Raw genomic sequence first — 50459 nt, 5'->3', positions numbered from 1 at the left:
CGCCCGCCAAACCCCCATGCGACACCCCTCGCGGGCCCCCGCGGCCACCTCTTCCCCCACCCTCCCCCCCCTCCCCCTCCTCCCCCCCCCCCCCCCCCCCCACCCCCCCCCCCCGCCCCCCCCCCCCCCCCCCCCCCCCCCCCCCCCCGCCCGGCCCTTCAGGAAGGTTCCTCCCGCTATGTCCCGACGAATGCTCGCCGCGCTGGCCGCGGCGCTGACCATGCTGGGGCTGGTGGTGCTGCCGGCCTCGGCGTCGCCGCCGCTCCGAGCCGCGGCCCAGACGCTGACCTGGACCTCGGACGAGAACGTCCTCGCGTACACCTCCGCACCCACCACCGCGGTCGCCGGTGAGACCACGATCGTCTTCGAGAACAGCGCGGCGACCGGCAACGACACCGGCATGCTGCACACGCTGACCTTCGACACCTCCACCCCCGGGTACAACCACGACGCCCGGGTCAACATCACCGCCAGCCCGACCGACGCGAACAAGGGCCGCCACGAGCTGACCGTGACGCTGACCCCGGGCAAGTACCGCTACTTCTGCGCGCTGCCGGGGCACAGCTCGATGCAGGGCGAGTTCACCGTCACCGAGGGCGGCGGCGAGGAGGACACCACCCCGCCGGTGGTCACCGCGAAGGTGACCGGTACGCAGGACGCCGACGGCAACTACGTCGGTTCCGCTTCGGTGGAGCTGACCGCCACCGACGACAGCTCCGGCGTCGACGCGGTCGAGTACCAGCTGGACGGCGGTGCCTGGACCCCGTACACCGCGGCCGTTCCGGTGACCGCGGTGGGCGCGCACATGGTCCACTACCGCGCCACGGACAAGGCGGGCAACGCTTCGGAAGAGGGCATGTCCTCGTTCACCGTGGTCGAAGGCGGCGGCGGGGAGGACACCACCCCGCCGGTGGTGACCGCGAAGGTGACCGGGGAGCAGAACGAGAACGGTGAGTACGTCGGCTCGGCTTCGGTGGCGCTGACCGCCACCGACGAGGGTTCGGGCGTGGACAAGGTCGAGTACCAGCTCGACGGCGGGGCGTGGACCGCCTACACCGCACCGGTCGTGGTCTCGACGCCGGGCGCGCACATGCTGCACCACCGCGCGACCGACAAGGCGGGCAACGCCTCCCAGGAGGGCATGGCGCACTTCACCGTGGTCGAGGACGGCCCGGTCGAGGACACCACCCCGCCGGTGGTCGCCGCGGTGATCGAGGGCACGCAGAACTCCGAGGGCGCGTACGTCGGCTCGGCTTCGGTCAAGCTGAACGCCACCGACGAGGGTTCGGGTGTCGACAAGGTCGAGTACCAGCTCGACGGCGGCGCGTGGACCGCCTACACCGCGCCGGTCCCGGTGACCGCGCTCGGCGAGCACACGGTGAAGTTCCGGGCCACGGACAAGGCGGGCAACGCCTCCCAGGAGGGTTCGTCGGCGTTCACCGTCGTCGAGGGCAGCGGGGACGTCGAGCCGCCGAAGACCTCGATGTCGGTGTCCGGCACGCAGAACTCGAACTGGGCCTACGTCGACAAGGCGACGGTCACGCTGACCGCCACCGACACCGGCTCGGGCGTGGACAAGGTCGAGTACCAGCTCGACGGGGCCGCGTGGGCGGTCTACTCGGCTCCGGTGCCGGTGACCGCGGTCGGCACGCACACGGTCAAGTACCGGGCGTCGGACAAGGAAGGCAACGTCGCCGACGAGCGGACCGGCACGTTCAGCGTGGTCAAGGGCGGTTCCGGGCCGGGGCAGGACGTCTGCCCGGACTCCGACCTGCGGGCGACGGTGATCATCGGCGGGATCGACAGCCAGGTGAAGAACGTGGACATCGGCAACGGCTGCACGATCAACGACGTGATCGCGGAGAACGCCGAGTACGCCACGCACACCAAGTTCGTGCGGCACGTGAAGGCGGTGACCAAGGAACTGGTCACCAACGGGGTGCTGACCGGCCCGAACCGGGACCGGATCATCACCGCGGCGATCAACTCCGACGTGGGCATGCAGACGGCCAACGCGGTGTGACCTCCCGGATCATGGGTGCGTGGCGGACCGCTACGCACCCATGATCTGCTGCCAGGCCGCGTGCACCCGGTCCACCGGCGGATTGCTTTCGCTCCCGGCGCCGAAGAAGGCGCACAGGGCGTTCGAATCGGTGTACCAGAGCACGGTGTTGCCGCTGGGGCTGGAGATGTCGTGCGACTTGCCACGCAGCTCGCCGTCGGTCCAGGCCAGTTCGTTGAGCCACTGGGTGCCCGGCAGTTCGAGGAACTCCTGGTTGAGCTGCTGGCAGGTCTGCGCGTCGTCCGAGGACAGGTAGTTCGCGAAGTACGCCGTGCCCTCGACCTCGAACCGGCAGCGCACGTGGTTGCGCGCGCCGTACAGGTCGCCCTGGCTGTTGGTGCCCAGGGCGTTCACGCATTCGCCCGCCTTCTCCACGGCGGGACCGGCGAACGCGATCAGCGGCTCGTCGCCGCGGAAGGCGGCGGGCGCGGGTGGGGTCGATGGCGAAGGCGGGGCGGTGGACCCCGCCGACGAGGCGGCCACGGCCGTGCCGACGATTTCCGGTCGCAGCAGCACCGCCGCGGTCACCGCGCCGGCGGCCAGCAGCACCACCGCGAGCACCGCGGCGATCGCGCCCTTCGGCGGCTTCTTCGCCTCTTCCGGCTGGTACGGCATCGGGGTGGACCGGGGTAGCGGCGGTGGCGGGGGCGACAGGGGCACCGGTGCCGGTCCCAGCGCGCCCAGTGCGACGCTGGTCTCCGGGGAATCGACGATCGTCGGCAGCAATCCCAGCCGCTGGTTGATCAACCGCGCCACCAGCGGCATGCGCGTCGCCCCGCCGACCAGGTGCACGGCGGCCAGCCGCGTGTCGCCGACGGTCTCCGCGAGCAGTTCGACCGCGCGCCGCAGCGCCGGTTCGACCAGGGTCTCCAGTTCCTGCCGGGTCAGGTGCGCGTCCGGCAGCGGGGCCGGGAGCGGGATGTCGGTCTGCGAGTACTGCGACAGCGCCTCCTTGCCCGCCCGCACGTCTTCGGCCAGTGCCCGGGCCGCCCGGCGGCCCGCCGCGTCGTCCGGGCGGACCCGGTCGGCGTGCAGGTGCTCCAGCAGCAGGTGGTCGAGGTCGCGGCCGCCGAAGTCCGGCAGGCCGGCTTCGGCGAGCACGTCCCAGCCGGTGCCGGTGCGCCGCAGCACCGCGACGTCGGTGGTGCCGCCGCCCATGTCGAACACCGCGACCGCCTGCCCCGGCGGCACGTCGGCGGCCTGCGTGGCCGCGGCGACCGGTTCCGCGACCAGCCGCACGTCGCCGTGCCAGCCCGCCTCGCGGGCCGCCGCCAGCAGCACCGCGCGCCGTGAGCTGTACCAGTCGGCGGGGTGGGTGAGCACCACCCGGTCCGCCGACGGCGCTTCGGCGGCGACCCGGCGCAGCACCGCCGCGATCAGCGTGACCACCGGCACGGCGGCGTCGCCGAGCAGCACCTCGCCCTCGTCGATGCGTTCCTTGGGGTGCGGCTCGAACCGCGCCGGGTCGAGCCGGGCGCCCCGCAGCGCTTCCCGGCCGACGACCAGGGTGCCGTCGCGCCCGCGCAGCACCGCGGACGGCAGCACCGGCCACCCGTCGAACAACAGCAGGCGCGCGGGCCCGCCCCCGGTCCGCAGTGCGGCGACCGTGTTGGAGGTCCCGAAGTCGACAGCGAGTTCACGCACGGGCCAGACGGTAATCAGAAGATCGGGTTCACGTGGGCGTTGTGGCCGAATAGCGATCCGCGACCGCGGTGAAGGCCGCCTTGGGCAGGCGCTCGCCGTCACGGGTCACCTTGACCACGCCGAACCCGGCCATGTCGAGGTCGTGCGCCGGATCGGGGTCGTGCGGGAAGTCCGGCATCCAGTAGGTGAACACGAACGCGCCGTGCACCCCCGCGCGCCGGTAGAGGTCGATCAGTTCACCGAGGTGGGCCGCCTGCGTGTGCTCGTCGCGCCGGTGGCCCTTCCGGAGGCGCGGCGGGTCGGTGAACCAGTTGACGATGAGGAACGAGGCCGGGCCGCGCACGTCGGCGCCGGCGTGCGCACCGCAGCCGAATTCGGTGACGACCAGCGGCTTGTCCGCCGCGTCGAGCCGGGCGCGCAGCCGTCGTTCGTAGGCGGTGGGGTCGGTGGCGTCGGTGCCCAGCCGGTAGAGGTTGACGCCGATCAGGTCGAACGGCGTCCAGTCGACGTCCTCCCAGTAACCCGCCGCGTAGGTGAGCGGACCGCTGAACACCCCGCGGGCCACGGCGGCCGAACGGGCCAGGAGGCGGTTGAGCACCCGGGTGGTGCGACCGCGGAAGGGCTTCAGCCACCGCATGAGCACCTGCAGCCGCAGGAACTCCCACCGCCCGGGGATCATGCCCCGCAGCCGCAGGGAGTACTCGCAGCCCACGACCAGGGTGATCCGGCCGGGGTGCTCGGCGAGCAGCGCCTCGGCACCCGCTCCCGTCTCGGCGAGCCAGGCCAGCACCTCGCCGTGCGGGCGGTCGCCGATCTGCGGTTCGAGCCAGACGTCGAGCCCCAGGTCCAGCGCCTGCCGGGCGGCTTCCAGCTGGCGCGCGCTGTCGAACCCGGCCAGCAGCACGGTGGTGCAGTGCAGGTCCTCGCGGATGACCCGCAGGTCCTCGGCCGCGTCCCCGGCCACCGCGTAGGAGATGCCGCGCACGTCCATATAACCAGAGTACGCACTCGGGTTATCCTGGGTGCCGATGCGCACCGTCAACCCCGAGCAGCACGCCCGCAAACGCGCCCGGATCCTCGAGGCCGCGGCGCACGAGTTCGCCGCGGCGGGCGTCGACGGCACCTCGACCGCGGACATCTGCCGCCGCGCCGGCATCGGCTCGGGCACGCTGTTCCACTACTTCCCGACCAAGCGGGACGTCTTCCACGCCCTGTTCGCCGACGACCTGGCCCGAACCGCCGAGGTCTGCGCGGCGGCACTGGCCTCGCCCGACCCGGTCGCCGGGGTGCACCGGGTGGTCGAGCACCTGGTGGCCGACCTGGCCAATCCGCTGGTGCCCGGCTTGATGGCGGCCATCCTGCTCCAGGTCAACCGCGACCCGGAGTTCGCCGAACTGATGGCGTCCGACGAGCGGCGCACCAGGGAAACGCTGGTCGAACTGCTGCGGCGGACGGACACCGGGCGCCTGGCCTTCCCGCCGGAACGGGTGGCCGCCTGGATCCAGCGGGTCGCCGACGCCACCTTCCTCGCCGCCGGTGCCGACGACTTCGACCCGGAGGCGGAACTCGCCGAATTCCGCCGGTTGATCGGCTGGCTGCTCGGCGGTTGAGCCCGAGGGGTCCAGACCGGTGAGCTGCTCCGGTGCCCCACTTGGAGCGCGCTACGGTGCCAAGTTGCCGCTGGCCGGAAGGCGCCGGCTCGGCGATGTGGGTAATTCTGCCGTCCTCATTCTGGACGCACCTTGACCTGGCGCCCGCGACTCGTACCATGCCAACGAAAAGCGATCACCAAGTCGGGCTTCCTCGTCAGAATGAATTAGTGCGTCCGTCTTAAGCGGTCCTACCAGCGGCTTTGCTGTTGACCTCGCTCGTTACGCACCGACCGGGTGAACCAAGTTTCCTTGATGTTGACACACTGTTGACCTACTCGTCAGTAAGTCCCGTTTCGCTGCTCCGGTCGGCTCGGCCGAAACGCCGAAATGGCGGATTGGCCGCCGGCCCCCCGGCGTGCGGAAATATTGCGGCATCGGAAAACCGCCGCTCGGCGCCGGGAAATCTCCCTTGAGAAAGGTTTTTGCTGGATGGACCTCCGTTACGAAGCATTCTGCTTCGCGGATCCGCTGTTCTTCGACGAACAGCGCGACGCCGGCCAGGTGAAAGACGATTTCGCCGCCGTGCTGCCGTCGCCGGGGTCCGGCTGGCGGTCCGGGGAGCGCGGCATCTGGCGCTCGCTCTCCCCCCAAGGCGCGGTTTTGCCTGCTCAGGGCTGGAAGGTCCACGTCTCGGCCGGAATGGCCAACGCCGATCGCGTGCTGCTCGCGGTGGCCGAGTACTGCCTCGCGCACCGCATCGCCTTCAAGCACCTGCGCACCAGGTCGATCCTGCTGGCGCGGAATTCGAAATACGCACCCCGTGACGGCAGTGGAAAACTGCTGACGATTTACCCGCCGGACGAAGAAAGCCTCCGCCGGGTGCTCACCGACCTTTCCGCCGAGCTGAAGGGTGAGACCGGCCCGTACATTCTCAGCGATCTGCGTTACGGCGACGGGCCGCTCTACGCCCGTTACGGCGGCTTCGCCGAGCAGTGGGTGGAGGCCGACGGCACCCGGGTGCTGGCGATCCGCCGTCCGGACGGCACCCTGGTGCCGGACAAGCGCGGGCCGAGCTTCCACGTGCCGGACTGGGTGGAGCTGCCGGAATGCCTGGCGCCCGCACTGGCGGCCCGCAAGGGCGGCGATCCCGCGCAGTTCCCGTACAAGGTGACCAAATCACTGCACTTCTCCAACGGCGGTGGCGTCTACCTGGCGAACCGCCTGTCCGACGACCGCGAACTGGTGCTCAAGGAAGCGCGGCCGCACGCCGGCCTGGACCGCGACCTGGTCGACGCGGTGACCCGCCTCGAACGCGAGCACCGCATCCTCGAACGGCTTGCCGGCATCCCCGGCATCCCCGAGGTCTACGACCGGTTCCAGGTCTGGGAACACCACTTCCTGGCCATGCAGTTCGTGCCGGGCAAGCCGGTCGGTGCCTGGCTGGCCCGCAACTACCCGCTGACCCGGCGGGACGCCACCGAACAGGACCTCGCCGAGTTCACCGAGCGGGCGCTGGCGCTGCTCGACCGGGTGGAGCGGCTGGTGGCCGCGGTGCACGAGCGCGGGGTGATCTTCGGTGACCTGCACGCGCTGAACATCCTGGTCGACGAGGACGACGGGGTGTCGCTGATCGACTTCGAGCTGGCGGCGGGCGTCGAAGAGGAGACCAAGCCCGCGCTCGGTGCCCCCGGTTTCCGGGCCCGCGGCGACCGCACCGGTTTCGAGATCGACGAATACGCGCTCGCCGCCCTCCGGCTGTGGTTGTTCCTGCCGCTCAACACGCTGCTCGAACTGGCCCCGTTCAAGCTCGAGTCGCTGGTGGACTTCATCGAGAGCCGCTTCCCGCTGCCCGAGGGCTACGGCGAGCGCATCCTCCGCGTGCTCACGCCGCGGGGCGACGCCGAGGAGCGGTCCGCGGCCACCCAGCTCGACGAGCCGAAGCCGGACTGGACCGTGGTGCGCAAGTCGATCGCGACCGCCATCCTGGCCAGCGCCACCCCGGACCGCGAAGACCGGCTCTTCCCCGGCGACATCCAGCAGTTCGAGACCGGCGGCCTCGCCTTCGGCTACGGCGCCGCGGGGGTGCTGCACGCCCTGCACGCCTCCGGTGAGGGCCGCTACCCCGAGCACGAGCAGTGGCTGCTCGACGCGCTGCACCGGACCCCGCCCAGCCGCCCCGGTTTCTACGACGGCACGCACGGCATCGCCCACGTGCTGGAGAACTTCGGGTACCACGACCGGGCGATCGAGCTGCTCGAAGCGTCCCGGCCGCTGGTCGAGCAGACCACCGACCACAACCTCGAAGGCGGGCTGGCCGGCATCGGCCTGAACTACCTGCACTTCGCCGGTACCCGGCAGAGCGAGGGCTACCGCCGGGACGCCGAGGGCATCGGCGAACGGCTCGGCACCGCGCTGGCGGCCGACGGCGGTCCGGCGAACTTCGCCAGGGCCGGGCTGCTCAGCGGCTGGTCCGGTCCGGCGCTGCTGTTCGTGCGGCTGTTCGAGGCCACCGGCGAGCAGTCGTGGCTGGACCTCGCGGCCAAGGCGATCGAACGCGACCTCGAAGAGTGCGTGCCCGCCGACGACGGCTCGCTCCAGGTGAACGACGGCGGGAGCCGCACGCTGCCCTACATCGGCATGGGCAGCGCCGGGGTGGCGCTGGTGGCCGAGGAGTTCGCCGCCCACCGCCCGGACGACCCGTGCCTGGAGAAGCTGCCCCGGCTGCTGGACGCCTGCCGCGGCGAGTTCGTCATCCACCCCGGCCTGATGCTCGGCCGGGCGGGGCTGATGGTCACCCTGGCCGCGGAGGCCAGGCGGACCGGGAACCCGGTCGCCAAGGCGGCGGTGGAGCTGCACCTCTCGCGGTTCTCCTGGTACGCGCTGCCGTACCAGGACGGGATCGCCTTCCCCGGCAACCAGCTGCTGCGGTTGTCGATGGACGTCAACACCGGCGGTGCCGGGGTGCTCCTCGCCCTGGCCGCCACCCTCGACGGGCACGGCGCCGTGCTGCCGTTCCTGTCCCACGGACCCCGGTCGAGCACGACCGGCGGATGAACACCCGACGAAAGGATCCACCATGGAGCTCGTTCTGGACCTGCAGGCCATGGAAGACACCGAGGGCGCCCAGTTCGGTGGCGGCAGCGGTGGCGGCGGCGGCTCGAACCTGAGCCTGCTGGCCTCCTGCGACAACAGCACCATCTCGCTGCTGACCTGCCACTGAGCTAGGTCGTAGCACGCCCGGCCCCACCCGGGTCGAGAGGTGAGACGCGGGAGCGGCACAGGCCAAGTGCGCCGCTCCCGCGTCCTTTCATTGAACCGGTCCGGGTCGCCGGGCGGAAGTTTCGTTCGGAAGGTGGGACGCGATGGCGGGAGCGGGTGACCGGCTGCTGGCCGACGTGGCCGGGCAGGACCGCACCCGGCTGGCGCTGATCCTGCTGACCGCGCTCGCCGCCACCACCGCCGGGCTGCTGCTGCCCGGCGCGCTCGCCGCCGCGGTCGACGCCGCCATCTCCGGTCAGCGCAGCTGGCCGCAGGTGCTGGCGCTGCTCGCCCTCGGGGCCGTCGACATCACCGCCGACGTGCTCGGCGGCCTGCTCACCGTCGCCGTCACCAGCACCGCCACGGCGAACCTGCGGCGGCGCCTCACCCGGCGGCTGCTCGGCCTCGGCACCCGCTCGCCGTTCGCCGACGGCGACGCCATCAGCCGGCTCACCGGCGACTGCGTGAGCGCCGGTTCGGTCGCCTCGATCCTGGTGCAGCTGGGCTCGGCGGCCTGCCTGTCCGTCGGCGCCGTCGTGCTGCTGGCGGTGCTCGACTGGCGCCTGGCGCTGGTTTTCCTCGGCAGCGTGCCGATCGCGCTCTGGCTCGCCCGCTCCCACCTGAAGCACACCGCCGACGACGTGCTCACCTACCAGCGCGTGTCCGGTGAGATCTCCGCGCGCCTGCTCGACGCCGTGCGCGGCCTGCGCACCATCACCACTTCCGGGCTCGCCGACCGGGAAACCCACCGCGTGCTGCGGCCGCTGCCCGAACTCGGCCGGGCCGGTTCGGGCATGTGGCAGACCCAGGCGCGGATGATCTGGCGGGCCGCCCTCCTGCTGCCCGCGGCCGAGGTCGCGGTGCTGATCGCCGCCGGGTTCGGCGTGCTCCAGGGCCGCCTGAGCGTCGGCGACGTGCTCGCCGCGCTCGGCTACGTCGCGCTGGGCATGGGCCTGGTCGGGCAGATCCCGCTGCTCACCACGCTCGCCAGGGCACGGGGGTGCGCCCACCGCATCAGCGAGGTGCTCGATTCCCCGCTGCCGCCCCGCGGGAACACCGATGTCCAGCCGGGTCCCGGTGCGGTGGAACTGCGCCGGATCACCGTTCCCGGAGCGCTGCACGAGGTCGGCCTGACCGTTCCCGGTGGCACCTTCCTCGCCGTGGTGGGGAAATCCGGCTCCGGGAAGTCCGCGTTGGTCGGCGTGCTCGGCGGGCTGGTCCAGCCGGAGGACGGGTGCGTGCTGCTCGACGGCGTGTCCACCGGCGACCTGCGTCCCGAGGTGCTGCGGCACCACGTGGCGTATGCGTTCGAGCGGCCCGCGTTGCTCGGGGACACCGTGGCCGACGCGGTTTCGTACGGCACCTGGGCCGGGGAGGTCGCCGTGCGCAACGCCTGCCGGACCGCGCAGGTGCACGACCTGGTGGTGCGCCTGCCCGGCGGCTACCGGACGCCGCTGTCGGAGACCCCGTTGTCCGGCGGGGAAGCGCAGCGGCTCGGACTGGCTCGCGCGATCGTGCGGAATCCGCGCGTGCTGGTCCTCGACGACGCCACGGCCAGCCTGGACACGGTCACCGAAGTCCGCGTGGACGAAGCCATCGAGAACGCCCTGCCCGGCCGCACGAGGGTGGTGGTCACCCATCGCGCCGGCACCGCCGCCCGCGCGGATCTGGTGGCGTGGCTGGAGAACGGGCGGCTGCGCGGAGTCGGCCCGCACGACGTGCTGTGGCGGGAACCCGGGTACCGCGCGGTTTTCACCGAGGACGGCGAATGAGCGTTTCCCGGCTCTACTGGTCTTCGCTCGGCGGGCAGTGGCGGGGCGGGCTGGTCCTGTTCGGCTGCTCGATCCTCGAATCGGTGCCCGCGTTCCTGTCCGGGCGGCTGGTCGCGCTGGCGGTGGACCGCGGTTTCGCGGCGGGCGCGCCGTGGACCGGGGTGCTGTGGCTGCTGGTGTTCGCGCTGGTCGCGGTGGCCGGTGCACTCGGTTCACGACTGGTCTGGCGGCAGCTCGGCACGGTCATCGAGCCGATCCGCGACGCACTGGTCACCGCCGTGGTCGGCGGGGTCCTGCGCAACGGCGCCACCAGCCGGAACGCCCCCGACGCCAGTGGGGTCGCCCGGATCACCCAGCACGTGGAGGTCATCCGCGACGCCACCGCCGGACTGCTGGTGCAGGCCCGCGGCATGCTGGTGACCACGGTCGCCGCGCTGGCCGGGTTGTTCACCGTGGCGGGCGGGCTGGCCTGGCTGGTGGCGATCCCGGTGCTCAGCGCGCTGGCGTTGTTCGCCTGCCTGCTGCCCGCGCTCGCGTCCCGGCAGCGCGCGGTGGCCGTGGCCGACGAGCGCACCGCCGAAGTCGCCGGCGGGGTGCTGGCCGGGATGCGGGACGTGGTGGCCTGCGGGGCCGAGCTGACCGCCGGGATGGCCGTGTTCGACGCCGTCGACGAGCAGGCGAAGGCGGCGGTGCGCATGGCGCAGGCCACCGCGATGCGCACGCTGGTCATCGCGATCGGCGGCTTCTCCCCGCTGGTGCTGGTGTTGCTCAACGCCCCCGGCATGGTGGCCGCCGGTGAGCTGACCGCGGGCGCCGCGCTCGGTTCGCTGGTCTACCTCGCCACCACCATGCAGCCCGCGTTGCAGGGCCTGGCGTCCACCGCCAGCACGGTGGTGCTGCGCCTGCTGGTGGCGTTGCGCCGACTGTCCGAAGTGGCCACCGAGCCACCGCCGCCCGGGGGTGAGGCCGAACCGCCGGACCCGGCGATTTCCGTGCGGGGCTTGACCTTCGGCTGGGGCGAGCACGCCGAACCGGTGGTGCGCGGGCTGGACCTTGACCTCGCAGCAGGCGAGCACCTCGCGGTGGTCGGCCCCAGCGGGATCGGCAAGTCGACCCTGGCGGGCCTGCTCACCGGGCAGCTCGAACCGCAGGCGGGCGTGGTCCGGCTCGGCGGTGTGCCGGTGCGGTCGGTGAAACCCGGGGCGCTGCACCGGATGGTCGCGCTGATCCCGCAGGAAGCCTACGTCTTCGCCGGCACCGTGCGGGAAAACCTGGCGCTGCTGGCGCCGGACGCCACCGACGAGCGGCTGCACGAGGCCGTGCACGCGGTCGGCGCCGGTGACCTGGTGGAGCGGCTCGGCGGGCTGTCCGGGGAAATCGGCCACGCCGCCGAAGGGCTCTCCGCCGGGCAGGCGCAGTTGCTCGGGCTCGCCAGGGTGTACGCCAGCGAGGCCGAGGTGATCATCCTGGACGAGGCGACCGCGCACCTCGACCCGGCCGCCGAAGCCCACGCGGAACGCGCTTTCGCCGCCAGGGGCGGCATCCTGGTGGTCATCGCGCACCGGCTCAGTTCGGCGCTGCGGGCGTCCAGGCTGCTGGTGATGGACGGCGACCACACCCTGCTCGGCACGCACGAAGGACTGCTGGCCGAGTCTGCCAGGTACGCCGGGATGATGCGGGCGTGGACCGGCACACCGGTGCGGGTGCGGGCCTCGTAACCTACGCACCGTGACAGCGGAAACGGACGGTAACCCCTTCGACGGCGGTGTCAGCTGGGACCGCCGCGGCGAGCACTGGGTCGGCGTGTTCCACCCGGGTTACCTCAGCCTGTTCCGCGAGCACGTCGCCACGCTGCGCGGGATCGTCCGCGGCCGGCTCGACCAGCACGCCGCCGGGGTGGCCGAGCGCGAACCGGACCCCCGCGTCTCGGCGATCCTCCGGCTGCGCGGCGGCAACGGGTTGTCCGAGCTGGAAATCCTGTTCCCGGTGGTCAACCGGCTCGCCGAGGTCGAGGCCGAGGTGCCGGAAAGCGGTGGGGTGGTGGAACTGACCGGCTGGGAGGACCGGTACCGCTGGGGTTCGGCCGCGCTCGACGTCTGCATCGCCATCACCGAGTGGGTGCAGCGCTGGTCGCGCGGCGAGGAGGTGGACGGGGTGCGCTGCCCGGACCCGGCCGCCCTGGTGCTCTGGAGCAGGCAGTGCGAATGGCTCAACGAGCACATCGTGGTGCCGCTGCGCCCGCTGGTGGATCCGGCGCCCGAGCACTGAACCCTCTTGTTACTCACCAGTAAGACTGGCACAATTTCCTCGCTCGACCACCGCCGAATACCGGTACGATGACCCGGCTCGGGCGGAGCGAAGGGTGGCACGCCGCATGGGGTTGACCGTTGCGCGCACGGTGGTGCGCCTCCTGGCCGAGGCCGGGGTGCGGCGTGCGTACGCGGTTCCCGGCGAGTCCGTCGTCGACCTGCTCGACGCGTTGCAGGTGGAACCCCGGCTGAACCTGGTTTCCGCCCGTCACGAAGCCGGTGCCGCGTTCATGGCCGACGCCGACGGCAAGCTCTGCGGCACCCCCGGCGTGGCCGTGGCGGGCAACGGCCCCGGCGCGGCGAGCATGGCCGCCGCGGTGCACACCGCCTTCCAGGACGAGACGCCGATGGTGGTGCTGCTCGGCCAGGTGCCCTCCGGCGACCTCGGCGAGGAGACCTTCGGCGAGGTCGACCTGGTCCGGGTGTACGCGCCGCTGGCGAAGTGGACCGCGCAGGCGACCACCGCGGACGAGGTGCCCGGCCTGCTGGCCGAAGCGCTGCACGCGGTGAACACCGGCCGCCAGGGACCCGCCGTGCTCTCGGTGCCCGCCGACTTCTGGGCCCGCCCGTTCGAAAGCGTGGTGCAGCGGCCCGCCGAAGCGGCCGTGCCGCCGGGCTCGCTGGAACGCCTGGCGGGCGAGGTGGCCCGGCTGGTCGACGACGCGCGGTACCCGGTGGTCATCGCCGGTGGTGGCGTGCGGCTGGCCCGCAAGCAGCTGATCGACGCGGTGGAGCACCTCGGGCTGGCCGTCTACACCGCCTACCGCAGGCAGGACGCCTTCCCGGAGAACCACCCGAACTACGCCGGCCACCTCGGGCACGGCGTGCCGGACGAGCAGCTGCGCGCGCTGGAGCAGGCCGACCTGGTGCTGGCGCTGGGCACCCGGCTGGACGAGGTGACCACCCAGCGGTACCGCTACCCGGCCTACACGCAGCCGCTGGTGATGGTCGGCGGCGGCCGCCCCGGCCCGCGGCGGCGCGGGCTCACCTTCCACGTGGACACCGACGTGGCCCGGTTCCTCAGCGAGCTGCGGCAGGCCGCCGCGCCCCGCAAGCGCAACTGGACGGTGGCCAACCAGGCGGTCCGGGAGTTCATGCGGCCACCGCAGCGCGGTGCGTCCGGTCCGGTGCACCCGGCCGACGTGGTGCGCTCGCTGCGCCAGCTGGCCCCCGAGGACACCGTGGTGACCAGCGACGCGGGCGGTTTCGCCGCGTTCGTGCACCGGTACTGGTGCTTCACCCAGCCGCGGACGCAACTCGGCCCGTGCAACGGCGCGATGGGCTACGCGGTGCCCGCCGCGGTGGCGGCGAAGCTGGCCGAACCGCACCGGACCGTGGTGGCCATGGTCGGCGACGGCGGTGCGCTGATGACCGGGCAGGAGATCGAGACCGCGGTGCGGCACCGGGCCCCGGTGATCGTGGTGGTCTTCCAGAACGGGCTCTACGGCGCGATCGCCGCGCACCAGGCGCGGTTGCACGGCCGGTTGTCCTCGGTGGCCGTCGGCACGGTGGATTTCGCCTCCTGGGCGAGGGGGCTCGGCGCGGCCGGGTACACCGTGAACGACCAGGAGGAGCTGGAACCGGCGCTGGCCAGCGCGTTGATGCGGCAGCGGCCGTGCGTGGTCGACGTGCGCACCGATCCCGACGTGATCGCCCCCGACCAGCGGCTGAGCAGCATGCTCCGGTCGAGGCTGGAGAGCTGACGTTTCACCGACCGGATTTTGTCGGTGAGCCGTGGCAGAATCGGCGCCACACGGACCGAGCGCGGGGGTCCGCGAGAGAGGTGGCGAAAACATGGGGAACGAAGCAGCGGGGCGTCCGGCCCTGGCGTCCGGGGTGGCGCCGGTGGCCTTCAGCAACACCGAGGCGCCGGAGCCGATCAAGTCGATGACCAGTGCGGCCGACCGGGACGCGGTGACCAGGTCCCCGTTCTCGGCCGAGGCGGCCGCCGCGTCCGCCGGTACCGGGGAGTAGGGTCGGGGAGATCACCCGGACGGGCTGATCGCTGGCGGACCGCCCCGGTTGTGTGCTTTACTTTCGGTGGTCTCAAGCTTTTGTGTTCGTGCTGGGTGCTGACACCCGTTCTCTCAGCCACGCTCGCAAGGTTTAGCGGGCGTAGTGCGTTCCCGGTGGGGAAGCAAACCGATCCGTTTTGACCCGAGGTGCCGACCTGGCTCCTCGTTTGTTTTTACGCATGGAGATTTTTTATATGACTCAGGGCACCGTGAAGTGGTTCAACTCCGAGAAGGGGTTCGGCTTCATCACTCCCGACAACGGCGGCGGCGACGTCTTCGTTCACTACTCGGAGATCCAGGGCAACGGCTTCCGCACGCTGGAGGAGAACGCTCGCGTCGAGTTCGAGATCGGCCAGGGCCAGAAGGGCCCGCAGGCGACCTCGGTCAACCTCATCTGAGTTCGACCCCTCAGCTCTTCGTCGAAGGGGCCGTCACCGTGCTACCGGTGGCGGCCCCTTCGCCGTTTCTCCCTGCTTCTCCACCCCATCTCCACCCGAGGACGGGTTCCGCGGGGCCGTGCCCGGCTTAGGCTGACCGGGTGCGCAAATCCGGCGGCATCGCCCCCTCCTGGGTGGTGGTCCAGGCGCTCGGCACCGTGCTGATCGCCTTCTTCCTGGTGGTCTCCGACGACCGGGACCCGTGGATCTGGGCCGGGTACGCGTTCTCGGCCGCGACCTGGCTGGTCTTCGTGGCCACGCTGGGCCGCCGCCCCCGGCTGGCCGTGCCGATGCTGATCGCCGCCACCCTCACCGCCGCCGCGCTCGCCGGACCGGCCGTCGGGGTGACTGCGACGATCATCACCCTGATCACCGTCGGCCGCTTCGCCGGGCTCACCTCGGCGAGCGGCAGGCTGATCGGCGTGGTGGTCGCGCTCGACCTGGTGCTGGTGTGCGGTGGCTGCGTGCTCTGGGCGCGCTCGGCCTGGGACACCGGCGGCGCCACCGCCGCGGTGGTCGTCTCCGCGTTGTGCGGGCTGAACCGCCGCCAGACCGATCTCCGGGTCGCGCAGACCGAGCAACTGCTCGAACAGACCCGCCGCGCGCACGCCGAACACGCCAGGGCCGCGGCGCTGGACGAACGCACCCGCATCGCCAGGGAGATCCACGACGTGCTCGCGCACTCCCTCGGCGCGCTGGGCGTGCAGCTCGAACTGGCGGAGGCGCTGCTGGCCGAACGCGACGACCGGGAGGCCGCGCTGCTCACCATCCGCCGGTCGCGGCGGCTGGCGGTGGACGGCCTCGGCGAGGCCCGCGAGGCGGTGGCCGCGTTGCGGCAGGACCTGCCGTCGCTGCCGGAGGCGGTGACCCGGCTGGTCGAGGTGCACCGGCGCGACCGCGGGCCGGTCGACCTGGACCTGCGGGGGACGGTGGTCGCGGTGCCGTCGGTGGCGGCCGTGGCGTTGACCGCGGTCGCCCGCGAGGCGCTGACCAACGCTGCCCGGCACGCCCCCGGCAACCCGGTCGAGGTGCGGTTGTGCGCCGGTGACCAGGGCGTTCGCCTGGAGGTGTCGAACCGGATGCCGACCGCACCGACCCGCGGTCACGGCTTCGGCCTGACCGGGATGCGCGAGCGGCTGGAGCTGGCGGGTGGCACGCTGGAGGCGGGACCGGACGGGGGAGACCGATGGCTGGTGACGGCGGAACTGCGCCGGTGATCAGGGTGCTGGTGGCCGACGACCAGCAGGCCGTGCGCGAGGGACTGGCCGCCCTGCTCGGCATGGCCGCCGATGTGGTGGTCACCGGCACCGCCGCGAACGGCCGCCAGGTGCTCGACCTGCTCGACGGCGGCACCGAGGCGGACGTGGTGCTGATGGACCTGCGGATGCCGGTGCTCGACGGCGTGCAGACCACCACCCGGCTCACCGCCGAGCACCCCGGCGTCGCCGTGGTGGTGCTGACCACCTACGCCGACGACGAGTCCATCGCGGGCGCGTTGCGGGCCGGGGCCCGCGGTTACCTGACCAAGGACGCCGGCCGGGTGGAGATCGCCTCGGCGCTGCGCTGCGCGGTCGCCGGGCAGTCGGCCTTCGACCCGGCGGTGACCCGGCGGCTGGTCGAGGCGTTCGAATCGGGCCCGCCGGTCTCGCGCGTGCCACCGGACCGGCTGACCGCCCGCGAAGCCGAGGTGCTCGGCCTGATCGGCGGCGGGCTGACCAACGCCGAGATCGCGGCGAAGCTGTTCATCGGCGAAACCACGGTGAAAACGCACATCAACAACGCCTTCGCCAAGATCGGCGTGCGCAATCGCGCGGAAGCGGTGCGCTATGCCTATCGGCACGAGCTGGCCTGATTTCGATTCGGTGGTGGCCAGCAGGTCGGTGGTCGGAGTCGCGGTATCTCCTATACGTTCATGCCCGGAACGCCAGGAGGGGTGGAGGATTCCCAGATGAGCAGCACCGGCAGCACCGGCGGCGTGGCGGCGCCCGCCCGGCCACCCAGCTCCGGGCCGCAGCGCGGGCCCGGCGCCGAGCCGCCACCTCCTCCGGACGGCGAGGCGCGCACCGGGCTCGCCGGCCTCTTCTCCCTGCCGGGTGTCGCCGTGCGCGCCGTGGTCCGGTCGGCGGCCACCACCCCGGGCAGGCTGTCCGTGATCGCCGTCGGCCTGGTGCTGCTCGCGTTGATCACCGGCATCATCGGCGCGATCTCGGTGCAGGGCAAGAAGGACACCATCAACGAGCTGATCGACCACCGGGAACCCCTGGCGGTGGCGGCGCAGCAGGTGTACCGCTCGCTTTCGGACGCCGACGCCACCGCCGCGAGCGCGTTCCTGGCCACCGGCACCGAGCCGCCCGCCCTGCGCTCGCGGTACGAGCGGGACGTGGCCGAAGCCGGGTCGGCGCTGGCGAAGGCGGCCTCGGACTCGGGTGGGGTGCCCGAGGCGGCGGCCCAGGTGGACGTGATCAACCAGCAGTTCCCGGTCTACACCGGGCTGATCGAGACGGCCCGCGCGAACAACCGCCAGGGCTTCCCGGCCGGTGCCTCCTACCTGCGTGAGGCGTCCGAGCTGATGCGGACGAAGATCCTGCCCGCCGCGGCGGACCTGTACCGCATCGACACCGAGCGGCTGATGGCCGAGCAGGACGACGCCACCGACGTGCCGTGGGTGGCCGGTGTGCTGGTGCTCGCGCTGCTCGGCGCGCTGGTCGCCACCCAGGTCCACCTCAAGCGCCGGACGAACCGCGTGCTCAACGTCGGCCTGCTGGTGGCCACCGGTGCGGTGGTGCTCACCCTGCTCTGGAGCGCGGTGGCGCTGGTGCTGCAGGGCATCGCGGTCGGCAGCGGCAGCGAGGCGGGCACCCGCCAGGTGGACCTCGCGGTGCAGGCGCGGATCGCCGCGCAGCAGGCCCGCGCCGACGAGACGCTGACCCTGGTCGCGCGCGGTGACGGCGCCAAGTACGAGAAGGAGTTCACCGAGCTGGCCACGAAGATGGTCGGCGAGGACCGCAGGGGCGGGCTGCTCGGTGAACTGCGCGCGCTGGCCGCCGACGCGGGCAACACCGAGCAGATCGACCGGGCGATCGGCGAAGCCGGTGTCTGGCTGGACGCCCACCGCAAGGTCCGGGAGAACGACGACAGCGGCAAGTACGCCGAAGCCGTCAGCCTGGCCATCGACGAGCGGGTCAACGGCGGTTCCACCGGGGCGTTCCTGCGCATGGACGAGAGCCTGGTCGCGGTGATCCGGGACGGCAGGCAGGAGTTCGTCGACGAGACCTCGGCCGCCGACAGCGCGCTGACCCTGCTGGCGCCCGGCGTCGCGGTGCTCGCGGTGGTCGCCGCGGCCGGGGCGACGATGGGGATCCGGGAAAGGCTGATGGAGTACCGATGACACGCACCAGGACCGCACTCGCCCTGTTGGCCGCGGGGGCTCTGCTCGCCGGTTGTGGTGGCGGGGGCACGCCGGTCGAACCCGCGCCCATCGCGTCGGCCGAGCGGCCCCGCCCGGCGAACGTGGTGGAGGGCGCCGAACCGCCGCTGGGCCCCAAGGGCGAGGACTGCAACGCCACGGCCAGCCTCCGGCCGGAGGGGCTCGGCATGCCCGCCGGTTCGACCATGGACAAGATCAAGCAGCGCGGGCAGCTGATCGTCGGCGTCGACCAGACCACTTATCTGTTCGGCTTCCGCAACCCGACCAGCGGTGAGCTCGAAGGCTTCGACATCGACATCGCGAACGAGGTGGCGAAGGCCATCTTCGGTGGTGCCTGGCGTTCGCACATCCAGTACCGGGCGATCTCCTCGGCGCAGCGGGTCGACCTGCTGAAGGAGGGCGCGGTCGACATCGTGGTGCGGACCTTCAGCATCACCTGCGACCGGCTCAAGGAGGTCGGTTTCTCGTCGGTCTACTACACCGCCGGGCAGCGGTTGCTGGCGCCGAAGAACGCCAACGTCCGGAGCATGGCCGACCTGGCGGGCAAGCGCGTGTGCGCCACCGCCACGTCGACCTCGTCGAAGGAGATCGCCGCCGACCCGGCGAACCCGGTGCTGGTCACCGTGGAGAACTGGTCGGACTGCGTGGTCCTGCTCCAGCAGAACCAGGTGGACGCGATCTCCACCGACGACACCATCCTGGCGGGCATGGCCGAACAGGACCCGACCACCGAGGTGGTGGGGGAGCCGTTCACCGTGGAGTCGTACGGCATCGGGGTGCCGAAGCAGAACACCGACATGATCAAGTTCGTGAACGCGGTGCTGGACACCGTGCGGGGCGGGCCGTGGCAGGAGAGCTACAACCGGTGGCTGTCGGAGAGCCTCGGCCCGGCCAGCCCGCCGCAGCCCACGTACCGTTGATTCCCGTGTCCTAAGTGGACGAATCGGGGATGGCTGGTGCCCGGTCGGGGCCGATGGCGTCCGGCCCGCCGGGTGCGGCGACCTGCCCGGTTCGGCGCTGTGAGCCACTGAGCGGGTGGGGACCATCTAGGATCGGCTGGGAGATCCGCGGTCGCTTGGAGGTACGCAGTGTCGGAGGAGCCACGCCGCCCGAGGCACGCCGCGCCGGACGACCCCGGCCGCGGCTGGACCGAGCCTCCCACCGACGACCGCTCCGCCAACGAGCGCGGTGGTGGCCGGGCCGAGCGCCCCGATGAGTCCCGCGGGGGCGGGAGTGAGCACCCCGATGAGCTTCGACGTGGCCGGAGTGAGCGCCCCGCCGACGAGCCTCGCCGTGACCGGGCCGAGCGTCCCGCCGACGAGTCCGGCGGTGGCTGGGCCGAGGGTCCCGTCGACGAGCTTCGCCGTGGCCGGGCCGAGCGTCCCGTCGACGAGTCTCGCCGGGACCGGGCCGAGCGTCCCGCCGACGAGTCCGGCGGTGGCTGGGCCGAGCCCTCCGCCGACGAACCCGGCACCGGCTGGCGGCTCTCCCCGAACGTCCTCGGCGGCGAGGAGCAGGCCGACCGCACCGGGCACCAGCGCCGCCCGGCGCCGGACCAGCCGACCCTCCAGGACCTCCGCCCGGTGCGGCAGCCACCGCCGGGCCCCCCGAGCCAGCCGTTCCCCGCGCCGCACCCGGGCCAGGCGCCGCAAGGCCCCTCGAACCAGGTGGGCCAGCTGTTCCAGCCGGGTCAGGGCGCGCCGAGCCAACCGCTCCACCCGGGCCAGAGCCCCTCGGGGCAGCCATTCCAGGGACCGCCGAGCCAGGGCCCTTCGAGCCAGCCGTTTCCAGCGGGGCAGGACCCGTCAAGCCAGCCTTTCCCGGCCGGGCAAGCCTCGGGCCAGGTGCCGCAGGGCCCGCCGAGCCAGCCCTTCCCGGCACAGCCGAGCCAACCGCCGCACGGCCAGCCCAGCCAGCCCCTCCAAGCAGGCCAGGGGCAGTCGAGCCAGTCCGTTCAGCCGGGCCAGGGTCCATCGAGCCAGCCGCTTCCAGCGGGGCAGGGCTCATCGAGCCAATCGCTCCAGGCAGGCCCATCGAGCCAGCCTTTCCTGCCGGGTCAGGGTTCGTCGAGCCAGTCGCTTCAGGCGGGTTCGTCGAGTCAGTCCTTTCCGCCGGGTCAGGGTCCTTCGAGCCAGTCGCTTCAGGCAGGCCCATCGAGCCAGTCTCTCCAGCCGGGCCAAGGTCCGGCAAGCCAACCGCTTCAAGCGGGCCCGTCGAGTCAGTCCTTCCCGCCGGGTCAGGGCCCGTCGAGTCAGTCTCTCCAGTCGGGTCAGGGTCCTTCGGGCCAGGTGCCGCAGGGCCCGCCGAGCCAGCCGCTCCAGGCAGGCTCCGCCAGCCAGCCCTTCCAGCCGAACCAGGGCCCGCCCAGCCAGCCCTTCCCCGCTCAACACCAAGCACCCCAGAGCCAACCCTTCCCGGCGCAGCAGCAACCCCGCTTCCCCGCCCAGGGCAATCGGCCCGCTGACGAAGCGCAGCCGACCAGTGTGCTCGCCGCGCCCGCGCCGGCCACCCAGAGCATCACGCCGCCCCCGCCGATGCCGGAGCCCAGCGGGCCCGTCCTGCCCGACCCCGGCACCGAGAGCGTGCTCCCGCCCAGCAGCAGCGACGGCATGCACCCCGGCACCGGTACGGGCACCGGCACCGGCCCCCACACCGGCTCCGGCGCCTTCCCCGGCACCTCCCGCCGCACCGGCTCACGCACCTCGCGCCGCGGGAGGCTCGGGGCCGGGCTGGTCGACGTGCCCCAGGTGCCCTACCGCGACCCCGCCTCCGCCGTGCTCACCGATCCGGTGGTGTCGGAGGAGAAGCGCTTCTGCGGCAACTGCGGCGCCAAGGTCGGCCGCGGCAAGGACGGCAAGCCCGGCTCGCCGGAAGGGGTGTGCGGCAAGTGCGGCAACACCTTCTCCTTCAAGCCGAAGCTGCGCCCGCACGAGATCGTCGGCGGCCAGTACGAGGTGCTCGGCGCGCTCGCCTACGGTGGCCTCGGCTGGATCTACCTGGCCCAAGACCACAACGTCAGCGACCGCTGGGTCGTCCTCAAAGGACTGATCGACACCGGTGACGCCACCGCGATGGCCGCCGCGGTGAACGAAACCCGGTTCCTCGCCGAGGTCGAGCACCCGAACATCGTCAAGATCTACAACTTCGTGCAGCACCCGGATTCGGTCACCGGCAACTCCGTCGGCTACATCGTGATGGAGTACATCGGCGGGCAGTCGCTGCGGCAGCTCGCGCTGGCGCACCACCGCACCGCCGGTCGCGCCGAACCCCTGCCGATCGGCCAGGTGATCGCCTACGGCCTGGAGATCCTGCCCGCCCTCGGTTACCTGCACAGCCAGGGCCTGCTCTACTGCGACCTCAAGCCGGACAACGTGATCCAGACCCACGAGCAGCTCAAGCTGATCGACATGGGCGCGGTCCGGCGGATGGACGACTACGAGAGCCCGCTGTTCTTCACCACCGGCTACAGCGCCCCGGAACTGGCCACGCAGGGCGCCTCGGTGGCGTCGGACCTCTACACCGTCGGCCGCACGCTGGCCGTGCTGAGCTTCGAGTTCACCGGCTACACCAACAAGTTCAAGAGCTCGCTGCCCCCGGTCGACCAGGTGCCGCTGTTCGCCCTGTTCGGTTCCTACCACCGGTTCCTCAAGCGCTCCACGCACACCGACCCGGACCGCCGGTTCCTCTCCGCCGAGGAGATGGGTGACCAGCTGACCGGGGTGCTGCGCGAGATCATGGCCATGGGCACCGGGAAACCGCGGCCCGGCGCGTCCACCGTGTTCGGCCCGGAGACCCGGTCGTTCGGCGTGGACATGGAGGTGCCGGAGCCGGGGCAGCCGGTGCCGCTGCCCACCCCGGAGGACGTGGTCGCCGGGCTGCCGGTGCCGCAGGTCGACACCGACGACCCGGCCGCTGGCGTGCTGGCCACCACCGCGGCCGCCGATCCGCGCGAGGCGATCGAGGCGCTGGTGAACGCGCCGCACAACTCCATCGAGGTGCGGCTGCGCATCGTGCGGGCCCGCATCGAACTCGGTGAGCTGGCCGAGGCGAACCGCCAGTTGCAGGCCGCGCAGTACCTGGCGGTGAAGAACGGCTTCCCGCACGACTGGCGGATCGACTGGTACCGCGGCCTGATCGAGCTGGCCGGTGGACGGCCGCGGGTGGCGCAGGTGGCCTTCGACGCCGTCTACGACGAGTTGCCCGGCGAGATCGCACCGAAGCTGGCGCTGGCGATCAGCGCCGAAGCCAACGGCGACCACTTCGGTGCGTCGCGGTTCTACGAGCTGGTGTGGAAGACCGACCACAGCTACGTCAGCGCCGCCTTCGGCCTCGCGCGGGTGTACCTGGCGCAGGGCGCGCGGGCCGGGGCGATCGAGGTGCTCGAGTCGGTGTCGTCCTCGTCGTCGCACTACATCGCCGCGCAGGTGGCCGCGATCAAGATCAAGACGCGGCCGAACCGCGAGTCCGGCGTGGCCTCGGACCGCGACCTGCTCGACGCCGGTGCCCGCATCGAACGCCTGTCACTGGACGCCGAGCGCCGCAACCGGCTCTCCGCCGAAGTGCTCGAAGCGGCCTACGGCTGGGTGCGCGCGGGCGCGGCGAAGCCGGAGACGCACCGCGGGTTGAAGGTGCTGGGCTGCGAACTGGGTTCTGAGCGGGAACTCCGGTTCGGCCTGGAACGCTGCTACCGGACCCTGGCGCGGTTGGCGGGGACGGCGGATCAGCGGATCGCGCTGGTGGACAAGGCGAATGCGATTCGTCCGAGGACGTTGACGTAGGGGGACCGGGGCGGGGTGGGGGGCTGGGCGGCTACCCCTGTTGGGCGCCCCGGCTGCGGTGGCTCGCCATGGGGTGACGGCTGGTTTGGTGGGGCTGTTCCTGTTGGGAGCACCCGGGTTGAGGTGGCCCGCCATAGAGCGGCCGCTGGGCTGTGCCCGGTTGGCGGCGCTGCTCCTGTGGGTGCCCGGCCTGCGGTCGCGCGTCGTCCGCTCAGGGGGCCCGCAGTTCCACCACGGTGATGTCCGGTGGGGCGCCCACGCGCACCGGCGGGCCCCAGAAACCGGCGCCCCGCGTCACGTACAGCTGGGTGTCGCCGTGCTGCGAAAGTCCCGCGACGGCCCCCTGTTGCAGGCTGACCAGCAGCTCGAACGGGGTGATCTGCCCACCGTGCGTGTGGCCCGAGAGTTGCAGGTCGACCCCGTGGTCCACGGCGTCCTGCACGTCCACCGGCTGGTGCGCCAGCAGCACCACGGCCCGCGACGGATCGCGTCCCTGCAGGGCCTTGCCGACGTCGGCGTCGTCCTGCCACTGGTAAGCCGTGGCGTCGTTGACCCCGGCGAGGTCGAAGGTGCCGCCGTTGTGCGTGATCGACACGCGCTCGTTGCGCAGCGGCCGGATGCCGAGCGTCGGCACGTGGTCGACCCACTCGGTGTAGCCGGAGTAGTACTCGTGGTTGCCGGTGACGAAGAAGGTGCCGTGCGTGCTCCGCAGGTCCCGCAACGGTTCCGCGGCCTCGGCCAGGTGCGCCACGGTGCCGTCGACCAGGTCGCCGACGATGGCCACCGCGTCCGCCCGCTGCTCGTTGACCAGGTCGACCACGCGCCGGGTGAACGACCGGCCGAGCAGCGGTCCCAGGTGCACGTCGCTGACCAGCGCGATCCGGAAGCCCGAAGCCCGCGGGTCCAGGCGGCGCAGGGTGATCGGCACGTGCGTGACGCCCGGCCCGCCCATCGCCACCGTGGTGCCGTAACCGACGATGCCGACCGCAGCCGCCCCGGCGATCGCCGCGGTGCCGCGGGCCAGGAAGACCCGGCGGCTCACCCCGGCGATCGGTTCCTCGGACTTCGCCCACTTCCGCAGGAACAGCCGCGGGACCTCGAGCACCAGCGTGGCCAGCATCAGGTAGTAGAACAACGCCAGCCACAGGTACCCGGGCCAGGCGAACCACTGCGCCACCGCGGGATCGCTGCGGGTGCCGAAGACGAACGCGGCGATCATGAACGCCACGAGCAGGACCAGCGCCACCGCCGCCACCCGGCGCACGGGCGAGGTGGTGGCTGTAGTGTCCTTGACCAGCCGTTTCCAGATGTAGAGGTGCAGGAGCGCGAGGCCCCCGCCGACGACGAGCAGGAACATCAGGGATTGATGTCCCAGTCCCGCTCCGCCACCCGGCCACCGGCCTTGAGCCGCTCGACCGATTCCTCGCCGGCGTGCTTCGCGAAGTGCTCGAAGCCGACCTGGACGAACAGCCCGCGTGCCCGCAGCGCGATCGGGCCGTCCTCGGCGTCGAGGCGGCCGTCGGCGCTGACGTAGATCTTGCGCCCGGCGACGCCGTCGAGCTTGGCGCAGATGAACAGCGTCGAGCCGACCGGCACCGGCTTGACGAAGTCGGTCTCCAGCTTCCCGGTGACCGCGGGCCGCCGCAGCAGGTGCCCGACGGTGGCGCCGAGCGCCTCGTCGAAGGCGCAGGCCAGCAGTCCGCCGTGGGCCAGGCCCGGGGCACCCTGGTGCGCTTCGGTGACCAGGAACTGCGAGTGCACCCGGCCGCCGTCACCGACGGTGGAGCGCAGCCGCAGCCCGGCGTCCTGCTGGTCGCCGCAGCCGAAGCAGTGCTCGTAGTGCATGCCGAGCTTGGTGCCCGCCGGTGGCGCCTGCGGGTGCGGTACCGCGGGCTCGGTCTCCACCGGTGGCCACGGCTGGGCGGACTTCGTCATGCGACCACGGTAATACGACTACGCGAAGTGGTTGAAAGCGCACTTAACTGGCGGTCGCCGCGCGCTGCCGGCGACGGGCGATCCGCGAGCTGACGATGCCGCGCAGGGACACCCCGGCGGTCTCCGGCAGCAGCAGGATCGGGACCACCGCGATCGCGGCCGCCCCCATCAGGTAGAACGCCGGCCACAGCGTGTTCCCGGTGGAGTCCACCAGCGAACCGACCACGAACGGCGCGGTCCCGGCGAACAGCGCGGTGGAGAAGTTGTAGCCGATGGAGAACGCGCCGTACCGCACCTGCGTCGGGAACATCGCGGGCAGCGTCGAGGCGACCACCGACAGGAACAACACCAGGCACAACCCGAACAGCGCCAGCCCGCCGCCGAGCATCAGCACGTTCACCCCGGTCTCGGTTTTGCTGTGCTCCATCAGGGTGAACATCGGAATCGGCAGCACCAGGAAGCCGGCGCAGGAGGTGATCAGGACGGGCTTCCGGCCGATCCGGTCGGACAGCGCGCCCAGCGGCACGATCAGCACCAGCATGCCGAGGATCACCGCCATCACGATCAGCAGCGGCGCGTGGCCGTCGAGCTGGAGCACGTCCTTGAGGTAGGTCTCGATGTAGCCGAACATCATCCAGTCGCCGACGTTGAGCAGGATGACCAGGCCGACCAGGTGCAGGATCGACTTCCAGTGCTTGCCGAACAGCTCCTTCAGCGGTGACTTCGAGACCTGCTTGGCCTTCTCGATCTCCTGGAACACCGGGGTGTCCTCGAGCCGGTTCCGCAGGTACAGCCCGACCAGGCCGAGCGGACCGGCGAGCAGGAACGGGATGCGCCAGCCCCAGGACGCCATCGCCTCGTTGCCCAGCAGCACGGTCGCCAGCGTCACCGTGCCCGCGCCGAGGAAGAAGCCGACCAGCGTGCCGAACTCCAGCCAGCTGCCGAGGAAACCGCGCTTGCGGTCCGGCGCGTACTCGGCGATGAAGGTGGCCGCGCCGCCGTACTCCCCACCGGCGGAGAAGCCCTGGAGCGAGCGCAGCAGGATGACCAGCACCGCGGCGGCGGGCCCGATCGTCTCCCAGGAGGGCAGCAACCCGATCACGAAGGTGGACCCGGACATCATGATCACGGTCAGCGCCAGCACCTTCTGCCTGCCCAGCTTGTCGCCGAGCGGGCCGAGCACGAAGCTGCCCAGCGGCCGGATCACGAAGGTCACCGCGAGCAGCGCGAAGGTGGCCAGCGCCCCTTCCGAGGTGCTGCCGGCGTTGAAGAAGACCTGCCCGAGGATCGCCGGCATGAAGCCGAAGACCCCGAAGTCGTACCACTCGATGCAGTTCCCCATCGCCGAACCGGCGACCGCCCGGCGGATCTGCTCGGGCTCCGCCTCCCGCGTCTGCTCGGTCATCCCCGTCCTCCCAACTCGCCCCCAGGAATGATCATCCGACCCTAAGGCGGTGGTTGGGAACTTTCTAGCCGAGCGCCTTCGACGACGGCGGTTGCGGCACCGCGGGCTCGGAAGAGGGCGGCTGCTGGGCGTTGGGGGTCGGCATCGTCGCTGGTGAGGAGCTGTGCGGCACGGCACGCGGGGCCGAAGGTGAGATGGGCGACGATGTCGCGGCCGGTGCCGACGGACCGGACGGCGTGGACGATTCGGGCACCGCCGGGGACGTCGGTGGTGGCGGGCTTTCGATGACCAGCCCCGGACCGGCGGGGGGCACCGGCGCGGGGGGCGGCGCGGAGGTGGCGGCACCGCCGACGAGGAACACCACCAGCAGGCCGGCGGCCACCGTGGTGCCCGCGCTCGCGGCCACCGCGATCCGCTTGCGCACCCGCCGGATCCGCGTGCCGCGGGCGGCGATCGCCTCGGCGCGCAACCCCATCGGCGGTCCGTCCTCGGCGCCGGTGGCGGCGAGCACCCGCCGGATGCCGTGGTCGTCGTCGCTCATCTGCCGCCTCCTTCCACCGTTTTCGCGGTCAGGGAAAGCTCGTCGAAGTGCGGGCCGAGCCGGTCGCGCAGGGTGGCCAGGCCACGCGCGCTCTGGCTCTTCACGTTGCCGGTGGAGCAGCGCAGCGCCGCCGCGGTCTCCTCCACGCTCAGATCGTGCCAAAACCGCAGCACCAGCACCGCGCGCTGCTTCGGCGGCACGGCCGCCAGCGCCCGCAGCACCACCAGGCGCTGCTCGGGGCCGCCGGGTTCGCCCGCCCGCTCGGGCGGGAGGTCGGTGAGCTGCTCCCGGCGCCGCCACGGCCGCCGCCGTTCGGCGAGGAAGGTCCGGGTGACCACCTGGCGGGCGTAGTTGTCGAGGCGGTCGTGCCGGTCCAGCTTCGGCCACGCCAGGTACAGCTTGAGCAGCGCGGCCTGGGTGATGTCCTCGGCGTGGTGCCAGTCACCGCAGAGCAGGTAGGCGGTCGAGCGCAGCTGGTGGGCGCGCTCGCCGAAGAACCGGGCGAACTCGTCGTCGTGGGACGGGTTCGCCCGGGTCGGGGCGGAACGGCGGGTCAACGGGTCAGCGGTTGTCGCCCGTCGGCCCGGCCGGGATCGCCTTCGGCACGGCGGGCGCCGACGGCACCGCGGTGGGCGCGGGCTGCGGGCTCGGCTCGGCGGGCTTCGACGTGGGCGCCGGCGAGGCGCTGGGCACCGCGGGCTTGCTGGGCGCCGGCGGCGCGGGCTCGGCGGACGGCGGCTGGGTGACCGGCGGCGCGGGCTGCGCGGACGGCGGCTGCGCGGGCTGGATCACCGGCTGGGCGGGCGCGGGCCGGGTGGTGCTGGCCAGTGCGGGCACGGCGATCGCCGCACCGGCGGCGAGCAGCAGGGCACCGGCCCCGAGCGCGATTCGAGTACGCAATTCGGCTCCTCGTCAACGGAAGCCGCCGGGCTGCGGCGGCGCTTGCACAGTCAGACATGCGCCGCCGCACCCCTCGGGTTGCATCGAAATTTTTCAGCTGTTGAGCGCGGACAGCTTCAGCCACTGGTCCCAGGAGTAGGTCCAGTCGTGGTAGGCGCCGTCCTTCGGCCCGAGCTGCTGCGTGCTGCCCTCGATCTCGACCGGATCGCCGGTCAGCGCGCTGTCGTAGTACTCCTTGGCGTTCTCCACCGACAGGTTCAGGCAGCCGTGCGAGACGTTCTTCCGGCCCTGGTCGCCCACCGACCACGGCGCGGCGTGGGTGAACTCGCCGTTGTTCGAGATCCGCACCGCCCACTGGACCTTGAAGTTCTCGTAGTCGTAGCGGGCGTTGTTCATGAAGTAGGTGTCGTGCTTGGACATCACCACGTGCGTGCCGCTCTTGGTGACGCGGCCGGGGTCGCTGTCCAGGCCGTAGCTGACCGGGTAGTCGGCGACCTGCTGGCCGTCGCGGATCACCTGCATGCGGTGGGTCTGGGTGTTGCCCTTGACGATCTGCGAGCGGCCGATCTTGAACGAGGCGCTGACGTCCTCCTTGCCGTACACGCCGTTGGCCAGCTTCACCCCGTACAGCTTCGCGGTGAGCTTGACCTCGGTGCCCGGCTGCCAGTAGCCCTTCGGCCGCCAGTGCACCGCGGTGTCGTTCTCCAGCCAGCCCCAGGAACCCTCGGTCTTCGGATTGGTCTCCACCGTCAGCGCGCGCTCCACGGCGGCCTTGTCGGTGACCTTCTGGTCGGGGAAGGTCAGGCTGATCGGCATCGCGATGCCGTAGGTCTGCCCGTCGCCGACGTTGAGCTGCGCGTGCTGCACGCGCTTCGGCGTCACCGTGGTGAACGCCCCGCCGACCGGCGCCTTCGTGCCGTCGGTGCCGACCGCGGTGCCGCCCCAGGTGTAGGTCTTGCCGTAGCCGAGCGGTTCGGTGGTGGTCCAGCTGCGGTTGTCCGGCGCGGGCTGGCCTGCCACCTGCTTGCCCTCGGGATTGGTCAGCGTGACCTGCTCCAGCGTGCCGTCGGTGACGGTCACCTGGATCGGGCCGCCCGGCGAGACCTCCTTGGCCCCGGCGGCCGGCTGCACGGTGATCTTGGCCGGGCCGGGCGGTGTCGCCTGCGCCCCGCCGGTGCCCGCGGCGTTGGTCCCGGATTCGCCGGTGCAGGCGCTCAGTCCCAGTGCCGCGATGAGGGCGAGCCCGGCCAGTGCCCGCCGTCGGAAGTGCTGTGTCACGAATGTCCCCTTATCGTCCCCTGACGCCCTTCTGACGCCTGGCGGAGCCCGCGCGTTGATCTCGGGAAACGTGATGAAGATCACTTTTCACGGGGCCCCCGATCGCGGTAAGGGCGCGGCCTGGATGATCCGGGTGCTTACAACGTTTCGGTGACTTGGTGCCGCTGTTCTGCCCAAGAACGGTTTGTGGGGTTCAGATTCCGTGAGATCCCGGTACGCTGCCCACAGGCCGTCGTTTTGCGTGTTCGTGGCTTCACACTCGCGGAACTTCTGACGCGGGCCATGAGCCGCTCCAGTGCTCTTCGCTCGACTCGTTGGAACCGCCCGGGACGGCCCGGGTACCGCTCCGGCGGAGGCCCGAAGCGGATCTGTATCGAGGAGTAAGCGGTGGCGCAAGGCACTGTGAAGTGGTTCAACGCTGAAAAGGGCTTTGGCTTCATTGCCCAGGACGGCGGCGAGGGCGACGTGTTCGTGCACTACTCGGAGATCGACGGGCGCGGCTTCCGCACCCTCGAGGAGAACCAGCGAGTGGAGTTCGAGGTGGGCCAGGGGCAGAAGGGCCCGCAGGCGCAGAAGGTGCGCGTCATCTGAGATCGGCCACCTGAAGCAGCAAGCACCGGGCCCCGGCGGAACTCCCGCCGGGGCCCGGTTTTTTTTGCGCGTGCCGGGTGGGGGGTCAGCGCAGCTGGCCCGAGACGGGCTGCTCCCAGCGCTGGTCGAAGGTGAACTGGTCGGTGTGGGCGTCGCTGACGCGGTTGTGGCGGGACTGGGCCTGGTCCTGCGCCGAGGCGGCCTGCGCCTCCCAGGAGAGGCGTTCCAGGACCCATTCCATGGCCAGCGCCTGCGGCGAGGTCTCGCGCTCGGCGGCGAGGTCCTTGAGCTGTTCGCTGGCGATGGTGTTCATCCGGATCTGGAAGACCTGGGCTTCGCCGAAGCGGCGGCCGGTGCCGGTGCTCTCCGGGTCGTCCGCGCCGGGGGCGAGCGCGGCGAGGTAGCTGGTCAGCTCGTGGTCGTCGACGGTGGCCTCAGCCTCGCGCGCGGGGCTGTTGCGGTGACGTCCGGGGTTGACCGCCTTGAGGTTGGTCCGGCTGCTCAGGCGTCCAAGTGAGGGAAGAGGCACCCGGACAGGATAACGGTCAGGTTTCGGCACCGTGACGACTGTGGCGCGCAACACACCTTCCGTCATCTTTCCTGTCCCTCAATACTCCATCCGCGCTAATTTCGATCATGAATCCCGCACTCCGCGTAATCCCCCATTCCCCCTCACGAATCCATTCCGCACGCGCATTTCACCCACCTGCACAATGTTCAACCAAAGAAAACGATTGCTCGCACAAAGGACGAAAGAGAAGCTGGTCCAAGCCGAACGGACCCAGCGCTCGCCCAGGTCAGGAGCACGCACCGCGGGGGTTTGGGGGCTCGGCCCCCAAGAAGAACAAGGAAACTGGGAGCAAGCGCAGCTGCGACCAGCAATGGAGAGGCCCCCGCGCCAGGGGGAGGAACGCGGGGGCCGGAGGGGATCTCCACAGGCGCTGACCGGGGGTGTGTCAGCAAGTCGATTGTTACACGACTCGATGGGGTTCGGCGAGTGGTAGCCGGGAAAATCCGGCGCGGGTGTCACTTCTGGTTTGCCACGCGTTCATTGTGGGCAGTCGCCGGGGACGTTGCCGACCGGCGGCCCGTCGCGGCCCGTCGCGACGCAGAGCGAACATCCGGTCATGGGAGGTTCACTCTGCGGGGGGCTGTGGGGGGCGAGGTCCGCTCGCTAGCCTCGCGGCCAAGCTTTTCGCCAAAATCTTGAGGAGGAGCCAATGAGCGGGTCTCTCGAGGTGCGACAGTTCCTCCTTCGCTACGAAGGCGAGGCCGGCGGTGGTGCGGCGACCGGTGGGGTGCCGACCCAGCGTTCGGGCAACGCCGACGCACCGCGGATCTCCGACGACCAGGTGCGCCGGGCGCGGCTGGCGGTGGCGCAGGGTGCCACCGGTGTCGAAGACTGCGCCGAGCTGCTGGACATGCTCGGGCTGACACCGGACGACGAAGGCCGATTGCCGGTTCAGCGGTGATCGCGGTGGCCGGACCGTGAACGAGTAGCGGGGCCCAGGTGCACACCCCCTGGTGGCGCACCTGGGCGCTGTCTCGGAACGTAGCGCCGGGCCGCGGCCTTGGCAATCGATTTCTCACTCCGATTTCACCACGACCGGTTCTATAACGCCGTTATGTCCGGTTCAGGAAGCGGACCAGCTCGTCGGCCAGTTCCTCGGGTGCTTCCTCGGCCATGTGGTGGCCGGAGTCGATCTCGGCGCCGGTGAGCGGGCCGACGGTCCAGTCGCGCCAGATGGCGAGCATGTCGCCGTAGAGGTCGGTCATGTCGTCGTGGGTGGCCCAGAGCACGTGGGTCGGGCACTGGATGCGGCGGCCGGCGGCGCGGTCGGCGTCGTCGTGCGCGCGGTCGATGCCGAGCCCGGCGCGGTAGTCCTCGAGCATGCAGAAGATCGTCTCCGGGTCGTGGATGGCCCGGCGGAAGTCCGCGAAGTTCTCCTCGCCCATGCGCTCGGGCGTGTTCCGCGTGCCGACGCCGTACCAGGCGTCGGGGTCGGCGTTGATGGCGCGCTCGGGCTTGTCCGGCTGGGCGAAGAAGAACCAGTGGAACCAGTCGTGGGCGAACTTGGCGTCGCAGCGGGCGAGCGCTTCGCCGATCGGCACGGCGTCCATCACCGCGAGCGCCCGGATGCGCTCCGGGTGGTCGAGCGCCAGCCTGGTCGCCACGTAGGCCCCGCGGTCGTGCCCCACGACGGCGAACTCCTCGTGCCCCAGCCGCCGCATCAGCTCGACGCAGTCGCGGGCCATCACGCGCTTGCTGAAGGGCTCGTGGTCCGCGGTCGTCGGCGGCTTGGTCGACTGGCCGTACCCGCGGGTGTCGGGGCACACCACGCTGAACCGCTGCGCGAGCAGCGGCGCCACCCGGTGCCACGTGGTGTGCGTGCGGGGGTGGCCGTGCAGCAGCAGCACCGGCGGCCCCGCCCCCAGCTGCCGCACCCGAAGCGTCACGTCCCCAAGATCCACCCAGTCGCTCACGGGGATGAGGTTAGCGGCTGAAACCGCAGCTCGCAGGCTTGCGACGGGCTTAAGGGATACCCCTTTGTCGGGCGGTTGGGGCGTGCCCTATGCTTATGTTCGCTCCCAGGGACGACCTGAGAGCGCGGTCGGGTCGGTTAACCGAAACCGGCCGGGCTCCCATCGTCCAGCGGCCTAGGACTCCGCCCTTTCAAGGCGGCAACGCGGGTTCGAATCCCGTTGGGAGTACGCAGTACAGTAGTAAACGCAAGGCCCTGTGGCGCAGTTGGTTAGCGCGTCGCCCTGTCACGGCGAAGGTCGCGGGTTCGAGTCCCGTCAGGGTCGCAAGATCGTTCGGCTCCTTGCCGGCGTTCCCGGCCAGGTAGCTCAGTTGGTACGAGCGTCCGCCTGAAAAGCGGAAGGTCGCCGGTTCGACCCCGGCCCTGGCCACCGCTACGAGAACCGTCTTGACCCCGAGTTGAGGCGGTTTTTTCTTGTCTCGAGCTGTGGGTGACGTAGCTCACTCGCTCGTGCCGTTGTTCGTGGTGTTGCTCGGTGCCCTCGGGATTCCGGTCGGCCTCGGGTTCGTCGCGGCGGGGGTGCCCGGAGGGCTCCGGTATTCGCTCTCGTTGCTGACGGGGATGTTCGCGTGTCTCACGCTGTACTTCGGCAGCTTCTTCGTGCTGGTGGCGATCGGCCGGGCTCGCCGGGGGCGCGTGGTTCTCTCCGCACGCGGCGTCCACCACCGCGGCTGGCCGTTCTCCTCGTTCCTGCCGTGGGAGAGCTCCGTCGGCGGTCCGGCGACCTGCGGTAGTCGCCCTGCCGATCGAGCACGATCGACCTAGGGTTGGCCCATGGTCAATTACCCCCGGTTGCTGCAGACCGTGCTGGACGCCACCGAACCCCGTCGCGTGGCTGAGTTCTACCGCGAGTTGTTCGGCTACGTGTACCGCCCCGGGGACGAGCCGCCGGTGGACGGACGGGCCGACGAGCCCGAGTGGCTGGTGCTCCGCGATCCCGACGGCGTGAACCGGCTGGCGTTCCAGCGGGTCGACCGGTTGCCGCGCACGACGTGGCCGGAGCCCGACGTGCCGATGCAACTGCACCTCGACTGCACCGTCCCGGATGTGGACGAGCTGCACCGGCAACGCGCCCGCGCGGAGTCGCTGGGTGCCGAGCTGCTGCTCGACCGCCACGAAGACCCCGACGAGCCGCTGTACGTCTTCGCCGACCCCGCTGGTCACCCCTTCTGCATCTTCGTGGCTTGATGCGGCGCACCGGGGTACGCCCCCGTCACCGGTGGTGGGCCGTTCGGGTTGGGGTGGCGGGTGCGGGTGGGTGAAATGTGGGGGTGCGCCGTGGTGGTGGCGGGCGCCGGGGCTCAACATCGGTAGGTCCGGGGTAGGACGAGTCCGGTGGGAGTGCCGTGATGACCGCTCGGTATCGCGTGGAGGAGGATGCGCTCGGCAGGGTGGAGATCCCCTTCCAGGCGTACTACGGGGTGCACTCCGAGCGCGCGCGGCAGAACTTCGGGGTCTCCGGCCAGACGCTCGGCGCCCAACCCGGGCTGGTCTCGGCGATCGCCGAGGTGAAGAAGGCCGCGGCGCTGGCCAACCTCGACGCCGGGGTGCTGCGCGAGCCGGTGGCCGAGGCCATCTGCCAGGCCGCCGACGAGGTGGTGGCCGGCCTGCTCGGGCCGGGTGAGTTCCCGGTCGACGTGCTCAGCGCCGGCGGGGGCGTCTCGCCGAACATGAACGTCAACGAGGTGCTCGCCAACCGCGCCAACGAACTGCTCTCCGGCCGCCGCGGCTACGAGTTCGTGCACCCGGCCAACCACGTCAACGCCGGGCAGTCCACATCGGACGCGATGGCCACCGCGGTGAACATCGCCCTGCACCGCGACATCATGCGGCTCAAGGAGTCCGTGGAATACCTCGCCGGGGTGCTGGAGCACAAGATCGAGGAGTACCGCGACACCGTCAAGCTCGCCCGCACCTGCCTCCACGACGCCGTCCCGGTCACCTTCGGGCAGGCCTTCAGCGCCTACCTCGCGGTGGCGCGCCGCGGCAGCGCCCGGCTGGAGGACGCGGCCGAGCACTGCCTGGAGGTGCCGATGGGCGGCACGGTGGTGGGCACCGGCCTCGGCGTCGGCGCGCGGTACCTGGCGCGGATCTACCCGCGCCTGCGGGAAACCACCGGGCTGGACCTCCGCAGGCACGACAACTTCTTCGACGCCTTCCAGAACGGCGACGTCTTCCAGTACGTCTCCACCGTGTTCAAGGCGCTCGCCTGCGGCCTGATGAAGGTGGCCCGCGACCTGCGCATCCTGGCGGGCGGCACCGGCGAGGTCCGGCTGCCGGCGGTCCAGCCGGGCTCGGCGTTCACCCCCGGCAACGTCAGCCCGGTGATGGCCGACCTGGTGGTGCAGGTCGGCTTCCAGGTCTGCGGCAACGACACCGTGGTCACCATGGCCGTCGAGGGCGCCGAACTGGACTTCAACGCCTGGACCGCGGTGATCGCCAAGAACCTCTTCGAATCGGCGCACCTGCTGACCAACGCCATGCCGCTGTTCGCCGACAAGTGCTTGCGCGGCCTCGAGATCGACGCCGAGGCCAACCGCCGCCACGCCGAGGAGGCGCTCGGCCTGTCCACAGTGGTCGGCGGGGTGTTCGGCCACGACGCCGGGGTCAGGGCCGCGCAGCACGCCGCCTCCCGCGGGGTGTCGGTCAAGGAAGCGGTGGTGGAACTGGGCATCGCCCCGCGCGCCACGGCGGAACGGCTGCTCGACCCGATGGTGCTCACCGACCCCGTCCGCAGCGCCAGCCTGCTCGACCAGATGGTCGCCGACGAGCGGTCCGCGACCAGGGCGCTGGTCCACGGCCTGGCCGACGAAGCCCGCCAGGCCATCTTCCACGCCGCCCGCCTGGTCGCCCGAGCGGACGAAGACGTGTCCCGCCAAGAGGAGCAAGCGCTCAAGGTGGTGGCCGAGGCGCTGGGCCTCAACGGCATCCCGGTGCCCGACACCGAGGAACTGCTGCCGGTGGCCGTCGCGACGCTCTCGCCCGCGGACCGGGAACTGGTCTACGCATCGGCGGCCTGGCTCGCCGGGGCCGACTCGGTGACCGAAACCCGTGAAGTCGCGTTGCTCGGCCAGTTGGGCGAGGCGCTCGACCTGGCACCGGAGCTCGTCACCGCGCTCCAGGCCAAAGTGGACGCCCTGCGTGAGCAGCGCCGCCGGTACCTGCCCCGCTCCGAGCAGCTGCCCTGGTGGGAGGAGTTCGGGGAGCTGCTCCGGCGGCTGCTGGAACTGCGCTGAACCGCGAACCGGCCCCCGTCCGCGAGCGAACGGGGGCCGGATCAGCGGTGGTGCTCACTTGTGGTCGTACGCCCCGGTGCTCGGCGTCCAGGTGATGAAGCCACCCTGGTAGTTCTGCCTGCGCCAGGTCGGCTGACCGGGCACGGTGTACTCACTGCTGGTCGGGTAACCGAGGTAACCCTTCTCCCAGCCCAGCGACGCCCACTTGTTCTTGATCTGGCAGCACATCGACTGCGCGCCGTAGGACGGCGTCCAGTAGATCGAGCCGTTGTTGGCGAAGTGGTTGTACCGGCCGATGCCGTCCGGGGTGGTCAGCTCGTCGGTGACCGGGTAACCGAGGAAGCCCCCGGCCCCGCCGTCGACGTACCAGCGGTCGCGGATCTGCGACATGATCGACCACGCCCCGCTGCCCGGCGAGTTGTAGTGCCAGTAGATCGAGGCGTAGTTGCTGAAGTTGTTGTACCGCCCGCCGTTCGGGCCGACCAGTTCGTCGGTGATCGGCATGCCGAGCACCCCGGTCGCCCCGCCCATCGCCAGCCACTTCGACCGGATCTGGGAGTAGACCGCCGCGGTGCCGTTGCCCGGCGTGGTGGGCAGCCAGTAGATCGAGGCGTTCTTGGTGAAGTCGACGAACTGGCCACCGCCGGTCGGCGTCGCCACCTGGTCGGTCGTCGGGTAGCCGAGGATGCCGCCCTCCCAGCCCATCCAGCCCCACTTGTCGCGGATCGGGCCGCCGATGCTGTGCGCGTTCGTGGTCGGCGTCCAGTAGATCGACCAGTTGCCGGTGAAGGCGTTGTAGCGGCCGACCCCGTCCGGGGTACCGGTCTCGTCGTTCGTCGGCGCGCCGAGCGCCGCGTGCCCGCCGAGGGCCAGGTACTTGGCCAGGATGTTGCCGTAGATGGCCACCGCGCTGGTCTGCGGCGAGGAGTACATGCGGCCGCGCTCGAAGGCCCGGTACCGCGTGCCCGCGTCGTTGACCTCGGCTCCGACCGGGTTGCCGAGCAGCGCCCGGACCGTCGCGTCGGAGTTGTAGCGGCTGTCGATCGGCGTCAGGTAGCTCGCGTTCACCACGGTGTCCGCGGCGGGCATGGTGAACGCCCGCGACAGGTTCGTCGAACCGTCGTCCCACTTGGCGAAGGAGGCGACGCCGTCGGTGGCCTTGGCACCGGCGATCAGGTTCGGCGTGGCGCCCTCGGTGACCATCGCCACGTTCCCGTTGCTCTCCCCGGAGATGACCAGGGAAGCCGGGAAGTTGCTCTTCAGCGTGAGCTTGAACTCGTTCGGCTTGGCCACGTAGACCTTGCTGGCCGAGACGCCCTGCGAGTCGGTCACCGTGGCGGTGAACTCCAGGCGGGAGTCCGGGTGCGAGGTGAAGTTCATCGAGAAGGCGCCACCGGTGCCGCCGAGGTCGCTGTGCACGTGGCAGGTGGTTTCCTCGGCGCAGTGCACGATCTGGCTGGTCCAGGTGATGGTGAGCGCGCCGTCCTCGGCGTCGGTGGCCGTGCCGGTCAGGTTGATCGGCTCGTTCACCCGGAACTTCTTGGTGTCGCCCGGGGTGTTCAGCGTGATCACCGGCGAGTGGTTCGACGGCGCCACGGTGAGCGTGGTGCTGTTCGTGCCGTTCGACTTGTCCTTCACCGTCAGCGTGGCGGTGAACTTCGCCGGGCTGGCCGGGTAGGTGTGCGTCACCGTGGCACCGGTGCCGGTGGTGCCGTCACCGAAGTCCCAGGTGTAGGTCAGGTCCTTGGCCGGGCCGTCGAAGTCCATCGACTTGGTGCCGTCGAAGGTGACCGTGCGGGTGGCCGGGTCGGTGGTGCTGGTGGCCTTCGCGACCGGCGCGATGTTGCCGGTGACGTAGACCAGCCGGCGCACGTTGCCGGAGGCGATGTCGGCGTAGACCACGTCACCGTTGGGCGCCGCGGCGAACTCCACCGGGCCGCCGAGGCCGGTGCCGAACGGCGGGTTGACCGCCGGGGCCTGCACCAGCTTGCCCTGGGCGTCGTACTTGAGCGTCCAGATGCGCTGGCTGACGTAGTCGCCGAAGAAGAACTGGCCCTTGTACTGGGCGGGGTAGCTGTCGCCGGTGTAGGTGAACCCGGCCACCACCGAGTTGCCCTGGCCCGGCGCCATGCCGTGCGGGTAGGTCCACAGTGGCGGGTTGTTGGTCACCCCGTTGCACTGCGGCTGGGTGTGGTAACCGGCGGTCGGGCCGTTGCCCTCGTAGCAGGGCCACGAGTAGTTGCCGCCCGGCACCACGTAGTTCAGCTCTTCCCAGTTGCTCCAGCCGACGTCGCCGACCACCGGCAGGCCGCTGGTCTTGTCCAGGGACAGGCGGAACGGGTTGCGGAAGCCGCTGGCGAAGACCTTGCTCTTGGCCGAGTTCGGGTTGGCCGCGTCGTAGTACGGGTTGTCCGGCACCCCCGCGCCGGACGGGGTGATCCGCAGGATCTTGCCGTAGACCGAGTTCAGGTCCTGCGCGCGGAACGCCTCCGGGTGCCAGGTGTCGGTGTCGGTGTTGTCCCCCACCGAGACCCACAGGTTGCCCGCGGCGTCGGCGACCATGCCGGACGCGCTGTGCAGCTGGATGGTGCCCGGCACGTCGAGCAGGATCTGCTCGTTGGCCAGCCCGGTCGGCTCGGTGGTGCCGGTGACCGTCCAGCGCGAGATCCGGCTGGTGAAGCCGGACGGCGTCGGGATGGTGCGGGCCAGGTAGATCTGCTTGGACGTGGCGTAGTCGGGCGCGACCTCCAGCCCGGTCAGGCCGATGTCGCAGCAGGAGCTGACCGGCAGGTGGATCAGCTGCTTCGGGCCGTTCGGGCCGACCCACTTCACGTCGCCGGTCTTGCCGGTGGCGAGGAAGGTGTCGTCCGGCAGGTAGCCGAAGTCGGTCAGGTTGTAGACCCCCAGGCCGGTCCCGGTGTCCTGCAGCGCGAACCCGGGCGGCAGCTGCAGCGGTTCGCCGGGGTTCGGCGGTTGCGCGGCCACCTGGGCCGCCGGCACGGCGACGGCCAGCCCGGCCGCGAGCAGGGCCGAGCAGGCGAAGCCGAGCGCAGCCCTCCCCAGTGCGGAAATTCTCATGGTGCCCCCTTCAGAGCTTCGACAGCTTTTCGCTCGAAAGGGTGATTTCGTTGCAGGGATCCGGGCAGGTTACCGAATTGTGACTAGGTTGTCTGCCGGGCGAAAAACCGATTGTCCGGATCGGGGGGATTGGCCAACGCGGATCAGAGCCCGACAAAATCCGCCATCTGCTGGGTGGTATAAGCGAAGAAGGTGGCGGTCGGGTCGACGCTGCCGACGTACTGCCCGTTCAGCTCGAAGCTGATCATGCCGAACAGCTGGGTCCAGGCGATCAGCAGCCGGGTGACCACCTCCGGGGTCAGGTCCTCGCCGAGCGCGGGCAGCAGCCTGCTGGCCTGCGCGTGGAGTTCGGCGGGCAGCGGGTGCGCGCTCCGGGGCGGATCGACGAGGCTGCTGCGGATCACGTGCACCAGGGCCATCGCCACCCTGGCGGCGGGCATCACGGTGTCCTGGGGGGCCTGGTAGCCGGGGATCGGCGAGCCGTAGATCAGCGCGTACTCGTGCGGATGGGCGCGGGCCCACGCGCGGGTGGCGGACCAGATGTCCATCCAGCGCTGCCGGGGCGGGAGGCGGTGGTCGTCGGCGCCCTCGGCGGCCGCGCCGATGGCGTCGTACGCGTCGATGATCAGCGCGGTGAGCAGGTGGTCGCGGCTGGGGAAGTAGCGGTAGAGCGCGGAAGACACCATGCCGAGGGCACGCGCCACCGCCCGGAGGGACAGGCCGCCGCCGCCCGATTCGCCGAGCTGCCTGCGTGCCTCCTCCTTGATTTCCGCGGTGAGTTCCGACCTGGCCCGGTCACGGGCGGTACGCGTAGCGGCCATGGCGGTGACTCTAGCGGCAAGAGAGCGCTGCACCAATTCGAGAGCACTGCTCTTGACTTGGGGCAGTGGTCCGTGTTCACTGCTCTCAAACGAGAGCAGTGCTCTCTCAACGCTCTGGGAGGACCCGATGACCACCACCACCCGCCACCAGGAACCCGGCCGCGTCACGCGGGCGTTCAACGTGGCCGTGCTGCACCTGACCAGGCTCGGCCTGAGCATCTGGGGTAGCCGCGAGCTGTCGGTCCGCGGCCGCAGGACCGGCGAGTGGCGCAGCGTCGCGGTGAACCTGCTGACCGTCGACGGCGAGCGCTACCTCGTCGCCCCGCGCGGCCGGACCCAGTGGGTGCGCAACCTCCGCGTGGCGGGCGAGGGCAGGCTCCGCGTCGGCAGGCGGGTCGAGGAATTCCGCGCCGTGGAACTGTCCGACGACGAAAAGCCGGAATTGCTGCGTGCCTATTTGAAGCGCTGGAAATTCGAGGTCGGCGTATTCTTCGACGGCGTCGGCCCGGATTCAAGCGTGGCTGAACTCCGGCGCATCGCACCTGGTTATCCGGTCTTCCGGCTGGGTTAACACGATCGGATGAGCCCCCTACTCCCCGGCGTCCCGGCTGTTTAGGCTGGGCCGCCGACTTGGGCGGGGGTGCGGAATGGGCAACCGGAGATGGCGTCGCTGGCTGGTCCTCGGGGTCCTGGCGGCGGTGGCCTGCCTGCTGACTTCTTGCGGTACGGCAGCTGCGGCCGAGACCCGCGCCGTCGGTGACTACGTCTGGCTCGACGCCGATCGCGACGGTCTGCAGGACTCCGGCGAGAAGCCGGTCGAAGGCGTGCGGGCCGACCTGGTCGGCCCGTCGGGAGCGCCGATCGCGACCACGCGCTCCGGCGAGAACGGCCGTTACCTGTTCGACGACCTGCCCGAAGGCGTCCACCGCGTCTGCTTCGACCTCGAGAACCTGCCCGCCGCGGTCGCGGACTTCCGGGCCACCACGCGGCACGCCGGCAGCGACACCGCCGACTCCGACGCCGACCCGGTCACCGGCTGCACCCCGCCCGCGCTCGCCCCGGCCGACCTGACCCTGGACGCCGGGCTGGCCTCACCCGGCAACGAACTCGGCGACTTCGTCTGGTCCGACCGGGACGGCAACGGCAGGCAGGACGGCGACGACCAGCCGGTCGAGGGCGTCCGGGCGGTGCTCCACCACGGCGACGGCACACCCGTCGGCGTCGCGGTGGCGACCGGCCCGGACGGCCGCTACGGCTTCGGGAACCTGCCCGACGGCGCGTACCGAGTGTGCTTCGACCTCAACGGCCGCCAGGCCACCACGGCCGGGGCGGGCGACGACCCCGCCCGTGACTCCGACGCCGACCCGGTGACCGGCTGCACCGAGCCGGTCACCGTCGAACTGGGTCACCGCCGGGACTTCAACCTCGATCTCGGACTGCTGGGTACGCCTCCAGCTTCGCCCGGAGCTCCGCCGGCGGCGCCTGCTTGGTGAGCGATTCCGCGTCCACGAACACGTAGCGGTTCGTGCCGGTGGTCACGACCTCCTCGCCGCGGACGATCTCGAACTCCAGCACCACCGAGGTGATGCCGAGGTGCCCGATCCGCACGGTCACCACCACCTCGTCGCCGAAGCGCAGCGAGCGCCGGTAGCGGACGTTCGATTCGGCCACCACGAGGTCGACGCCGTGCTCGGCGAGCCCGGTCGGCTTGCCTGCCAACTCGGTGATGAACTCGAAGCTGGCCATGTCGAAGTAGGCGAGGTAGTTGGCGTTGAACACCACGCCCTGCTGGTCGCATTCGTGGTACCGCACCCGCAGCGGCATCCGGACCGGTTCCATGATCGGCACCCTAACCGAGGCGGCGATCGCGCAACCAGACGTTGAGCCTGCCGACGGACCGGATGTGCACCGACCGCACCGACGGCGGGATGACGCCGGCCAGGCGCAGCACGCGGCAGAACCGGTCGAACCGCGCCTGCTGCCGATCGGTCCACTGCAGACCGATGCGGGACCGTAGGACGGGCGGCAGCGTGCCCCCGAGCACGAACAGCTGGAACCGGTGCTGCCCCCGCCGCAGTCGCGTCCACAGTGGAGCAGGCAGCCACCGCCACGGGTTCGGCACGGTGGCGATGGTCTCCAGCAGCGTGTCGATCGCCGGGTTCGGCGCGAAACCCTCGACCATCCCGGCGTAGTACCGCTCGAACGCGGGCCAGTCCGGTGGCAGGTCCTGCTCGCGCAGGCCGAGGATGCGCCCGACGTCGCACATCTGCGCGTAGTACTCGGCCAGTTCCGCCGCCGGGATCTCGCGGCCGAAGAACCGTTGCGCGTCAACGGGGAGCATCACCAGCGTCGCGTGCACCCAGGCGTAGGCGGCCGGGTTCAGCGCGCCGTACCGCTGCCCGGTGAAGTCGACGCCGGTGAACGGCCGGTGCAGCTCACGCAGCCGCCGGGCTTCGTACAGCGCACCACGGCGCCCGCCGTACACGCAGATCGACAGCGACCCCGCGGTGCGCATCAGCCGGGTCCACGGGTCCTCGCGGTAGTCGGAGTGGTCCCGCACCCCGGCACCCACCACCGGATGCGCGACCTGCAGCAACAGCACCTGCCCGGCGAGCAGCGAACCGCGGAAGTCGCCGAAGTACTTCCAGGCGGCGGTGCCGCGCAGCACCGGGGGCGCGTGGAAGCGCGGCGGGGACATGCCGCCAGCCTAGGCGCCCGATCCGTGGATGAGCATGGTCAGCGCACTGGACGCCGCCGGTGCCTCACCGGTGGCCAGGTGCCGCAGTTGCAGTCCGGCGATCAACGCCACCACCGGACCCGCCAGCCGCGCCGGTTCGGGTACACCGAGCGCGGTGAGGATGGTCGTGGCGAGTTCGTCGTACGCCGCGAAGCACCGTTGCGTGGCGTCCCGCAGCCCGGGGTCGCGGCCCGCCTGCAGGTACAGCTCCAGCGGCGCGATGTCGTCGGTGGTGAAGGTCATCTGCGCCAGCACCTGTTCCACCGCGGCCGCCGCCTGCTCCACCGAGATGCCGTCGGTGCGCTGGGCCTCCGCGAGTTCGGTGAGCTTGGCCGTCTCCTCCTCGGCGAAGAGCAGCATGGCCTGGCGCAGCAGTTCGGTCTGGGTCGGGAAGTGGTAGGTCAGCGAGCCGAGCGAAACCCCGGCTTCGGCGACGATCCGGCGGTTGGTCAGCCCGGCGACGCCCTGTTCGCCGATCACCTTCAACGCGGCCCGCAGGATGGCTTCGCGTGCGCTCATCCCGGCGGACGCCGATCCTGCCAGCGCTCCACCGCTTCCAGCTGCGCGGCCAGCGAGATCAGCAGCTCCTCCGACTCGCCGGGCCCGAGCAGCTGGGCGCCGAGCGGCAGTCCGGCGGCGGTCAGCCCGGCGGGCACGTTCACCCCCGGCCAGCCCAGCACGTTCCACGGCCAGGCGTACGGGCAGGCGGCGATCATCGCCTGGTCGGTGGCCCAGCCGGACAGCCCGTCGAAGCTGCCGATCCGGGGGGCCGCGGTGGCCGTGGTCGGCGTCAGCAGCACGTCGACCTTGCGGAACACCGAGCCGATCTGCAGGCGCAGCAACGGTTCGGTGGCCTTGGCCAGCCGCAGCGCCGGTCCGGCGAGCGCGGCCCCGTGCCGGGCGTTGGCCCTGGTGCGCGGATCGAGCCGCGCGCCGTCGGGCACCCGGCGGCACCAGTCGCGCACGCCGGTGAGCGAGCGCGGCAGGAAGTTGAGCCCCACCATGCCGTAGTTCGGCTCGACCTCGACGACCTCGTGGCCCAGCCCGGCCAGCGACTCCGCCAGCCGTTCGACCGCCCGGCGCACCTCGGGGTCCAGCCGGGTGCGGGTGGCGGTGAACGCGATCCGGGTGGACAGGCCGATGCGCAGCCTGCCGGGTTCCCGTTCGGCGGCGGTCCGGAACATGCGCGTGGTGCCACTGGCCGCGTCGAGCAGGGCCGCGGCGTCGGCGACCGTGCGGGCCAGCGGGCCGAGCACGGTCAGCCCGTGGAACAGCTCCGGGTCGGGGGCGGTCGGCACGCGGCCGCGGTGCGGTTTGATGCCGACCAGGTTCGTCCAGGCCGCCGGGATGCGGATCGATCCGGCGCCGTCCGAGCCGAGCGCGGCGGGGACCAATCCGGCGGCCACCGCGGCGGCCGAGCCACCGGAGGAACCACCCGGCGTGTGGTCGAGCTGCCACGGATTGCGGGTGGCGCCGAACTCCGGACCCTCGGTGAACGGCCACTGCCCCAGTTCGGGGGTGTTCGTCTTGCCGACGATCACCGCGCCGGCGTCGCGGAGGTTGCGCACCACGGCGGAATCGGCGCGGGCGGGCGGGAAGTCGCCGCAGCAGCCGAACGCGGTGGGCAGGCCGGTGAGGTCGACGTCGTCCTTGATCGCCAGCGGCACCCCGAGCAGGGGCGCGCGGTGGCCCGCGGCGAGCAGTTCGTCGGCGCGGGCGGCGTCGGCCAGCGCGTCCTCGGTGCGCAGGCGCCGGAACGCGTTGAGCTTCGGCTGGGCGGCTTCGATGCGCTCGAACGCCGACTCGGTCAGCTCGACCGAGCTGACCTCACCCGCGGCCAGGCGGGCGGCCAGCTCCAGCAAACCGGGGAAGGTGAGCGTGCCGGTCATCGCGACCTCCTCGTTCGTTCGAACGAACGATACCAGCCCTCTGGCATGCTGGCAGCCATGGAGCTCGATCGGTATCCCCGCGTCCGCCTCGGCACCTGGCCAACCCCGCTGGAGGAGGCGCCCCGGTTGAGCGAGGCGCTCGGCACCACCGTGCTGCTCAAGCGCGACGACCTGAACGGCCTCGGCGTCGGTGGCAACAAGTTGCGCAAGCTGGAGTTCTCGCTCGGGCAGGCGCTGGCCGACGGGGCCGACACGGTGATCACCTTCGGCGCGCTGCAGACCAACCACGGCAGGCAGACCGCCGCCGCGTGCGCGAAGCTCGGGCTGCGCTGCGAGCTGGTGCTGACCGCGAAGGTGCCGCGGGACGGCGAAGCGTACGAACGCTCCGGCAACATCATCCTCGACCACCTCTTCGGCGCGAACGTGCACCGCTGCGCCGACGCCGAGGAGACCGGCGCCACCCACGACCGGCTCGTCGCCGAAGCGGCGGACGAAGGCCGGAAGGTGGTGACGCTGCCGGTCGGCGGCTCGGACGCGATCGGCCTGCTGGGTTACGTGGCGGCGGCCGAGGAGATCCGGCAGCAGCTCGACGGGCGGCAGGCGCGGATCGTGGTGGCGCAGGGCAGCGGCGGCACCGCCGCGGGGCTGGCGCTGGGCTGGGCCGGGCGGCTGGACGTCGCCTGCGTCGGGCACGACGCGGCCGAATCAGGGGAAACCCTGAGCGCGCTGGTCGACGACGGCGCGAAGCACCTCGGCATCGAACCGCCGGCGCTCGACCACGTGCGCATCACCGATCGCACGCTCGGGCCGGGGTACGGCGTGCCCACCGATGCCGTGTGGGCAGCGCTGCGCTTGTTCGGCCGCACCGAAGGCGTGGTGCTCGACCCGGTCTACACGGGCAAGGCCGCGGCGGCGCTGATCGCCGAACCGCGGCCGGAAGAAGGTCCCGTGGTGTTCTGGCACACCGGCGGACTGCCCGGTGTTTTCGGTTACGGCCCGGAGGCCCTGACCGCGCTCAGCTGAGCGTTTTCGCCGAACGGGAGGCGGCCAGCGTCAAGCCGGCCAGCAGGGCGAATCCGGTGGCGAAGGTGAGCCGCTGGGCGAACCCGACCGGCAGCAGCGTGGTGAACCACTCCGTGCCGGGGAATTTCCCGGCGATGTAACTGATGCCGAACAACAACAGCCCACCGGCGTAGCCCACGCAGATGCGGGTCAGCAGAATGCGGGTGTGCTCGAGTTCGGCGCGTTCCCGCAACGACATTCCGATACCCGGAAGGCACAGGAACGCGATCAGGCTGGCGTATTGGTGCACCACGCCGGTGGCGGCGTCGCCGCCGGAATCCAGGGTGGCCGGGAAGAACGCGGCGAGGGTCAGCCCCAGTGCGGTCGCCCCGAACAGGATGTGGGTGGTCAGCCCCAGCCGCATTCCACTGGCGCGCAGGGCGCCGAGCACGGCGACCGCGCCGACCGCCAGCGAAAGCAGGGACGCTTCCAGCATTCCGCTGCCGCGCTCCGAATGCGCGTAACTGCTCAGCGTGTCCGTCACCGGATTTCTCGCGCTGACCGCGTGCAAAATGATCAGGGTGAACAGCGCCCACCCGATCGCCGCACCCGCGATGACCACCCAGCGCCTCGTTCTGGCCGCGGTGATCGCGGGTGCGGCGAGTTTTCTCGCCCCTGGATTCCCCATGCCGGAATGGTGCCGCTTTCCGGCCCCGGTGAGATCCGGGTAAGTCCCTGATATCCCCCGAAACGACTAGCGGAACTCCAGCACCACGAGCGCCTGGTCGTCGTGCCGCTTCGGGCGCGGCCAGCGAACGCCGTGCGGATCGGCCTCTTCGGCCTCCCGCACCGCCTTGAGCACGGCGTGCGCCCCGTGCTCGCGTGCCAGCGAACGCACGCGCGGCCAGTCGAACAACCGGTAGTCGTCCACCCCGGTGGCCACGCCGTCGGTGGCCATCAGCACGGTGTCCACCACCGCCAGCGGCCAGCTCGCGGTGACCGCCCGGTGCGCCGCGGCGGGATCGGCCTCGGCCACCCAGAACCCGCCGTCGGCGTTGCGCCGCGACCGGACGTCCTGCCCGGTCTGGAGCTGGCCGTTGCCGCGCAGGTCGGCGATCCGGTCGTCGGCGAGCAGTTCCCGGCCGCTGCCGGTGAACACCACCACCGGGCTGTCCGCGAGCACCAGCCCGTCGAGCCGGTCCTCGGTCCAGCGCACCACGGCCACCGTGCTGGACGGGGAAGCGCCGGGCCGCAGCCCGTTCTCCTCGGCCACCGCGGCGATCGACGCGGCGAGCACGGCCGCCAGCTCGGCTTCGGGGGCCGCACGCAGGCCGTCCGCCAGCCGGGCGGAGAGCAGTCCGGCGTACCAGCCGCCGCTGGGCAGTTCGGGGCTCGGGGCGGTGGCGCCGTCCAGCAGCACCACCGCGTTGTCCAGGACCACGACGTGGTCCTCGCTCGGGCGCGGCACCCCGTCCGCGCCAACGCCGTCCTGTTCGGCGAGTTCGATCACGGGCATGCGCCAGACGATAGATGTCAACGACGGTTGACAATTCCGGCTTGTCAACCTACATTGACACCATGACGGAAGCGACGGATCTGGCCGAGCGGGCGGGTGACCGCGACCCCCGGGTGGGGTTGCGGGCTGTCGCGGCGCTCCGCCGGTTGCTGGAACAACTCGAAGCGGTGCAGGTGCGCAGTGCGCGGGTGCACGGCTGGTCGTGGCAGGAGATCGCCGGCGAGCTGGGTGTGACCCGCCAGGCCGTGCACAAGAAGTACGGGAGGAGCTGAGATGTTCGAACGGTTCACCGCCGAGGCCAAGCACACGGTGGTCGGCGCGCAGGAGGCGGCGCGGGAAGCGGGCAGCCCGGAGATCGGCCCGGAGCACCTGCTGATCGCGCTGCGCGGCAACGCCGCCGGTCCGATCGCGGACCTGCTCGCCGAGCGGCTGCCGGACCGGGCCGCGCTGGCCGCGCAGTTCGACGAGATCCGGCGACGCGGCGGCCTCAGCGACGCCGACACCGAAGCGCTGGAGCGGCTGGGCATCGACGTGTTCAAGATCGTCGACGCGGTCGAGCGGTCACACGGCGAGTACGCGCTGGCAGGCGGGGGACCGCGCCGCCGCCGGTGGGGTGGGCACCTGCCGTTCAACCGGGCCGCGAAGTCGGCGCTGGAACGGAGCCTGCGCGAGGCGCTGGAGATCGGCGACCGGCACATCGGCACCGAGCACCTGCTGCTCGCGCTGACCGTTTCGCCGGGACTCGCCGCCGACCAGCTCGCCGCGCACGGCATCGACCACGCGGTCGTCCGCCTGGCGCTGTCCCGCCGGCGCAGCGCCTAACTCGTGCGCGGCCGCCAGACCACGTAACCGAGCATCCACTGGGTGAGCGGGCCGATCGAGATCGCGTAGAGCACGGTGCCGATCCCGACGGTGCCGCCGAGCAGGAAGCCGCCGGCCAGCACGGCCACCTCGATCAGCGTCCGCACCAGGCGCACCGACCACCCGGTGCGGGCGGCCAGCCCGGTCATCAGCCCGTCGCGCGGGCCGGGGCCGAGGCGGGCGCCGACGTAGGTGGCGGTGGCCAGCGCGTTCAGCACCACCCCGCCGACCAGCAGGACCACCTGCCAGCCCAGGGTGTGCTGATCGGGCAGCACCAGCCGCACCGCGTCCACGGTGACCGAGATGATCAGCACGTTGAGCACGGTGCCGACACCGGGCCGCTGCCGCAGCGGGATCCACAGCAGCAGCACGACCAGCGAGGCGAGCCCGGTGACCAGGCCGAACGACAGCCCGATCTGCTTCATCACGCCCTCGTGCAGCACGTCCCACGGGTCCAGCCCGAGACCGGCTCGAGTGAGCATCGCCATGCTCGCGCCGTAGAGCGCCAGCCCGCCGATCAGCTGCGGGAAGCGGCGGGCGGGGGCGACGGACGCCTTGACGGGGTGCAGTTCCAACTGGGCCACACGTCCTACTATCAGGAGAAGTGGCTGGTTCCACCATGACCAATCGGCAATAATTGGCCTGGTGAATCAGGCGATCCCACCGGGTGGACGGGTATCGGGGCAGCGACTGGCCGCCATGCTGGGCGTGTGGCGCAAACGCGGTTCCCGGCAGGGCGCGGCGGATCTGGCTGCCGCCATCGAACTGCAGGTGTTCGACGGCCAGCTCCCGCTCGGCACCCGGCTGCCCGCGGAACGCGAACTGGCCGAAGCGCTCGGGGCCAGCCGGACCATGGTCGGCGCCGCGCTGGACCGGCTGCGGGAGGACGGGCTGGTGGCCAGCCGCCGCGGTTCCGGGTCGTGGATCACCTCGCCGCGCAAGCCGCGGCTGGACCCGGAACCGCTGGGACGCGGCCTGATCGACTTCGCCCGTGCCGCCCCGCCCGCGGTGGCCGGGCTGATGCCCGCGGTGGACGCCGCCCGGCACCTGCTGGCCGCGGAACTGCCCGAACACGGCTATCTCGACCAGGGCGTGCCGCTGCTGCGGGAGCGCCTGGCGGCCCGGTTCACCGCCCGCGGCCTGCCGACCAGCCCCGGCGAGGTGATGGTCACCAACGGTGCCCACCACGCCTTCGTGCTGGCCCTGCGCATGCTCGCCGGTCCGGGTGACCGGGTGCTGGTCGAGCAGCCCACCTATCCGAACGCGCTGGAGGCGATCCGCGGGGTGCACGCCACGCCGGTGCCGGTCGCGCTCGGTGACGACGGCTGGGACCTCGACGGCATCGAGGCGGTGCTGCGGCAGGCGGCACCCCGGCTGGCGTACCTGGTGGTCGACTTCCACAACCCGACCGGCCACCGGCTCGACGCGGCCGGGCGCGAGCGGCTCGGCTCGCTGCTCAGCCGGGCACGCACCCCGGCGGTGGTCGACGAAACGCTGGTCGAACTGGACCTCGAAGGCGATCCGCTGGACGGCCCGCCGCCGCTGGGCCGGTTCGCGCCGGACTGGACGATCACCATCGGCTCGGCGGCCAAATCGCACTGGGGCGGCCTGCGGATCGGCTGGCTGCGGGCACCGGAGGAACTGCTCGGGCGGCTGCGGTCGGCGCGGTACGCGGTGGACCTCGGGTCGCCGGTGCTGGAACAGCTGGTCTTCGCGGAACTCCTGGCCGATCCGCGGTCCCGGCTGGACGAGCGCCGGGCGGAGCTGCGCGACCGGCGGGACGCACTGGTCGGCGCCCTGCGGTGGTACTGCCCGGACTGGGAGTTCCGCGTGCCGTCCGGTGGCTTGTCCGTCTGGTGCAGGCTGCCCGAGCCGATGAGCACCCGGCTCGCGGTGACCGCGGCCAACCACGGCCTGCAGATCGCGCCCGGCTCGCGGTTCGGCGTGCACGGCGGGCTGGAACGCCGGTTGCGCCTGCCCTTCGCGCTGCCCGCCGAGCAGATCCACGACGCGGTGCGGCGGCTGAGCACCGCGGCCGCCGCCGTCCGCGGTGGTGGCCGGTCCGGGCTGGACGTGCCGGTGGCCTGAAAACACAACGCGGCCGGTGCGCTGGATCTGCTCCGTCGCTTCCAGGGAGGTGAAACGGCGATGGAATCCAGCGCACCGGCCGCACGGCCGCGGCGGCTTCCCGGCACAGCCCCTCGACGTGCCGGGAAGCGCGCGGCCTAGCCGGCGCGCACCCGGTGGTCGCCGCTGCTCGGCGCGGTGAGCAGCGGCACCGGGTACGTGCCGGGTGTGGGCCCCGGCGCCACAGGGGCAGTGCGACGCCGGGGCCGGGTCCCGAACCGGCCGGGCGCGGTCGGCCGAACGGGAAGACTTGGGTGCATGAGAAAAACCCCACCGATTGGCGGTATGGAACGGACTCCGAACGGCGCAACGCGGGAGAAGTTGATCTTGAACTGAGCGCAGTTCTCCCCGCGGGACCGGTCCGGGTCAGTCGGGTGAGGTGGTCGGCAGGGCGGCGTCCCTGCCCGCACCGTCGGCCGCGTGGTCGCGGCTGGTGCCGATCAGCCGGAGCTGGGTGGTGCTGTCCGAGGAGGTCAGCACGCCGAGGTGGCCCCGGCCACCGTTGTTGTCCTGACCCGGGTGGGCGGACGCGGAGTGCCCCGCGGGCGGTGCGCACGGGGTGGACGGCGGCGCACTGCCGCCGGGCGCGCTGCCACCACCGGTGCCGGCGCGCACGTTGGAATCCTGGTCGTCGGAAGCGGTCACCGCCGGTGGGGGCGCGGATCTGGGCTTGGCGACGGCGGTGACCGTGGTCACCTCGTGGAC

Annotated in this window: 48 protein-coding genes and 3 tRNA genes (1 of these 51 only partly in view); 29 read left to right on the top strand and 22 right to left on the bottom strand. The window is 71.6% G+C overall.

All coding sequences use genetic code 11. The features are described 5' to 3' along the window. Nucleotides 1-178: 178 nt before the first annotated feature. Nucleotides 179-2023 (top strand): OmpL47-type beta-barrel domain-containing protein, encoded by a 1845-nt coding sequence (locus AC07EG_RS14300; RefSeq protein ID WP_478253511.1) that lies wholly within the window; start codon nucleotides 179-181, stop codon nucleotides 2021-2023. Between the two features lie 30 nt (nucleotides 2024-2053). Here AC07EG_RS14300 and AC07EG_RS14295 read toward each other — a convergent pair whose 3' ends face one another. Together AC07EG_RS14295 and AC07EG_RS14290 are read right to left on the bottom strand one after the other, a co-directional pair. Then, nucleotides 2054-3706 (bottom strand): Hsp70 family protein, encoded by a 1653-nt coding sequence (locus AC07EG_RS14295; RefSeq protein ID WP_478253509.1) that lies wholly within the window; start codon nucleotides 3704-3706, stop codon nucleotides 2054-2056. Between the two features lie 28 nt (nucleotides 3707-3734). Continuing rightward, nucleotides 3735-4697 carry a hypothetical protein gene (locus tag AC07EG_RS14290; protein ID WP_478253508.1) on the bottom strand — a complete coding sequence of 321 codons (963 nt, stop codon included), beginning with the start codon at nucleotides 4695-4697 and terminating at the stop codon, nucleotides 3735-3737. Nucleotides 4698-4734: 37 nt separating this feature from the next. Here AC07EG_RS14290 and AC07EG_RS14285 point away from each other — a divergent pair, with 37 nt between their 5' ends. The 13 genes from AC07EG_RS14285 (at nucleotide 4735) to AC07EG_RS14225 (ending at nucleotide 19436) form a co-directional block, all read left to right on the top strand. Beyond that, entirely contained in the window at nucleotides 4735-5316 is a 582-nt protein-coding gene (locus tag AC07EG_RS14285) for a TetR/AcrR family transcriptional regulator (protein WP_478253506.1), read from the top strand. Nucleotides 5317-5787: 471 nt separating this feature from the next. Then, entirely contained in the window at nucleotides 5788-8352 is a 2565-nt protein-coding gene (gene lanKC, locus AC07EG_RS14280; protein WP_478253505.1) for a class III lanthionine synthetase LanKC, read from the top strand. A gap of 22 nt (nucleotides 8353-8374) precedes the next feature. Next, nucleotides 8375-8518, top strand: a complete 144-nt coding sequence (locus tag AC07EG_RS14275; protein ID WP_478253504.1) for a SapB/AmfS family lanthipeptide — start codon at nucleotides 8375-8377, stop codon at nucleotides 8516-8518. A 142-nt stretch (nucleotides 8519-8660) separates the two neighbouring features. After that, the gene (locus AC07EG_RS14270; protein WP_478253503.1) at nucleotides 8661-10328 is read left to right on the top strand and encodes an ABC transporter ATP-binding protein; all 1668 of its coding nucleotides are present in this window, start codon (nucleotides 8661-8663) and stop codon (nucleotides 10326-10328) included. After that, on the top strand, nucleotides 10325-12046 hold the full coding sequence (locus AC07EG_RS14265; protein ID WP_478253502.1) for an ABC transporter ATP-binding protein: 1722 nt from the start codon (nucleotides 10325-10327) through the stop codon (nucleotides 12044-12046). Before AC07EG_RS14270 ends, AC07EG_RS14265 begins: the two co-directional genes overlap by 4 nt. A 10-nt stretch (nucleotides 12047-12056) precedes the next feature. Then, complete coding sequence (locus AC07EG_RS14260) at nucleotides 12057-12596, top strand: hypothetical protein (protein WP_478253501.1); 540 nt, start codon at nucleotides 12057-12059, stop codon at nucleotides 12594-12596. Between the two features lie 106 nt (nucleotides 12597-12702). Further along, nucleotides 12703-14340: a thiamine pyrophosphate-dependent enzyme gene (locus tag AC07EG_RS14255; protein WP_478253500.1), complete on the top strand. Its 1638-nt coding sequence runs from the start codon at nucleotides 12703-12705 to the stop codon at nucleotides 14338-14340. A gap of 91 nt (nucleotides 14341-14431) precedes the next feature. Beyond that, the gene (locus AC07EG_RS14250; RefSeq protein WP_478253499.1) at nucleotides 14432-14611 is read left to right on the top strand and encodes a hypothetical protein; all 180 of its coding nucleotides are present in this window, start codon (nucleotides 14432-14434) and stop codon (nucleotides 14609-14611) included. Nucleotides 14612-14846: 235 nt separating this feature from the next. After that, nucleotides 14847-15050, top strand: coding sequence for a cold-shock protein (locus tag AC07EG_RS14245; RefSeq protein ID WP_153036265.1), 204 nt, complete (start codon nucleotides 14847-14849; stop codon nucleotides 15048-15050). Between the two features lie 140 nt (nucleotides 15051-15190). After that, nucleotides 15191-16306 carry a sensor histidine kinase gene (locus AC07EG_RS14240; RefSeq protein WP_478253498.1) on the top strand — a complete coding sequence of 372 codons (1116 nt, stop codon included), beginning with the start codon at nucleotides 15191-15193 and terminating at the stop codon, nucleotides 16304-16306. After that, nucleotides 16303-16941: a response regulator gene (locus AC07EG_RS14235; RefSeq protein WP_478253497.1), complete on the top strand. Its 639-nt coding sequence runs from the start codon at nucleotides 16303-16305 to the stop codon at nucleotides 16939-16941. Before AC07EG_RS14240 ends, AC07EG_RS14235 begins: the two co-directional genes overlap by 4 nt. A gap of 96 nt (nucleotides 16942-17037) precedes the next feature. Then, nucleotides 17038-18477 carry a hypothetical protein gene (locus AC07EG_RS14230; protein WP_478253496.1) on the top strand — a complete coding sequence of 480 codons (1440 nt, stop codon included), beginning with the start codon at nucleotides 17038-17040 and terminating at the stop codon, nucleotides 18475-18477. After that, on the top strand, nucleotides 18474-19436 hold the full coding sequence (locus AC07EG_RS14225; RefSeq protein ID WP_478253495.1) for a glutamate ABC transporter substrate-binding protein: 963 nt from the start codon (nucleotides 18474-18476) through the stop codon (nucleotides 19434-19436). Before AC07EG_RS14230 ends, AC07EG_RS14225 begins: the two co-directional genes overlap by 4 nt. A gap of 126 nt (nucleotides 19437-19562) precedes the next feature. On the opposite strand, the gene AC07EG_RS14220 is transcribed toward AC07EG_RS14225, so the two are convergent. Further along, the gene (locus AC07EG_RS14220) at nucleotides 19563-20225 is read right to left on the bottom strand and encodes a hypothetical protein (RefSeq protein ID WP_478253494.1); all 663 of its coding nucleotides are present in this window, start codon (nucleotides 20223-20225) and stop codon (nucleotides 19563-19565) included. 774 nt (nucleotides 20226-20999) lie between these two features. Between AC07EG_RS14220 and AC07EG_RS14215 the strand changes: the two genes are divergently transcribed. Next, nucleotides 21000-23294 carry a serine/threonine-protein kinase gene (locus AC07EG_RS14215; protein ID WP_478253493.1) on the top strand — a complete coding sequence of 765 codons (2295 nt, stop codon included), beginning with the start codon at nucleotides 21000-21002 and terminating at the stop codon, nucleotides 23292-23294. A 211-nt stretch (nucleotides 23295-23505) separates the two neighbouring features. Here AC07EG_RS14215 and AC07EG_RS14210 read toward each other — a convergent pair whose 3' ends face one another. The 7 genes from AC07EG_RS14210 to AC07EG_RS14180 form a co-directional block, all read right to left on the bottom strand. After that, entirely contained in the window at nucleotides 23506-24651 is a 1146-nt protein-coding gene (locus AC07EG_RS14210; RefSeq protein ID WP_478253492.1) for a metallophosphoesterase, read from the bottom strand. Further along, on the bottom strand, nucleotides 24651-25229 hold the full coding sequence (locus AC07EG_RS14205) for a PaaI family thioesterase (protein WP_478253491.1): 579 nt from the start codon (nucleotides 25227-25229) through the stop codon (nucleotides 24651-24653). Before AC07EG_RS14205 ends, AC07EG_RS14210 begins: the two co-directional genes overlap by 1 nt. 43 nt (nucleotides 25230-25272) lie before the next feature. Beyond that, the gene (locus AC07EG_RS14200) at nucleotides 25273-26634 is read right to left on the bottom strand and encodes an MFS transporter (protein ID WP_478253490.1); all 1362 of its coding nucleotides are present in this window, start codon (nucleotides 26632-26634) and stop codon (nucleotides 25273-25275) included. Between the two features lie 64 nt (nucleotides 26635-26698). Next, nucleotides 26699-27175, bottom strand: coding sequence for a hypothetical protein (locus AC07EG_RS14195; RefSeq protein ID WP_478253489.1), 477 nt, complete (start codon nucleotides 27173-27175; stop codon nucleotides 26699-26701). Beyond that, nucleotides 27172-27732 (bottom strand): SigE family RNA polymerase sigma factor, encoded by a 561-nt coding sequence (locus AC07EG_RS14190; RefSeq protein WP_478253488.1) that lies wholly within the window; start codon nucleotides 27730-27732, stop codon nucleotides 27172-27174. Before AC07EG_RS14190 ends, AC07EG_RS14195 begins: the two co-directional genes overlap by 4 nt. 4 nt (nucleotides 27733-27736) lie before the next feature. Further along, nucleotides 27737-28075 (bottom strand): hypothetical protein, encoded by a 339-nt coding sequence (locus AC07EG_RS14185; RefSeq protein ID WP_478253487.1) that lies wholly within the window; start codon nucleotides 28073-28075, stop codon nucleotides 27737-27739. 93 nt (nucleotides 28076-28168) lie between these two features. Further along, nucleotides 28169-29353, bottom strand: a complete 1185-nt coding sequence (locus tag AC07EG_RS14180) for a L,D-transpeptidase (protein WP_478253486.1) — start codon at nucleotides 29351-29353, stop codon at nucleotides 28169-28171. 387 nt (nucleotides 29354-29740) lie between these two features. Between AC07EG_RS14180 and AC07EG_RS14175 the strand changes: the two genes are divergently transcribed. Next, nucleotides 29741-29944: a cold-shock protein gene (locus AC07EG_RS14175; RefSeq protein ID WP_027941311.1), complete on the top strand. Its 204-nt coding sequence runs from the start codon at nucleotides 29741-29743 to the stop codon at nucleotides 29942-29944. Nucleotides 29945-30029: 85 nt separating this feature from the next. Here the strand turns inward: AC07EG_RS14175 and AC07EG_RS14170 are convergent, their stop codons facing one another. Further along, nucleotides 30030-30473 (bottom strand): hypothetical protein, encoded by a 444-nt coding sequence (locus AC07EG_RS14170; protein ID WP_478253485.1) that lies wholly within the window; start codon nucleotides 30471-30473, stop codon nucleotides 30030-30032. Between the two features lie 691 nt (nucleotides 30474-31164). On the opposite strand from AC07EG_RS14170, the gene AC07EG_RS14165 reads away from it, so the two are divergent. Continuing rightward, nucleotides 31165-31416 (top strand): hypothetical protein, encoded by a 252-nt coding sequence (locus AC07EG_RS14165; protein ID WP_478253484.1) that lies wholly within the window; start codon nucleotides 31165-31167, stop codon nucleotides 31414-31416. Between the two features lie 151 nt (nucleotides 31417-31567). Here AC07EG_RS14165 and AC07EG_RS14160 read toward each other — a convergent pair whose 3' ends face one another. Further along, nucleotides 31568-32428 carry an alpha/beta fold hydrolase gene (locus tag AC07EG_RS14160; protein ID WP_478253483.1) on the bottom strand — a complete coding sequence of 287 codons (861 nt, stop codon included), beginning with the start codon at nucleotides 32426-32428 and terminating at the stop codon, nucleotides 31568-31570. A gap of 155 nt (nucleotides 32429-32583) precedes the next feature. Between AC07EG_RS14160 and AC07EG_RS14155 the strand changes: the two genes are divergently transcribed. The 6 genes from AC07EG_RS14155 (at nucleotide 32584) to AC07EG_RS14130 (ending at nucleotide 35723) form a co-directional block, all read left to right on the top strand. Next, nucleotides 32584-32656, top strand: a tRNA-Glu gene (locus tag AC07EG_RS14155). 22 nt (nucleotides 32657-32678) lie between these two features. After that, a tRNA-Asp gene (locus AC07EG_RS14150) sits at nucleotides 32679-32752 on the top strand. Nucleotides 32753-32783: 31 nt separating this feature from the next. After that, nucleotides 32784-32857: transfer RNA gene (locus AC07EG_RS14145), tRNA-Phe, on the top strand. Nucleotides 32858-32913: 56 nt separating this feature from the next. Continuing rightward, nucleotides 32914-33252: a hypothetical protein gene (locus AC07EG_RS14140; protein WP_478253482.1), complete on the top strand. Its 339-nt coding sequence runs from the start codon at nucleotides 32914-32916 to the stop codon at nucleotides 33250-33252. A 9-nt stretch (nucleotides 33253-33261) separates the two neighbouring features. Continuing rightward, nucleotides 33262-33675, top strand: a complete 414-nt coding sequence (locus AC07EG_RS14135; protein ID WP_478253481.1) for a VOC family protein — start codon at nucleotides 33262-33264, stop codon at nucleotides 33673-33675. A 161-nt stretch (nucleotides 33676-33836) separates the two neighbouring features. Continuing rightward, on the top strand, nucleotides 33837-35723 hold the full coding sequence (locus AC07EG_RS14130; protein WP_478253480.1) for a lyase family protein: 1887 nt from the start codon (nucleotides 33837-33839) through the stop codon (nucleotides 35721-35723). Nucleotides 35724-35777: 54 nt separating this feature from the next. Here the strand turns inward: AC07EG_RS14130 and AC07EG_RS14125 are convergent, their stop codons facing one another. Together AC07EG_RS14125 and AC07EG_RS14120 are read right to left on the bottom strand one after the other, a co-directional pair. Further along, complete coding sequence (locus AC07EG_RS14125) at nucleotides 35778-38801, bottom strand: PQQ-dependent sugar dehydrogenase (protein WP_478253479.1); 3024 nt, start codon at nucleotides 38799-38801, stop codon at nucleotides 35778-35780. 143 nt (nucleotides 38802-38944) lie between these two features. Further along, nucleotides 38945-39622, bottom strand: a complete 678-nt coding sequence (locus AC07EG_RS14120) for a TetR/AcrR family transcriptional regulator (protein WP_478253478.1) — start codon at nucleotides 39620-39622, stop codon at nucleotides 38945-38947. A gap of 127 nt (nucleotides 39623-39749) precedes the next feature. Here AC07EG_RS14120 and AC07EG_RS14115 point away from each other — a divergent pair, with 127 nt between their 5' ends. Together AC07EG_RS14115 and AC07EG_RS14110 are read left to right on the top strand one after the other, a co-directional pair. Then, the gene (locus AC07EG_RS14115; protein ID WP_478253477.1) at nucleotides 39750-40193 is read left to right on the top strand and encodes a nitroreductase family deazaflavin-dependent oxidoreductase; all 444 of its coding nucleotides are present in this window, start codon (nucleotides 39750-39752) and stop codon (nucleotides 40191-40193) included. Nucleotides 40194-40269: 76 nt separating this feature from the next. Further along, nucleotides 40270-41115, top strand: coding sequence for an SdrD B-like domain-containing protein (locus AC07EG_RS14110; RefSeq protein WP_478253476.1), 846 nt, complete (start codon nucleotides 40270-40272; stop codon nucleotides 41113-41115). Here AC07EG_RS14110 and AC07EG_RS14105 read toward each other — a convergent pair. From AC07EG_RS14105 to AC07EG_RS14090, 4 genes are read right to left on the bottom strand one after another with little or no spacing between them, the layout of a single operon-like run. Beyond that, complete coding sequence (locus AC07EG_RS14105; protein ID WP_478253475.1) at nucleotides 41042-41461, bottom strand: acyl-CoA thioesterase; 420 nt, start codon at nucleotides 41459-41461, stop codon at nucleotides 41042-41044. The genes AC07EG_RS14110 and AC07EG_RS14105 overlap by 74 nt on opposite strands. 10 nt (nucleotides 41462-41471) lie before the next feature. Next, entirely contained in the window at nucleotides 41472-42320 is an 849-nt protein-coding gene (locus AC07EG_RS14100) for an oxygenase MpaB family protein (RefSeq protein WP_478253474.1), read from the bottom strand. Between the two features lie 9 nt (nucleotides 42321-42329). Beyond that, nucleotides 42330-42878, bottom strand: a complete 549-nt coding sequence (locus AC07EG_RS14095) for a TetR/AcrR family transcriptional regulator (RefSeq protein ID WP_478253473.1) — start codon at nucleotides 42876-42878, stop codon at nucleotides 42330-42332. Next, entirely contained in the window at nucleotides 42875-44248 is a 1374-nt protein-coding gene (locus AC07EG_RS14090) for an amidase (protein WP_478253472.1), read from the bottom strand. The genes AC07EG_RS14095 and AC07EG_RS14090 overlap by 4 nt, the downstream gene beginning before the upstream one ends. 57 nt (nucleotides 44249-44305) lie before the next feature. On the opposite strand from AC07EG_RS14090, the gene AC07EG_RS14085 reads away from it, so the two are divergent. Further along, nucleotides 44306-45271 (top strand): D-cysteine desulfhydrase family protein, encoded by a 966-nt coding sequence (locus tag AC07EG_RS14085; protein ID WP_478253471.1) that lies wholly within the window; start codon nucleotides 44306-44308, stop codon nucleotides 45269-45271. Here the strand turns inward: AC07EG_RS14085 and AC07EG_RS14080 are convergent. Then, a complete protein-coding gene (locus tag AC07EG_RS14080) occupies nucleotides 45264-45938 on the bottom strand; it encodes a DUF998 domain-containing protein (RefSeq protein ID WP_478253470.1) in 675 nt (224 codons plus the stop codon). The genes AC07EG_RS14085 and AC07EG_RS14080 overlap by 8 nt on opposite strands. A gap of 66 nt (nucleotides 45939-46004) precedes the next feature. After that, the gene (locus AC07EG_RS14075; RefSeq protein WP_478253469.1) at nucleotides 46005-46766 is read right to left on the bottom strand and encodes a hypothetical protein; all 762 of its coding nucleotides are present in this window, start codon (nucleotides 46764-46766) and stop codon (nucleotides 46005-46007) included. Between the two features lie 62 nt (nucleotides 46767-46828). Here AC07EG_RS14075 and AC07EG_RS14070 point away from each other — a divergent pair, with 62 nt between their 5' ends. Both AC07EG_RS14070 and AC07EG_RS14065 read left to right on the top strand, forming a co-directional pair. Next, entirely contained in the window at nucleotides 46829-47038 is a 210-nt protein-coding gene (locus AC07EG_RS14070) for an RNA polymerase sigma factor sigma-70 region 4 domain-containing protein (protein ID WP_113695664.1), read from the top strand. A 1-nt stretch (nucleotide 47039) separates the two neighbouring features. Further along, complete coding sequence (locus AC07EG_RS14065) at nucleotides 47040-47588, top strand: Clp protease N-terminal domain-containing protein (RefSeq protein WP_478253468.1); 549 nt, start codon at nucleotides 47040-47042, stop codon at nucleotides 47586-47588. Here AC07EG_RS14065 and yczE read toward each other — a convergent pair. Continuing rightward, on the bottom strand, nucleotides 47585-48211 hold the full coding sequence (gene yczE / locus AC07EG_RS14060) for a membrane protein YczE (protein WP_478253467.1): 627 nt from the start codon (nucleotides 48209-48211) through the stop codon (nucleotides 47585-47587). The two genes, AC07EG_RS14065 and yczE, sit on opposite strands and share 4 nt — an antisense overlap. A gap of 61 nt (nucleotides 48212-48272) precedes the next feature. On the opposite strand from yczE, the gene yczR reads away from it, so the two are divergent. Next, nucleotides 48273-49715, top strand: a complete 1443-nt coding sequence (gene yczR, locus AC07EG_RS14055) for a MocR-like transcription factor YczR (protein WP_478253466.1) — start codon at nucleotides 48273-48275, stop codon at nucleotides 49713-49715. Between the two features lie 405 nt (nucleotides 49716-50120). On the opposite strand, the gene AC07EG_RS14050 is transcribed toward yczR, so the two are convergent. Beyond that, nucleotides 50121-50459, bottom strand: the 3' portion of a protein-coding gene (locus tag AC07EG_RS14050; protein WP_478253465.1) for a hypothetical protein. 792 nt of this gene lie beyond the right edge of the window; only the last 339 of its 1131 coding nucleotides appear in the window; its start codon lies beyond the right edge, outside the window; the stop codon is at nucleotides 50121-50123.

It is taken from the genome of Amycolatopsis sp. NPDC045836 (assembly GCF_056431745.1).
The sequence above is the reverse complement of the archived record's forward strand: the minus strand, read 5'-3'. Positions and strand labels throughout refer to the sequence as shown.

Excerpts from the sequence above, each read along its gene's own strand:
- AC07EG_RS14265 (WP_478253502.1), top strand. The coding sequence starts at position 10,325 with ATGAGCGTTTCCCGGCTCTACTGGTCTTCGCTCGGCGGGCAGTGGCGG.
- AC07EG_RS14230 (WP_478253496.1), top strand. The coding sequence starts at position 17,038 with ATGAGCAGCACCGGCAGCACCGGCGGCGTGGCGGCGCCCGCCCGGCCA.
- AC07EG_RS14110 (WP_478253476.1), top strand. The coding sequence starts at position 40,270 with ATGGGCAACCGGAGATGGCGTCGCTGGCTGGTCCTCGGGGTCCTGGCG.
- AC07EG_RS14070 (WP_113695664.1), top strand. The coding sequence starts at position 46,829 with ATGACGGAAGCGACGGATCTGGCCGAGCGGGCGGGTGACCGCGACCCC.
- AC07EG_RS14105 (WP_478253475.1), bottom strand. The coding sequence starts at position 41,461 with ATGGAACCGGTCCGGATGCCGCTGCGGGTGCGGTACCACGAATGCGAC.
- AC07EG_RS14210 (WP_478253492.1), bottom strand. The coding sequence starts at position 24,651 with ATGTTCCTGCTCGTCGTCGGCGGGGGCCTCGCGCTCCTGCACCTCTAC.
- AC07EG_RS14255 (WP_478253500.1), top strand. The coding sequence starts at position 12,703 with ATGGGGTTGACCGTTGCGCGCACGGTGGTGCGCCTCCTGGCCGAGGCC.
- AC07EG_RS14250 (WP_478253499.1), top strand. The coding sequence starts at position 14,432 with ATGGGGAACGAAGCAGCGGGGCGTCCGGCCCTGGCGTCCGGGGTGGCG.
- AC07EG_RS14205 (WP_478253491.1), bottom strand. The coding sequence starts at position 25,229 with ATGACGAAGTCCGCCCAGCCGTGGCCACCGGTGGAGACCGAGCCCGCG.
- AC07EG_RS14200 (WP_478253490.1), bottom strand. The coding sequence starts at position 26,634 with ATGACCGAGCAGACGCGGGAGGCGGAGCCCGAGCAGATCCGCCGGGCG.
- AC07EG_RS14270 (WP_478253503.1), top strand. The coding sequence starts at position 8,661 with ATGGCGGGAGCGGGTGACCGGCTGCTGGCCGACGTGGCCGGGCAGGAC.
- AC07EG_RS14090 (WP_478253472.1), bottom strand. The coding sequence starts at position 44,248 with ATGACCGGCACGCTCACCTTCCCCGGTTTGCTGGAGCTGGCCGCCCGC.
- AC07EG_RS14300 (WP_478253511.1), top strand. The coding sequence starts at position 179 with ATGTCCCGACGAATGCTCGCCGCGCTGGCCGCGGCGCTGACCATGCTG.
- AC07EG_RS14225 (WP_478253495.1), top strand. The coding sequence starts at position 18,474 with ATGACACGCACCAGGACCGCACTCGCCCTGTTGGCCGCGGGGGCTCTG.
- AC07EG_RS14245 (WP_153036265.1), top strand. The coding sequence starts at position 14,847 with ATGACTCAGGGCACCGTGAAGTGGTTCAACTCCGAGAAGGGGTTCGGC.
- AC07EG_RS14095 (WP_478253473.1), bottom strand. The coding sequence starts at position 42,878 with ATGAGCGCACGCGAAGCCATCCTGCGGGCCGCGTTGAAGGTGATCGGC.
- lanKC (WP_478253505.1), top strand. The coding sequence starts at position 5,788 with ATGGACCTCCGTTACGAAGCATTCTGCTTCGCGGATCCGCTGTTCTTC.
- AC07EG_RS14100 (WP_478253474.1), bottom strand. The coding sequence starts at position 42,320 with ATGTCCCCGCCGCGCTTCCACGCGCCCCCGGTGCTGCGCGGCACCGCC.
- AC07EG_RS14065 (WP_478253468.1), top strand. The coding sequence starts at position 47,040 with ATGTTCGAACGGTTCACCGCCGAGGCCAAGCACACGGTGGTCGGCGCG.
- AC07EG_RS14080 (WP_478253470.1), bottom strand. The coding sequence starts at position 45,938 with ATGGGGAATCCAGGGGCGAGAAAACTCGCCGCACCCGCGATCACCGCG.
- AC07EG_RS14290 (WP_478253508.1), bottom strand. The coding sequence starts at position 4,697 with ATGGACGTGCGCGGCATCTCCTACGCGGTGGCCGGGGACGCGGCCGAG.
- AC07EG_RS14165 (WP_478253484.1), top strand. The coding sequence starts at position 31,165 with ATGAGCGGGTCTCTCGAGGTGCGACAGTTCCTCCTTCGCTACGAAGGC.
- AC07EG_RS14130 (WP_478253480.1), top strand. The coding sequence starts at position 33,837 with ATGACCGCTCGGTATCGCGTGGAGGAGGATGCGCTCGGCAGGGTGGAG.
- AC07EG_RS14120 (WP_478253478.1), bottom strand. The coding sequence starts at position 39,622 with ATGGCCGCTACGCGTACCGCCCGTGACCGGGCCAGGTCGGAACTCACC.
- AC07EG_RS14125 (WP_478253479.1), bottom strand. The coding sequence starts at position 38,801 with ATGAGAATTTCCGCACTGGGGAGGGCTGCGCTCGGCTTCGCCTGCTCG.
- AC07EG_RS14085 (WP_478253471.1), top strand. The coding sequence starts at position 44,306 with ATGGAGCTCGATCGGTATCCCCGCGTCCGCCTCGGCACCTGGCCAACC.
- AC07EG_RS14285 (WP_478253506.1), top strand. The coding sequence starts at position 4,735 with ATGCGCACCGTCAACCCCGAGCAGCACGCCCGCAAACGCGCCCGGATC.
- AC07EG_RS14195 (WP_478253489.1), bottom strand. The coding sequence starts at position 27,175 with ATGAGCGACGACGACCACGGCATCCGGCGGGTGCTCGCCGCCACCGGC.
- AC07EG_RS14075 (WP_478253469.1), bottom strand. The coding sequence starts at position 46,766 with ATGCCCGTGATCGAACTCGCCGAACAGGACGGCGTTGGCGCGGACGGG.
- AC07EG_RS14135 (WP_478253481.1), top strand. The coding sequence starts at position 33,262 with ATGGTCAATTACCCCCGGTTGCTGCAGACCGTGCTGGACGCCACCGAA.
- AC07EG_RS14275 (WP_478253504.1), top strand. The coding sequence starts at position 8,375 with ATGGAGCTCGTTCTGGACCTGCAGGCCATGGAAGACACCGAGGGCGCC.
- AC07EG_RS14115 (WP_478253477.1), top strand. The coding sequence starts at position 39,750 with ATGACCACCACCACCCGCCACCAGGAACCCGGCCGCGTCACGCGGGCG.